The sequence below is a fragment of the Flavobacterium nitrogenifigens genome (genome assembly GCF_003254565.1).
Classification (GTDB): Bacteria; Bacteroidota; Bacteroidia; order Flavobacteriales; family Flavobacteriaceae; genus Flavobacterium; species Flavobacterium nitrogenifigens.
This window is the reverse complement of sequence record NZ_QJRI01000163.1, coordinates 57,672-104,321: the sequence shown is the minus strand read 5'-3', so window position 1 is coordinate 104,321 and position 46,650 is coordinate 57,672. Positions and strand designations below refer to the sequence as shown.

Here is a 46,650-nt window from a genome sequence, read left to right as displayed (position 1 = left end):
CCCTCGGTGTAAACGAGGTGCTCTGAACCAGCTGAGCTAATCGCCCTATTTTACTAGGTTGCTATCATTTTGTGATTGCGAGTGCAAATATACATTTAGAATTTATATTTACAAGCCTTTTTTTAAAAAAATTGTGGGCGATGAGGGGTTCGAACCCCCGACCCCCTCGGTGTAAACGAGGTGCTCTGAACCAGCTGAGCTAATCGCCCTATTTTACTAGGCTGCTATCATTTTGTGATTGCGAGTGCAAATGTACGGTTAGATTTTGTATTTGCAAGTCTTTTTAGAAAAAAAATAAAATATTTTTTCATGTTTTTATTTAGAAAGCTATTTTTCAAACCTTTAAAAAATGAAGTTTTTTTACTCTTTTCTTATAATTTCGTTAAAAAGCCAAATTGAGACTTCTAATTTTTAATATTCCTTTGTAGTAATTCGACTTAGTCATACATTTGTATACCTAAAAACAATAAACTCAAATGGCGCGATTTAAAGAAAATGATTTACCAAAATCAAAAATAACGGCTACTTCACTTAACAAAGCAAAAACAATTTTTACATACGCAGGACATCATAAATGGAAATTCTTCATTGGTTTGATTTTTCTGCTATTAACGGGTGCTACTGCTCTAGCCTTTCCTAAATTAATGGGAATGCTGGTAGATTGTGTAAAAAACAAGAACAACGACGAAGCAAATACAATTGCTTTGGGGTTAGTCGTAATTCTGTTTCTACAGTCTTTCTTCTCATTTTTTAGATTATCATTATTTGTAAACTTTACCGAAAATACACTGGCAAACTTACGTTTGGCCTTATATACCAATCTGGTAAAATTGCCAATGACTTTCTTCTCTCAAAAAAGAGTTGGTGAATTAAACAGTAGAATAAGTGCTGACATTACACAGATTCAAGACACATTAACAACTACAATTGCGGAGTTTTTACGTCAGTTTATCCTAATTATTGGTGGAGTTATCCTTTTGGCGACAGAAAGCTTCAAATTGACCTTATTAATGCTGTCTGTGGTTCCGCTGGTGGCAATTGCTGCAGTTGTTTTTGGAAGATTTATTAGAAAATATTCAAAAAAAGTACAAGATCAGGTTGCCGAAAGCCAGGTAATTGTTGAAGAAACGATGCAGGGAATTAGTATCGTAAAAGCTTTTGCCAACGAATGGTACGAAATTGCACGTTATAAAGGAAAAATCAACGAAGTGGTAAAACTGGCTATTAAAGGTGGCAAATACCGTGGTTATTTTGCTTCGTTTATCATTTTCTGTCTATTTGGTGCAATTGTAGCTGTAGTTTGGTACGGAGTTCGTTTGAGCATTGCGGGCGAAATGAGCGTTGGACAATTAATTTCATTCGTATTATATTCTACTTTTGTAGGAGCTTCTTTTGGTGGAATTGCCGAATTATATGCTCAAATTCAAAAAGCAATTGGTGCAACAGAACGTGTTTTTGAATTATTAGACGAAAGTCCAGAGAAAATCAACTCAGATTCAAGTCACAATCAAGAAAAAATAAAAGGAAATGTTACTTTCAAAAATGTGGCATTTAGCTATCCTACACGTCAAGAAATTCAAGTTCTGAAAGATGTGAACTTCTCAGCAGAATTTGGTCAGAAAATAGCAATTGTTGGTCCTAGTGGCGCTGGAAAATCGACTATTTCGTCTCTTTTGCTTCGTTTTTACGACATTACATCTGGAGAAATTACCGTTGACGGGAAAAATATTTATGATTACGATTTAGAAAACCTTCGTGGAAACATGAGTATTGTACCTCAGGATGTAATTTTGTTTGGAGGAACCATTAGAGAAAACATTGCATATGGAAAACCAGACGCGACAGACGAAGAAATTATGCAAGCGGCAAAACAAGCCAACGCATTTAATTTTGTAGACGGTTTTCCTGAGAAATTTGAAACGTTGGTTGGAGAACGCGGTGTTAAACTTTCTGGAGGTCAGCGCCAACGTATTGCGATTGCGAGAGCGTTGCTTAAAAACCCAAGTATTTTGATTTTAGACGAAGCTACTTCTTCTTTAGATAGCGAAAGCGAAAAACTCGTTCAAGAAGCTTTAGAAGTCTTAATGGAAGGCAGAACGAGTATTATCATTGCGCACCGTCTTTCAACAATTAGAAACGCAGATAAAATCTTAGTTTTGGATAACGGAAAAATTTCTGAAGAAGGAACGCACCAAGAATTAATAAACTTAGAAAACGGAATTTATAAGAATTTAAGCAACTTGCAATTTAGTAACTCTTAAAAGTAAAATTCCAATTTTTTAAATTCCAAATTCCAATAAAAAAACTCCGTTTGTATTGCAAACGGAGTTTTTTATATTATTTAAAGTAAATCCGACAGGTTTTAAAAGTTAGTCGGATTTATAAATATTTTGGAATTTGGAATTTAAAAAATTGGAATTTACAATTAATTTATTTCCCTTTTCTACGTTTACGTTCAGCTTTAATCATAGATAACTCGCGGCTTGTTTGACCTGCTACAGAAGTATTTTCCTCCGCACGACGAATCAAGTATGGCATAACATCTTTTACAGGTCCAAATGGCAAATATTTAGCAACATTATAACCGTTTTCAGCTAAGTTGTAGCTAATATTATCACTCATTCCGTACAATTGACCGAACCAGATTCTAGAATCGTTTTTAGCGATTCCTTTCTGAGCCATCATTTCCATTAATTTGTATGAACTCAATTCGTTATGAGTTCCCGCAAAAATGGCCATTTTATCAAGATGCTCTAACATATATTGTACAGCATTATCATAATTTACATCGGTAGCTTCTTTAGAAACACAAATTGGCGAAACATACCCTTTTTCTTCCGCTCTTTTGTTTTCTTTTTCCATATAAGCGCCACGAACTAATTTCATTCCGATATAAAAACCTTCAGTTTTAGCCACTTCATGAAGTTTTTTAAGATAATCTAAACGATCCCAACGGTACATTTGCAAAGTGTTAAATACAATTGCTTTTTCTTTATTGTATTTACGCATCATTTCAGTTACCAGATCATCGGCAGCGTCTTGCATCCAACTTTCTTCACCATCAATTAATAATGCAACATCTTTTCTGTGTGCTTCACTGCAGATTTTATCAAAACGAGCTACCACTCTATCCCATTCTGCTTGTTCAGCTGGGTTTAATGTTTGTTTCTCACCCAATTTTTCATACAGTTCAAAACGCCCTAAACCTGTCGGCTTGAAAACAGCAAACGGAATAGCCAAACGCTCTTTAGCAAAATCTACTGTTCTTAAAGTCATTTCTAAAGCTGCGTCAAACTGCTCTTCTTCTTCTTTTCCTTCAACCGAATAGTCTAAAACAGAAGAAACCCCTTTTGTAAACATTTTGTCTACCACAGTAAGGCAGTCATTTTCGTTTACACCACCGCAAAAATGGTCAAAAACAGTTGCTCTAATTAATCCTTCTACTGGTAAATGAGCTTTAATTGCAAAATTAGTTACAGCAGTCCCAATTCTTACTAAAGGCTCGCTGTCAATCATTTTGAAAAGAAAATAAGCTCTATCAAGTTCCGTATCACTCTTTAGTGAAAATGCAACCTGTGTGTTATCGAATATCTTTTCCATTAAAATTTATTTTTTATGCAAATATAGAGAGTGTTTTGAATATTTTTCATTAAACGATATCATATTTTTCAATATTCTTAACAAGAACAATACAAATGTCAATTTATGAAGTAAATATTTATTTCTTGAAGAATTTTATCTTATTTTTAAAGATGCAAACCCGCATTTTAAACAAATTAGCCTTAAAGTTTGAATATTATTACGTTTAAAATGCCTTATTTTGCGCTTTCAATTAACTAAAGAATTATGCAATCTATTCAAGCCAATAATTATCTCGTACATTTTAATGAGAATGCTTACGAAGCTTTAAATAAACATTTAAGAGAAAGTAAATATTCTAACATATTTATAATAGTTGATGATCAGACTAATGAATACTGTTTGTCTAAATTTATTCCGCTTTTGGAAACAGATTTAGCTATCGAGATCATTGAATTTGAGGCTGGAGAAGCAAATAAAAATATCGAAACTTGTATTGAGATCTGGAATATTTTGACAGAACTTGGAGCAGATAGAAAATCACTTATTATTAACTTAGGAGGAGGTGTTGTAACCGATTTAGGAGGTTTTGTTGCTTCTACTTTCAAAAGAGGTGTAGATTTCATCAATATCCCTACTACCCTATTATCTATGGTAGATGCTTCTGTTGGAGGAAAAACAGGTGTTGATTTAGGAAACCTTAAAAATCAGATTGGTGTTATTAATGTACCGCAAATGGTATTAATTGACACACAATATCTAGAAACTTTACCACAAAGCGAAATGCGTTCTGGTTTGGCTGAAATGCTTAAACACGGTTTAATATATGATGCGCCTTATTGGAGACAGTTTTCAGACTTAAAATCGATTGTTTTTGACGAACTTGATCAATTGATTTATCGTTCTGTTGAAATTAAAAATGAAATCGTTATTCAAGACCCAACAGAGAAAAATATCCGTAAGGCTTTAAACTTTGGTCACACACTAGGACACGCCATTGAAGGATACTTCTTGGAAAGCGAAGAAAAAACAACTTTGCTGCACGGAGAAGCTATAGCAGTAGGAATGATCTTGGAAAGTTACATTTCACTTCAAAAAGGATTGATTTCTGCTGAAGAATACAGAGAAATTAAAGCGGTAATAAAAGACATTTATGACGATGTAATTTTTGAAGAAAAAGACATTGATCCGATCTTAGAATTGTTAATTCACGACAAAAAAAATGAATACGGTTTAATTCAATTTGCATTAATTGAAGGAATCGGAAAAATAAAAATCAACCAATCCGTTGAAAATAAATTGATTCTAGAAGCGTTTGAGGATTATAAATCTTAAACTTTTTTTAATCAAAAGCATTGCATTTGGTATATATTATTTTTTACATTTGCGCCATGAAAACAAACAAGCAGCAAAGGCACTTTAGCTCTTACAGAAACAGACTCAGCAGTTCTTTATTAAGAATGCTGAACCGTTTTTACAATAGTAAAAGCCCTTTCTGTTTTGATGTTTTCCAATGTACAAAAGCAGAGCATGAAAAACTGCCTATTATATTTGCCAATATTAGAGTTTGAATTTAAGATTAAGTCCCCAAAAACCTAAAATTAAATTACAATTACAATCTCTAAACATTGATAAATAAATGAATACAAAATATTCTGATCTAATAAACCAAACATACTACTTTCCACAAGAGGAATTTAAACTAAACAAAGACAACCTATTGTTTCACAATATCGATTTGATGAAATTGGTTGAACAATATGGTACGCCATTAAAGTTTACTTATCTTCCTCAGATTTCTGAAAACATCAACAAAGCAAAAGCATGGTTCAGAAAATCAATGGAAAAGAATAAATACGACGCAAAATATTACTATTGCTATTGCACAAAAAGCTCTCATTTTGAATACATTATGAATGAAGCTTTCAAGAATAACATTCACATCGAGACATCGTCTGCTTTTGATGTTAATATTGTGGAGAATTTATTAGAAAACGGTAAAATCAACAAAAGTACGTATGTAATTTGCAATGGTTTTAAAAGAGACGAATACATTACTAACATTGGTAGATTAATCAACAACGGACATAAAAACACTATTCCGATTATTGATAATTACGAAGAGTTAGATTTGCTTCAAGCAGAAATTAAAGGGAAATTCAAAATCGGAATCCGTATTGCTGCTGAAGAAGAGCCTAAATTTGAGTTTTATACTTCTAGATTAGGTATTGGTTATAAGAACATAGTTTCGTTTTATAAAAAACAAATCCAGGAGAATGATAAATTAGAGCTTAAAATGCTTCACTTTTTCATTAATACTGGAATTAACGATACATCATATTACTGGAATGAGCTTGTAAAGTGTATTAAAGTGTACATTGCTCTTAAAAAAGAGTGCCCTACTCTTGACGGTTTGAACATCGGTGGTGGTTTCCCAATTAAGAACTCACTTGCCTTTGAATATGATTATCAATATATGATTGATGAAATTATCAATCAGATTAAAATTGCTTGTGATGAAGCTGAAGTTGATGTTCCAAATATTTTTACGGAATTTGGATCATTTACTGTAGGCGAAAGCGGTGGTGCAATCTATCAGATTTTGTATCAAAAACAACAAAATGATAGAGAAAAATGGAATATGATTGACTCATCTTTCATTACCACTTTACCAGATACTTGGGCTATAAACAAACGTTTTATTATGCTGGCTATCAACCGCTGGAATGATACTTACGAACGGGTTCTGTTAGGAGGTCTTACTTGTGATAGTGACGATTATTACAATTCTGAACAAAACATGAACGCCATTTATTTGCCTAAATACAACAAAGAGAAGCCTTTGTATATCGGTTTCTTTAATACTGGCGCTTATCAAGAAACAATTGGAGGATACGGCGGTCTGCACCACTGTTTGATTCCGCAGCCGAAACACATCTTGATTGATCGTGATGAAAATGGAATTCTGGCAACAGAAGTGTTCTCAGAACAACAGACTTCAGACGATGTTTTAAAGATTCTAGGCTACAAAAAAAAGGTGTAAAAAAACGGCAGATTAAGTTATAATTTTTCTTAAAAAATTCTTAATTTGCATTAACATCCAAAAAGGTTAAAACTTTTTAATTCAAAAAAAACAAAAAAAATGAAAGGACCAATCAGTCAGTTTATTGAAAAACATTATTTGCATTTTAACTCTGCTTCGTTAGTAGATGCTGCAAAAGCATACGAACAGCAATTAGCCGATGGTGCAAAGATGCTGGTAAGTATGGCTGGCGCAATGAGTACAGCAGAAATTGGTAAAATTTTTGCCGAAGTAATCAGACAAGACAAAGTGCATATTATTTCATGTACTGGAGCAAACTTAGAAGAAGACATCATGAATTTAGTAGCTCATTCTCACTACGAGAGAGTTCCTAACTACCGTGATTTGACACCAGAAGACGAATGGGCTTTATTAGAAAGAGGATTAAATCGTGTTACTGACACCTGTATTCCTGAACATGAAGCTTTCCGTCGTTTACAAAAACATATTTACAAAATTTGGAAAGATGCTGACGATAAAGGTGAGCGTTACTTTCCGCACGAATTTATGTATAAAATGTTGTTGTCTGGCGTTTTAGAAGAATATTACGAAATTGATTTAAAAGATAGCTGGATGTATGCAGCTGCAGAGAAAAATTTACCAATTATCGTTCCTGGATGGGAAGATAGTACAATGGGTAACATCTTTGCTTCATACGTAATTAAAGGAGATTTAAAAGCATCTACTATGAAATCTGGAATTGAATACATGACTTTCCTTGCGGATTGGTATTCTAAAAACAGTTCAAACGGAATTGGATTCTTCCAAATCGGTGGTGGTATCGCGGGTGACTTCCCTATCTGTGTAGTGCCTATGCTTTACCAAGATATGGAAATGCACGATGTTCCATTTTGGAGTTATTTCTGCCAAATCTCAGATTCAACAACTAGTTACGGTTCTTACTCTGGGGCAGTTCCAAATGAAAAAATCACTTGGGGTAAATTAGACATCAAAACCCCTAAATTTATTATTGAATCGGATGCTACAATTGTTGCTCCGTTAATTTTTGCATACTTATTAGATTTATAAGATAATTTATGAAAAGAGTTATAGTAGACTACGCCAAACTTACCAACGAAATTTTAAACCTTTTGGTTGAAAAATTTCCTGATGGTTATGATGATTCGGATGTAATCCGTTTTAGAAATGCTAAAAACGAATTGGTTGAAGCTGTAGAAGTTCGTACTGAAGACACAATTTATTTGGTTAAAATTAGTACTAAACTTGCAGACAGAATTGAAAACTACGATGAGGATGACGATTTAGATGTTGATGTAGATGCAATTGCACCAGTTAAAGGTATGGATCTTGATGATGATATCAGCAACGACGATGACGATGATGATGACAATCATGATAAACCAGATTCTGACGGTGGTGACGATGATGACGATGATGATGATAAAGCTGATACTGACTATGATGAAGAAGACGAAGATGATGAAGATTAATTCATTTTCTTTCTAATAAAAAAAAGGAACTCTGTTTGGAGTTCCTTTTTTTTATAACAAGACAGAACAAATTACTAAACTTATATTTTTGTTTTTATAGGATTTTTTCTACATTTAAAACATTAAAAAAAGTACATGCCTATGACTTCAGAAATTCTACACACTACATTAAAAGAAAATTTTGGTTTTGAAAAATTCAGACCTAATCAAGAAACCATAATCAACACCGTATTATCTGGACAAGATGCTTTGGCAATTATGCCAACAGGTGGAGGAAAATCGATTTGTTTTCAGCTACCCGCTTTAATCTTGCCCGGAATTACAATTGTAATATCGCCACTGATTGCTTTAATGAAAGATCAAGTCGATAGTTTGAAAACAAACGGAATTTCTGCTTGTTATATTAATAGCACGCAATCATCACAAGAACAGCAGTATTATATAGATAATTTAAAAACAAATCATTTTAAGTTAGTCTACGTTGCACCAGAAAGCCTTTCTTATCTGGATATGGCTTTTAGCGAATTGAATATTAGCTTAATAGCAATTGACGAAGCACATTGTATTTCGTCTTGGGGACATGATTTTAGACCTGCTTATACTAATTTAGGATATCTAAAAAGCCGCTTCCCTTCTACTCCAATCTTAGCATTAACTGCTACAGCTGATAAAGCAACACGTACTGACATATCTAAACAATTGAATCTAAAGAATCCGAAAACATTCATTGCTTCTTTTGATCGTAAAAACCTAAGTCTTGAAGTTCGTCCAGCTTTGGATCGGGTGAAACAAATAATTGATTTTATTGAAAACAAACCAAATGAATCAGGAATCATTTATTGTTTAAGCCGTAAAGCAACAGAAGAGCTTTCTGAAAAATTGAGAAAAAATGGAATTGAAGCCAAAGCATATCATGCTGGCTTAGACAATGAAACGCGAGCTAAAACTCAGGATCAATTTATAAATGATGACTGTCAAGTAGTTTGCGCAACAATTGCTTTCGGGATGGGAATTGACAAATCGAATGTTCGTTGGGTGATTCATTACAATCTTCCAAAAAACATAGAAGGCTATTATCAGGAAATTGGACGTGCCGGCCGTGATGGTCTTCCTGCCGAAACAGTTTTGTTTGAAAGCTATGCAGATGTGATTCAGTTGCAAAAATTTGCTTCTGAAGGATTGAACTCTGATATTCAGCTTGCAAAATTAGATCGTATGAAACAATACGCTGATGCTGTAAGCTGTCGAAGAAAAATTCTATTATCTTATTTTGGTGAATTGGTTACCGAGAATTGCGGAAACTGCGATATTTGCAAAAATCCGCCAACTTTTTTCGATGGAACGATTCTCGCGCAAAAAGCTTTATCTGCGATTGTGCGTTTAAAAGAGTCTGAACCATTGGCCGTAATTGTCGATTTTTTAAGAGGCTCGAGAAACGCGTATATCTACGAAAAAAATTATCAAGAGCTAAAAACGTACGGAATTGGAGCTGATGTTTCTTGGTACGATTGGAATCAATACCTTATTCAACTTATCAATTTAGGTTATTGCGAAATTGCCTTTCATCAGCATAATAAAATCTTGCTTACTCCTTTTGCAAAGAAAGTTTTGTTTGAAGGTGAAAAAGTAAAGCTGACGACAGTGGTTAAGAAAACAATTGATAAAAGTGAAGCTAAAGAGGCAAAACCAAAAGCAGCTAAAAACTCTTTATTTGAAACACTTCGCAAATTGCGTTATGAAATTGCGCAAGAAGAAGAAGTTCCCGCTTATGTTATTTTTAGCGATGCTTCTCTGCGTCAAATGGAAATCGTACGACCAATGAGCGATGAAGAGTTTCTTGCTGTTGAAGGTGTCGGAAAAGCAAAACTAGAAAAGTACGGAGCAGATTTTATCAAAGCCATTATTGAATTTGAAAGAAACAAATCTGTTGTTAAAAAAGAGAAAAAAGACAATACCTATAAAAAAACGCTGGAATTATTTCAGAATGGAATTTCAGTAGAAGAAATAGCAGAACAGCGAGATTTGAGTCCAACGACAATTATTTCGCATTTGGCGAAATTATATGTTGATGGTCATGATTTAGATTTAAGCCAGTTTGTTTCTGAAGATGAAATTCTGCAAATAGAAAAAGCTCAGATAGAATTAGAGAATCCAAACGCATTAAGGCCTTACTACGATTTTTTCGAAGAGAAAATGTCTTATGATAAAATCCGGTTTGGTTTGGCTTTTTTAGAGAAAAAACTTAAATGAGTTTTGTCATCTTGACCAAAGAAAGATCACGCTAGAAATTCCACAAATATTAGTAAAGCACCAAACCCGACAGGTTTTAAAAACCTATCGGGTTTACTGAATATAAAATCAAAAAAAATCCCAAACTCCAACGAAATTGGAATTTGGGATTTTAAATTTTCAAATATTCATTTTTTACAAATATCTCTCTTCAAAAACTTTCTGATGATGCTTTTGATGCCCAATCATGACAAAACCTAAAGCGCGAACAGAAATTGGATTGTTAGATGCAGTTCCAATTCTTTTTAGCTGTTCTTCAGATAAGCTTTTATAAAATAATAAAGTTGAATGTCTTACAGCCGAAAATTCGGTTAGCAAATCTTGAATACTTCTCTTGTTTGAATCTGTATTATCTGCATAATCATTTTCTTCAAAACTTGGCAAAGGCGTTTTATCATTTCTTGAAAAACGCAAAGCACGATAAGCAAAAATTCGCTCTGTATCTATAACATGCTGAATAATGTCTTTAATCGTCCACTTGCCTTCTGCATAACGATAATCAAATTTATCCATTGGAATATTTTGAACAAATCGAATAAACTCATGAAGAGAGATTTCTAAATCTTCAATCAAAATTCCATCTCCAGCCGCTTTGATATAAGTGCCAAAATGGCCTGAATATTCATTGTCTAATAATTCTGCTGCTTTCATTTTTATTATTTTAAGCTGAATTTCTACTTGCGTTAGTATTTCCAAATAATGATCTGGTTACGATTTTCTCATAAACTTTAACCAATTCTTCATTTGGCTTTTCCGCTTTATTTAATTCATTTATTCTCAATAAAGCATATTGCTGAATAGTCAATAACGGTAAAACAATGCGCTCTCTTATCTGAATTGAAGCAATACCATCAGGATAATTTTCCATCAATGTTTTGTGCCCAGCAATCTTCAATAAAAGACGTTTTGTTTCTGAGAATTCATCATAGATAATTTGCCAGAATTCACCAAACTCAGGATCATTTTTCATGTAAGCTGTCAGTGGCAAGAATGATTTTGCTAATGACATCATACTATTTTCAAGTAATGTTTTGAAAAATAATGAATTATGATATAAATCACTTACTTTATCCCATTGTCCAGTCTCTTCAAAATGTCTCAATGCTGAACCTACTCCAAAGAATCCAGGAACGTTTTGTTTCAACTGGCTCCATGAACCAACAAACGGAATCGCTCTTAAATCGGCAAAATCTAATGATTCAGATTTGCTTCTTTTAGAAGGACGGCTTCCAATATTGGTTTTTGAGTAATATTTAAGCGTACTCATTTTCTCTAAGTACGGAATAAACTTTGGATGATTTTTAAAACTTAAATATTTGTCATAGCCCAGATTAGCCAAATCAGTCAAAATTTGAGTTTCTTCTGCAGTTAATTCGTTTTTCTCTTTACTAAATACTTGATTTGTAACACCAGCACTCAATAAATTTTCAATATTATATCGGCAAGAATCTAATGTTCCAAAATTAGAGCTAATCGTTTGTCCTTGAACGGTAATCTGAATTTCGTTGTTTTCAATTTTTGGACCAAGAGAAGCATAAAACTTGTGAGTTTTTCCACCGCCACGAGCTGGAGGTCCACCACGTCCGTCAAAGAAAATTGCTTTAATTCCGTATTCTCTAGAAATTTTTGTCAACGAAATTTTAGCTTGATAAATACTCCAGTTTGCCATTAAATAACCACCATCTTTAGTTCCGTCAGAGAATCCAAGCATGATAGTTTGTTTATTCCCTCTCGATTTCAAATGTTTAGCATATTCTGGATTCGTGTACAACTGCTCCATAATCGTATGAGCATTTTGCAAATCGTCAACCGATTCAAAAAGCGGAATAATGTCAACTGTTGGTTTTTCCCAATTATTCAAACGAATCATGGCAAAAGTTTCCATAACATTCAGAGCGCTTTCGTTGTTGCTGATAATGTAACGGTTTGCTCCTTCTTCTCCATTATTTTCCTGAATGGTTTTAATGGCTTGAACAGATTCTAGAGTATATCTCGTGATTTCATTTTCAAAATCAGCTGGATTCAGATTTCCTTTAACTTTCGATAAAACATTGATTTTTTGATCTTCTGTCAATTCGTAATAATTTTTCGGAAAAACATCCGAACCAGAATTCAAATAGTAATTCACAACATCTTTGAAAACTGCATTGTGAATTTTACTATTCTGACGAATATCTAAAGTTGCAAAATGGAATCCGAATAAATTAACTTTTACCAAAAGCGCATCTAATTCATCCAAATATAAAGATTGATGTTTCTCAATAATTATAGCTCGAATTTTGTTTAATTGCGTTAATAATTCTTCTAAAGTGATAAAAATATCTCCTTTAGAGTAAAATACAGAACGATAAAGTTTATGTTCAAGTTCAGCAACTAAAGCATCTACGCCTGAGAAAGTTAGCTTGCGTTTTAAATTTCTCATTTCAACATAATAACACTTCAAAATTGAAGTACGCAAACGATCTGCAACTTTAAGCGTAATGTCTGTAGTAACAAACGGATTTCCGTCACGATCTCCCCCTGGCCAGAAACCAAGTTTGATCAATTGGTTGTGAATTGGATTTCCTTCTAAAATATTTTTTTGCAGGTAATGAACAATTTCTCCTGCTGTAGCATAAAATACATTTTCTAAGTACCAGATCAAACTTACCGCTTCATCATAAGGATTTGGTTTTTCTTTCTGAATAAAAGGCGTTTTTCCTAACTGAGCCAGCAATTGTTTAATTTGCAGCAAATCATTTTGACGAATCGCTTCTGTCAAATCATTTATAATTCCTAAAACTGGGCCAGGATAAAATTGTGTTGGATGAGCTGTTAAAACCGTACGAACATTGAAGCTTTCTAAAAATTCACTTAATTCGTCGTCTTTCTCTTTTGCATCAGATTTCTCTTTGATGTCACGCAGAGATCCGCGTCCTTCCATGTTGTTAACTTCCGGAAAAGCAGCGTCTTCAATAGCGTCAAATAATACAATTTGGCGCTCTATATATTGAATAAATCGAAACATAAGATCGATTTTTTCTTCTTCAGAAGCGTTACTTAAGAATTTATTTGAGAAGAAATCAACAATTTCTTTAGGAGTTTCTTGTTTTTTAAAGCCTGTTTCGCAAGTTTCTGTAAATAAAGGAAGTAAAACTCCCGTGTTATCTATAGAATCAAAGGGTAATGTTATAAAAACACTATTATAAATGTGGTATTTTGAGAGAACGTCTTGATTAAAACGCTCAATTTTTGGCAACGTATACATAATCGTGTTATAGTTGGTTGGTTAATTAGTCATAAAAAAACCCCAAGAATAAACTTGAGGTTATATTTTAATATAGCATTCAAGAAAAGTTCTTACATATTTTTGAAAATAGTATGCATCAAACGCTTCTTATCGTTTATACTTTCCTCTAATGAAATCATTGTTTCTGTTCTGTAAACACCATCAATATCGTCAATCATAAAGATAACTTCTTTAGCGTGCTTAGTATCTTTTGCTCTAATTTTGCAAAAGATGTTGAATTTTCCTGTAGTTACAGAAGCTACAGTTACGAATGGAATTTGATTAATTCGCTCTAATACAAATTTAGTCTGAGATGTATTATTAAGAAAAACCCCTACATAAGCAATAAATGAATAACCTAATTTATCGTAATCTAAGGCTAATGAAGATCCCATGATGATACCGGCATCTTCCATCTTTTTAACTCTAACGTGTACTGTACCAGCAGATATCAATAGTTTTTTTGCAATGTCAGTAAACGGAACTCTCGTATTGTCTATTAACATATCTAAAATCTGGTGATCTACTTCATCTAAACGAAATTTACTCATAATTGTTTAATTAATATTACTAATTGCTATTACAAAGTATAAAATTATATATAAAAAACAACAAATTCACATAAAAATTAACTTTTTATTAATCCGTTAACAAATTTAACATTTTTATTTAAATAAAAATTTGCTTTTTGACCCGTTTTAGGAAAGTTTTGGAAATCGTCCGAATATTCTGCGCCTTTTGCGTCGTATTCGTAATGTCCAAAATAATTTTCCAACTCGCCTACTTCAACTATGTAAGCGTTAAAATGAATCTTATTTTCGATTAATTCTTCTTTGTATTGAGCGACAAAATTCGTAATAATTTCGATACCATCATAATTTATTTTGACATTTTTATACATAAAATCATAAAAAACCACATTATTTTGTGAAATATTCAAATATTCGGAAAATCTATTGCTAACTAAATCGTTTTCGGATATCTGTTTGAAGCTTAAAATTAACGCGAAAAATATGAATTTCCTAGTAATCTCTCGTTCGTAATCCTTCGGAAAATGTCCTGCCTCAAATAAGATAGTTGGAACACCTAAATACTGAAAAGTGTCTCCTATACAATTAATATTGAAGGAGTCATCAAAACGTCCAACTTGTCCAGGAATGTATTTTTGAAGCTCTTCATTGATTCCTGCAATGACATTTATGGCTTTTAATCTATTTTCGTTTACTTCTCTTTCCTCGTTATAAGATGGCGCTAAAAAAGATACCGTAGCAGGTTTTCCTGTTGTTCCTGCTCCAAATATGGTTCGCTGGTCATGTAAATTAAAACAGAAATCAGGCTTAAACTGTTCAAATACTTGGCGAAGCACTTTACTTTCTGGTTGCGTCAAATCTTGCGAATCACGATTTAGGTCAATTTCGTTTGCATTTGCTCTGGTATAAAGTCTTGCACCGTCAGGATTAAGTATTGGAATGCAATAAAATGTGAAAGCATCTAGCATTTGTTTTGCAAAATCGGTATCGTCATTCAGTAAATTGATGAAATCAAATAGAGCTTTTGTTGTTGTGCTTTCGTTTCCGTGCATTTGCGACCACAGGTATGCGCGTGTTTTTCCAGTTCCAATTTGATAACTATATATAGGTTCACCTAGAACAGATGTGCCAATAATCTGTACTTGACCATTTGTATTTAACTTATCTAAAAGCGGTTTAATATGGTCTAAAGTAAGATATCTGCCTGAGATTGACTGTTCCTTGTACTGTATAAAAAGCTGTTCTAAATTCATTGTGTTTCGATTAGTTTACAAAAGTAAACATCTTTATTTTTACAATTGTAAACTATAGAAAATATTAATAATTTAGAATTGTAAACAGTTCTGGGCAAGATTTAGTATAACTATTGATAACTTGTTTCATTTAAGCTTTTTAAGCTAATGGTAATTATCTAAATTCATAGATTTCAGTTAATTATAATTAGCTATCTAAATTTTAAATTTAACATAAAAATGAACTCTAATTAAAATTACAACAATAATATTCGAATACTGTTTCTTTTTGTTTACATTTGTAAATGGACGAATTTAAAACAGGAATTTACAATGGTAAACATAGATGATTTTGTAAAAAGACTTGAATCCGTATTAGAATATTATGGCTTAAATGCCTCTGCTTTTGCTGATAAAATTGGAGTGCAACGTTCTAGCATGTCGCATCTTTTATCAGGCAGAAATAAGCCAAGTTTAGATTTTGTAATGAAAATTCTAGAAGTTTTTCCAGATGTAGACTTATATTGGATTTTGACAGGAAAAGGAACTTTTCCAAAAAACAATAATGAAGAAGTGGATGAAACTAAAAAGTCCTCTCCTTCTATTCTGTCAAATCAGAATATGGGAAATGATTTATTTTCGGCTATAGAAATAAGTTCTGAAGAAGAAGAAAAAAGAGAACTCAAAAAATCTTCAGCTCCAAAAAACACAGATTTTAATTTGGAAGATGTCGAAATTGAAAAAATCGTCTTATTTTATAAAAATGGCACTTTTAAGGCCTATTCTCCATAATGCAAAAATTAGCGCGTATTTGACTCTTTGTCCAGAAAATTTTTAAATATGCGATTCTCACGCGTTTGAAAAAATCTTCAAAAATTACAATTTGATGCCATTTCCTGGAATTTTTCCTGAAACACCTTCATAGTGCTTTTTCAAAATTTCATAATCGGCTTCGTAATTTCCCGTTGGATAAATTGCTTTGCCTAGATTTACTTCTTTTTTGCCCCAATCAAAAGCAACGGGAACAATTGGCACATTCGCTTTAAGCGCAATAAAATAAAATCCAGTCTTTAGTTCATTTACTTTTTTTCTGGTTCCTTCTGGAGCAACAGCTAAGCGAAAGATTTCTTTTCTATCAAAAATTGAAGCAATGGCATCCACTTTATTCAATCCGCCTGAACGATCTAATGGCTCACCGCCGACATTTTTAAAATAAAAACCAAAGGGAAATCTAAATAATTCCTTCTTTGCTACAAAATTCATCTGCAAACCAGATATGCCTCGGGTAAAAAGACCTATGTAAAAGTCATGATTGCTTGTATGTGGCATCACTACTAATACACATTTTTTTACTTCAGCATTCTCCATTCCCACTATCTTCCAGCCCATTAGCTTGTAAAAGATGAATTTGTATAACAGTTTTTTCATGAAAGATTCAATATTTGATGCAAAATAAAAGATTTAATGGTAAATTTGAGTAAAAGCATAAAAAATGATTCGAAAATTTTTCAGTTATATAATTCCAATAAAAATATTTAAGAAAAAATCAGCCAGAAGCAAAATGATCGAAGTTACATGGGCAAATGGCGAATTAGTATTGGACACTGAAAACACAAATTATTCATATGGAAGTCTGCAGCGTATATTAAGATACGGACTTCGAAATATTGGATATGATAAAATTTTAGAAATGGAGCATATTTTACTATTAGGAGTTGCTGGTGGAAGCGTAGTAAAAACTCTAGTAGATGAGATAGCCTACAAAGAAAAAATAACAGGAGTAGAAATTGACCCCGATATGATTCATATTGCCAATGAGTACTTTAACCTGAATCAAATTAAACAGTTAGAAGTTATTATTGACGATGCATTTGAGTTTGTCCTGAAAACAAAAGAAAAATATGATCTCATAATTATAGATATTTTTGAAGATACACATATGCCCAATTTTTTGTTCGAAAAGTTTTTTGTTGATAGAGTCTGCACTATTTTAAAAGACAATGGTTTTGTTTTATTCAACACCATGATATTAGACGAAGCTCATAATGTTCGAAATAGAAAATATGTTGCAGAAGTAAATCCGAAAATGTTTAAAACAAAGATGCTGCCACGCATTGAAGTACATAACGAATTAATAATTATAAATAAAGTAGCCTAATTTTATGAAACCCCTTTCTTCAATCTTAAACGCCTTACCACCTACTAAAGTTATTGATGCCTCAATTAATCTTTCTGAATATGTACCTTTAAATTTGTCTGTTTCAAATCAGGAATTGGTCGATAAAAAACTGGACACTTCAGAAGATTTTGAAAAATATATTTCAAACTATCTAAAAGAAAACAATGCCAAAGTTGCCTTTGGAGGTTACATAGAAGGTAGATTTTTATATCAAAGAAGTCCCATTTTTTTGGATGCTTCTAAACCAGAACGCAATATTCATATCGGATTAGATTTATGGGCAGAAGCCGGAACCTCAGTACTTTCAGCCCTGGATGGAAAGGTGCACAGCTTTAAAAACAATGTTGGTTTGGGCGATTATGGTCCTACTATTATATTAGAGCACGAAGTTGAAAAGGAAAAATTTTATACTTTATACGGACATTTATCGTTAGAAAGTATAGAGAATCTAAAGATCGGAGACTATTTTAAGAAAGGTGATAAAATTGCCAGCTTAGGAAATGCCTCAGTAAATGGAGATTACGCCCCTCATGTCCATTTTCAAATCATCCACAATATTGGTGATTATCACGGAGACTATCCTGGTGTCTGCAATACAGGCGACCTAAACTTTTATATCGAAAATTGTCCCGATCCTAACTTATTATTAAAAATTACTTAAATAGTTATGAAGAAAGCAGGATTGATTATATGTTTGTTGTTATTAATCGGATGTAAATCTAAAACCGTAAGCAGAGATACAGAAGATTTGAAAGTTAAAAAGGTTTCTGGAGCAGATGTAAATGCAAATCAGCAGCGTAAAGCGTATGATTTAGGAAAAAGAGTCTTAGAAACTTGTAATACTTCAAAATTTAAACCTTTTAATGAAACTGAAGTAACTAAAACGGTTATGGAAAACACAACTGAAGAGCGTTTAACCAAAACCTGCCAAAGATTTAGACAATACTACGGAAGTTTTATAGATTTAAAATTAGATGGAGTTTACAAAACCAAACATGAAGTCATTTACCGCTATCATGCTTTGTACACAAAAAAAGTAGCTAACAAAGAGCTGCGCATCTTTGTAAATGAAGACAATCTCATTTCTGCCATAAAATCTATGGATTGGGATGAAAAATTTGATGCCAAATTAGCCGATCAATAAATTACGATACTTATGAATTTTAAACTACCACTTCTTCTTTTATTATTTGTTTCAACATTTGCTTCAGCACAGCAAACTATCAGTGTAAAAGGATCTGCACCTTATCCTGCAACACAAGAATATACTTTCATCTGCGAGAAATACGCGTACTCTGGTGAAATTAATGTACAGATAGCTAAAACAGAAAAAGGAGGTATTTTAAAACTAACTGTTTCTACAGCAAATGACAAAGCAAAAATTGCTGGAGGTGTTTACGTCGATTTGACAAATGCCGATGTTATTGCTTGCACAGACAAGAATGTAAAAGAATCTGCAGACGGCAAAACTACTGCTTACTATTATTTCACTCCTGCAGAATGGCTAAAGCTTAAAAAAACTGATATTTATGCTATAAGATTCATCATTGCAGGTGGACCCGATATTTCAGGGAATCTAACTGGACATTTTACAGCGTATAGCAAAGTAAAGTATTTCTCTACAGCATTTGATAAATCTAAGAAGACATTTGATACAGCTAAAGAAATTAGTGTTTTATAGTGATTTTTTAATATAATAAATCTTATATTTAACATAAATATTATTTTATGAATTCAAATGAAGCCTTGATTACAAAATTCTATACTGCTTTCGCAAATGCAGACGCCAAAACAATGAGCGAATGTTATCATCCAAAAGTTCATTTTGTTGATCCTGCTTTTGGTTTGTTAAAAGAAGAACAGGTTTCTAAAATGTGGGAAATGCTGCTTTTAAAAAGTAAAGGCAATTTGAAAATTGAATTTTCAAATGTAAAAGCAGACGATTCTATCGGTTCAGCAAATTGGACAGCCACTTATAATTTTAGCAAAACAAACAGAAAAGTCATCAACAAAATTTCGGCCGAATTTATATTCCAAGACGGCTTAATTATCAAACATACCGATAGTTTTGATGTCTGGAAATGGTCAAAACAAGCTTTTGGTCTTACCGGTTATTTACTTGGTTGGACAGGGTTTTTCCAGAAAAAAGTACAATCACAAGCTTTGTTGGCATTAAAACAATTTCAGAATACCAAATAGATCTTCGATATCTGCCTCATTCCCGATTATAATTATTTTGTTACCTATTATTTTACTAAAAGTGTTAATTCTAAATACTGATGAAAGAAATCGTACACAAAAAATTAAATCAATTACAGGCAACTGCAATTTGCGGAAACGATATTAGTTCTTCTTGCCTTTATGTTTCGGCTTTGACTATTTTGTATGCAGGACAATATGCTTGGATCTCACTCCTAATTGTTGCTGTCGTATTATTTCTTTTCAGAAAAATTTATGCAGAAGTTGTTGGAGCAATTCCTTTAAATGGTGGCGCTTACAATGTTTTATTAAATACTTCAACAAAACGTTTGGCTTCTGTTGCCGCAACACTAACCGTTTTGTCCTATATGGCAACCGCTGTAATTTCAGCTTCAGAAGGAATGCATTATTTACACGGAATTTTTGAAGGACTTAATGTTACCATAGCAACAGTAGTTGTTCTCGTCCTGTTTACAGGATTGGCTATTTTAGGAATTGGAGAATCTGCATTTGTGGCTGTTATCATTTTCATGACACATATCGGAACTTTAACTTTGCTAGTTTTAGCATCAGCTTGGTTTGTTTTGTCACATGGTTTAGATACTTTTCATATCAATTGGCAGACACCAATTGCTTCAGGAAGCATTAAAACTGCTCTTTTTCTTGGGTTTTCTGCTGCCATGTTAGGGATTTCAGGTTTCGAAAGTTCAGCCAACTTTGTAGAAGAACAGGAACATGGTGTTTTTCCTAAAACACTTCGTAACATGTGGGGAATCGTGAGTTTTTTCAATCCCGTAATTGCCATTTTATTAATTAGCGTAATTCCGTTAACAGAAGTTGGAGAGAATAAAGAATCACTTCTTGCGCATTTAGGAGATACCACAGGAGGAGCTTGGCTTGCTTGGCTTATTTCTATAGATGCAGTTATGGTGCTATGTGGAGCCGTCCTAACTTCATTTGTTGGTGTTTCTGGGCTTCTAAACCGAATGACATTAGATAGAATTTTGCCAAATTATTTCCTAAAACAGAATAAAAGAGGATCTCATTACCGAATCGTCATAAGTTTCTTGATTCTATGTTTATCAGTCCTATTTGCTACAAACGGGCATTTAGAATCTCTGGCTGGAGTTTATACTTTTTCTTTCTTAGCTGTTATGGCGCTTTTCGGAATCGGAAATTTACTTTTAAAATATAAACGAAGAAAACTTCCTAGACCAGAACGTGCCAGAGGTATTGCTGTTGTTACTGCCGTATTCTTTGTCATTGCAGCATTTTTAGGAAACATGTCCTTAAATATCAATTCGTTTTATACATTTTTGCAATACATGATTCCTGCTTTAATCTTTATCGGAATTATGCTGAATCGTGTTACTTTGATACGCTTATTAATTGAAGCTCTAGAATATTTTTATCAGCCATTACGCAAAATGGTTATTCTCAGTAATCGTTACTTAGAAAGTTTAAGTTCAAAAATCAACTCTCAAGAGTTCGTTTTCTTTACAAAAGGAGATGATATTACAATCTTGAACAAAGTCTTACAATATGTAGAAGACAACGAAACTACTAAGAAACTTAAAATTGTTCATGTAAAAAAAGACACTGTCGATAACGAAGCTCTAAAAAAAGATTTAGAAGTTTTGGATCGTGCTTATGACAGTCTCGACATTGAATTTATAGAAATTGAAGGCGTATTTGGTCCAGAAATTATTGACGAACTTTCCGAAAAATGGAAAATCCCAAAAAACTTCATGTTTATTGGTTCTCCTGGAAATAAATTCTCCTATCGTGTAGCCGATCTAGGCGGTGTGCGATTGATTATGTGATTTTTTAGAAGCACAAGATTCGTGTTTTCATAACGACTTGTCCCGCTATTCGTTCCAATCTTTTGTGGTTCCCGATAGCTATCGGGACCACCACAAAAGGATTTCCACTTCTATCGGGGCTAAATCACAAGTATATTTTTCATAAGAACATAAAACTGAATACTATAAAAACAAACCCGACAGGTTTTCAAAACCTGTCGGGTTTACTAAACTTTACGTTCTTTAAAAATATTCTTATAGAAAAAACTTTCGCGAACTTTGCGGTTAAATAAAAATCTAAGATTTAAACCAACTTTCTACCAATTCATCTTCAAACGAAGTCGCATCTTTATGAATAAACTCATTACGATTTTTATCATAAGAATAATCCAAAGCCCATTCTTTATGATTTGCTGCCAGTTCTTTGATGCTATTGCATACAAAAGCAATTTCTTCGTCAGTCGTAGTTGGGTGAATTGACATTCTAATCCATCCCGGTTTTTTGATTAAATCGCCAATTGTAATTTCGTTAACCAATTTGTTTGAAGTTTCTTGATCAACATGCAATAAATAATGACCATAAGTTCCCGCACAGCTGCATCCTCCTCTAGTCTGAATTCCAAAACGGTCATTTAAAATTTTAACTCCTAAGTTAAAGTGAAGATCATCAATAAAAAACGAAATTACACCAAGGCGTTCTTTATGCTGTCCAGCTAAAATTTTGATATTAGAAACAGGGTCTAATTGAGAGAAAACATAGTCAACAATTTCATGTTCACGCTCCATAATGTTTTCAATTCCCATTTCTTCTTTTAGCTCGATTGCCAACGCAGTTTTGATAACTTGAAGAAAACCAGGTGTTCCACCATCCTCACGATCCTCAATATTATCAATATATTTATGTTCTCCCCAAGGATTTGTCCAGCTTACTGTTCCTCCACCTGGGCAATCAGGAATCATGTTGTTGTATAATTTCTTATTGAAAATTAAAACTCCAGAAGTTCCAGGCCCACCTAAGAATTTATGTGGAGACATAAAAACTGCATCCAAATAAGCTTCTGGATCAGCAGGATGCATATCAATTTCTACATATGGCCCAGAACAGGCAAAATCAACAAAACAAACACCATTATATTGGTGCATTAATTTTGCTGCTTCGTGAAAAGGAGTTCTCAACCCCGTAACATTCGAACAAGCCGTAATAGAAGCAATTTTGATCGTTCTATCTTTATATTTCTCCAATAAAGCTTCAAGGCTTTCTAAGTTAAAAAGACCTTTTTCGCAAGAAGGAATAATCTCAACATCTGCAATAGTCTCTAACCAAGAAGTTTGATTAGAATGGTGTTCCATGTGTGAAATAAAAACAATAGGTTTTTTCTCCGCCGGAACAGTTGTAAAACTTTTTAAGTTTTCAGGAATTTTCAATCCCAAAATACGCTGGAATTTATTGATAACTCCCGTCATTCCAGTGCCATCAGTAATTAAAACATCATCGCTGTTTGCATTGGCATGACGCTTAATAATATGTCTTGCATGATGGTATGCTTTTGTCATAGCAGTACCAGATACAGTAGTTTCAGTATGCGTATTGGCTACAAAAGGTCCAAACTGATTTAGCAGTTTTTCCTCAATTGGACGATATAATCTTCCGCTGGCAGTCCAATCTGTGTAAATTATTGATTTTCTGCCATAAGGTGAAGTAAATTCTTGATTTATACCGACAATATTCTGTCTAAATTCTTGGAAATAAGTTTCCAGTGTCATGGTACTATTTTTGCTATTCATTAGTTGTGCCTTGTGTTTGATTGCAAATATATATAGTTTTTTATAAAATTGCGAATTTATCAATAGTAAACTTCAAACACTATATTACTGTTTGGTATTTTTAGTTAAAACAACTTTTTTTTAATAAATTATCATAATATCCTATCGAATTAATAGGCATTAAACTTTAAAGAAAGTACTACTTATGGGAAATTTATCTGTAGCTACCTTTGGTGGCGGATGTTTTTGGTGTATAGAAGCTGTAATTCAGCGTTTAAAAGGTGTAGAATCAATAAAAGCGGGTTATTCAGACGGATTCATAAAGAATCCTGCTTATCGTGAAGTTTGCACAGGAAGAACAGGACATGCCGAAGTGATTCAAGTGACTTTCAACCCTGACATAATTTCATATCACGACTTAATTTTCATTTTCATGACAAGTCATGATCCGACTACTTTAAATCGTCAAGGCGGTGATAGCGGAACTCAATATCGTTCTATTATTTTATATCATGATGACGAGCAAAAAGAAATTGTCGAAAAAGTTTTTGAAGAAGTACAGCCTGCTTATGCAGATCCAATTGTAACGCAATTAAAACCTTTTGAAGTTTTTTACGAAGCCGAAGATTATCATCAGAACTATTATAACGAAAATCAAGAAGCTGGATATTGCCAAGTGGTAATTGATCCAAAAATTCAAAAACTTAAAAAAATGTACGCTGATATGTTAATCAGCTAAATTTAGTTTTAGCCAAAGATTAAACTTTTTTATTTGCCACGAATTACACAAATTTTCACGAATGTTTTTTCAGCTAAATCTAAAAATTAGTGGAAATTTGTGTAATTCGTGGCAAATAAACAGCATAGAAAATCCATTTAATCTCTAAATCTGTGGCAAAAATAAGAAAGACAAAAAATGAAAAATCTTAGAATAAATAATCGATTTACTGCCGAATTACCAGCAGATCCAGACTTGACAAATGAAGTTCGTCAGGTTAAAAACACGCTGTTTTCATATGTAAATCCAACAAAACCCTCAAACCCGAAATTAATTCACGCTTCTGAAGAAGTGGCTGAATTGGTTGGAATTTCTAAAGACGAAATTCAATCAGAAGAATTTTTAAATGTTTTTTCTGGAAAAGAGATTCTTCCAGAAACAAAACCGTTTGCCATGTGCTATGCGGGACATCAATTTGGAAATTGGGCAGGACAACTTGGAGATGGTCGAGCTATTAATTTAACAGAAGTTGAAAATAATAATCAATTTTACACACTGCAGTTAAAAGGCGCAGGAAAAACTCCATATTCTAGAACGGCTGATGGCTTGGCTGTTTTACGCTCTTCTATAAGAGAATATCTATGTGCTGAAGCAATGTATAATTTGGGCGTTCCCACTACCCGATCGCTTTCACTTGCCCTTTCTGGAGATCAGGTTTTAAGAGATGTTTTATATAACGGGAATCCTGCTTATGAGAAAGGCGCTGTAGTTTGCCGTGTAGCTCCATCTTTCATTCGTTTTGGAAGCTATGAAATGCTTACAGCGAGAAATGAACTGAAAAACTTAAAGCAATTTGTAGAATTTACGATTAAGCATTATTTCCCCGAAATTACTGGTGAGCCAAAAGAGCAGTATCTTCAGTTCTTCCAAAAAGTGGCTGATACAACTCGCGAAATGATCCTGCATTGGCAACGTGTTGGATTTGTTCATGGTGTGATGAATACGGATAATATGTCCATTCATGGAATTACGATCGATTACGGTCCTTATGGATGGCTGGAAAATTATGATCCAGACTGGACTCCAAACACAACCGACAGTCAAAATAGAAGATACCGTTTCGGAAATCAGCCGCAGGTGGCACAATGGAATTTATTTCAATTGGCAAATGCACTTTATCCGTTAATTAATGAAGCAGCCCCTTTGGAAAAAATATTAGATTCATTTATAACTGATTTTGAAAATGACTACAAAGTAATGTTATTGAGTAAATTAGGAATATTTACTTCAAGTGAAGCTGATGATAAAATCATTAAAGGTCTAGAAGAAATTTTGCAGTTATCAGAAACCGACATGACTATCTTTTTTAGAAATCTTAGCAAAATTAAAAAAGAGGATTCTGTAGAACAAGCATTCGAAAAAATAGAATACGCATTTTATATTCCAGAAGAAATAAGAGAAAATATTCTAGGTGCTTGGCAAAAATGGTTTACAGTTTATTTGAAAAGACTAAACTCTGAAACACTTACAGATGAAGAAAGAACTTCAAAAATGAATCAGATTAATCCAAAATATGTACTGCGAAATTATATGGCACAATTGGCTATTGATGCAGCAGATAAAGAAGATTATACTCTGGTTGATGAACTATTTCAGCTTCTTAAAAATCCGTATGACGAACAGACAGAATCTGAAAAATGGTTTGCAAAACGTCCAGATTGGGCAAGAACAAAAGTTGGCTGTTCTATGTTATCTTGTAGTTCTTAAAAGTTTTTTTGCCACGAATTACACGGATTGACACTAATTTCTATACTTTAAGAATAAAAACTAAACGGATAAAATTTGTGCAAATTCGTGTAATTCGTGGCTAACTTTTTTTTACTTTGAACTAATATAATCTACAATCATACTAGCATGAACTCTCGAGTTTTCTATAAACCACTTATGTGTCTGCATTCCACCACAAACTACTCCGGCAAGAAATAAACCTTCTATATTAGTTTCCATTGTTTCAGGATTATAAATTGGAATTTTCAGTTCATCATTAGAAAGCTGGATTCCGATTTTTTCTAGAAAATTCAAATCAGGTTTATAGCCAGTTAATGCCAAAACAAAATCATTTTCAATTGTAATTTTTCCGTTTGGTGTTTGAATTTCTACTTCAGCTTCACGAATTTCAGTAATATTAGATTCAAAATAAGCTTTTATACTTCCTTCGGCAATTCGATTTTCAATATCTGGTTTTACCCAATATTTCACACGGCTATTTATTTCGTTTTTACGAATTACCATGGTAACCTCTGCTCCCTTTCTCCAGCATTCCAAAGCAGCGTCTACAGACGAATTATTAGCGCCTACAACCAAAACTTTTCTAAAAGCATATTCGTGTGCTTCTTTATAATAATGACGGACTTTTGGAAGGTTTTCGCCTAAAACATTCATTTCAATTGGAATATCATAAAAGCCGGTTGCCAATATGACATTCTTCGATTCGTAATTTTGTTTATTCGTTGCAATCTTAAAAACACCTTGGTTTTTCTGTACATCAAGTACTTTTTCAAATAAATTGATGTTGAATTTAAAGTAGCGGTGAATATTTCGATAATATTCCAAAGCTTCCTGACGCCCTGGTTTTGGTGCTAAGCAGTTAAACGGAATCTCGCCAATTTCTAATCTTTCAGCAGTAGAGAAAAAGGTCATATAAAGCGGATAATTAAAAATACTGTTAACAATCGCTCCTTTTTCTATAATTACATATTTTAATTTTTTCTTTTCGGCTTCTATTGCACAAGCAAGGCCAATTGGTCCGCCACCGACAATTATAAGGTCATATATTGATTCTGTCATTTTATTTTTGCCAGTCTTTATAAGGATTTTTGCTTAAATAAGCATTATAATATCTTTCATCGTTTGTTACTTCTTCTCCAAGCCATTCTGGTTTTTCAAAAACTTCATCTTCCGAATTTAATTCAATTTCAGCCATTACTAAACCTTCATTTTCGCCATAAAACTCATCTACCTCATAAATATGCTCACCAGATTGTATTTCGTAACGCGTTTTTTCAATTTTGCCCTTTTCGCATAATTTTAGTAATTCCTGAGCTTCATCAAGCGGAATTTCATTTTCCCATTCAAAGCGAGACATACCGCCGCCATGGCTTATCCCTTTTATAGTTATAAAGCCTTTATGCCCTTTAATCCTAACCCTAACCGTACGTTCAGGAGCAGAACTCAAATAGCCTTGAGCAATCTTATTCTGAGTAAAAGCTTGATTCTTGTAAGCGTCAGATTTTACAAGAAACTTTCTTTCTATTTCAACCATCTTAATTCTAGATTATTTTTTATGCAAGTTACTCATTTTAATCTAGCCTTTGAGCTTACAAAAAATGAAAAGTTTGTTAATTTGTTACTTTTTATCACAATCAATTTTTACCAAAATAACTGATTGTTAACATCTTGCAATTATTATTTTAAGTAATTTTGATAGAATCCATTCCTCATCAAACAGTTATCAGTCTAAAACTTTTTTTAGTATAACTAAAAAACTTAATACAATTTAAACTCTAAAATAGAACGGTCATGAATGTACCTTATGTTGTAATACCAATAGCACTAGGTGTAATCTGCGGGATTTTAGGTTACATACTAGGTAAAATAACTTTTAAAAATGATAATTCACTTTCAGCATCTCTTCAAGCCGATCTAGATGTTTGCAAAGCGCATACACGAAATTTACATACAAGAATCTTAAAACTAGAAGCAGAATTGGCTACAAAAAGCAAAACTACAATTCCCGAAATAATTCCTTTTGAGCCTGCATTAGCCTTAAATGCTTTAGGGAAAAAAATAAAAGAAAATGACCTGAAAATAGTAGAAGGAATTGGGCCAAAAATAGAATCTTTATTTATTGAGGCAGGAATAAAGACATGGCAAAACCTTTCGCAAGCTTCTACAGAAAAATTACAAGCTATTTTGGATGCTGGCGGAGAAAACTACGCTATGCATAATCCGAGTACTTGGGCAAGACAAGCATTAATGGCTTATCAGGGAAAATGGAAGGAATTGAAAGATTGGCAAGATAGTTTGTTGGGTGGAAAAGAGTAGAAAAATAAGGTTCAAAGGAACAAAGTTGCAAAGGTTCAAAGATTTTTCCTTTGTCACTCTGTTTCTTTGAACTTTTCCCAATTCTTTGAAGCATTGTACCAAAGTTTTCCATTTTTAACTTCAAGTGGGCAATCTATATTATTAGTATATAATGCTCCAGTTCCTAAGCCTTGTGGCATATCTGAATTTAATGTAAATGTCCATTGTGCAATGGCGTTTAATCCAATATTGCTTTCTAATGCCGAAGTAATCCACCAGCCAATATTATACTTTTCTGCTAAAGTGATCCATTCTTGCGTACCACGGAAACCGCCAACAAAACTTGGCTTTAAAATGATGTATTGAGGCTTAATTTCCTGAAGTAATTTTTCTTTTTCTTCTAATGAAAACACACCAATAAGCTCTTCATCTAAAGCTATTGGAAACGGTGTTTGTTTGCACAATTCAGCCATTTCAGCAATTTGCCCTTTTTTAATGGGTTGTTCAATGCTATGAAGCTGAAATTGTTTTAACTGACTTAACTTATCTAAAGCCTCTATTGAAGAAAAAGCTCCGTTAGCATCTACTCTAATTTCTATTTGTTCTGCAGAAAAATGACTTCTTATAAATTGCAATAATTCTAATTCTTTAGCAAAATCAATAGCCCCGATTTTGAGTTTTATACAACTAAAACCGTCAGTTAATTTTTCTTCAATCTGCTGTTTCATAAAAGCAGATTCTCCCATCCAAACTAATCCGTTTATAACAATTGAGCTTGTATTATTGGTAAAATCGGATGGAAATAAAAGATATGGATTTTCACTTTTAAGAGATAAAAAAGCCATTTCTATTCCGAATTGTATAGAAGGAAATTCTAATAAAGCATTCCAAAGTACTGTTTCACCTAAGTGAATATTGTCGCAAGCCCATTTTAATTTTTCTTCGTAATCTTCACGATCATCTGCGCTCAAACCACGCAGTATGCCACACTCTCCTATTCCTTTTTTGCCGTTTTCTTCTAAGATTATAAACCAAGTTTCTTTCTCGGTCATAATTCCACGAGAAGTTCCAGAAGGACGTTTAAATTCTAATAAATATTTTTGATAAGATGCGTTCATTTTTTTAAGGTACTAAGATGCTAAGACATTAAGCTTCTAAGCCCAAAAAAGACTTGAAGAAATACTTTATATCTAAGAAACTTAATTATATAGTTTTAAGATTTTCTCGAAGTCTTTTGAAGGCAAGCCTGCTTTTTCAAAAGCCTGAAAATCAAGTTTTGTTTTCGCAATCCAGCTTAAACTGTCCGTTACATTCTGAGTCTGATATTTTTTGTAAATCGCTTTTGCTGCACTGTAATCGTCGCTTACTAAGTAAGTATGCGCTAAGTTTAATTTTACTAATAACTCTGTATCATCCAGCTTTTCACCTTCTTGAAGCACTTTTAATGCTTTTGCATATTGTTTGGTCAAAATATAGCAATATCCTAACGAACCGTAATCTAAAGCAGTTGCTTTACCTTCATTTACAATTGTATTTAATTTCGGAATTGCTTCGTTATACTTTTGGGCTTTAATTAAAGATGCCACTTGTGTTCTTAAATCGTTGAATACATTTTTAGAAATATCGGCATCTTTGTAACAGCTGTTTCCAAAATCTTTATAGACTTTAATTTTTTCCACAGCCAACAATTTTTGAAACTCATCATAACGATATTGCTTCATGATTTTATTTAAAATACAAACACAAAAATCATCTGAATTAGCCATTTTCTGTGCCATTGTCGAAGTTTTGCACAAACTTATAATTTCGTTTTTATTGTCCTGATTCCAACCGCGGTTTAATTTTGTATCTACCCACGGCACTACTTCTAGAACTACTTTTTGGCTTAAAATCCAATTTTTGCTTTCAAAGCCAAACCAGATTGTACTAATATTTTCCTTTAAGCAAGATGATTTATTTACAGATAAACGTTTGGCATCTTTGCTAACAGGTTCTGCTTGAGAATAGCAGGCTTTATCTATTTTACCATCTGCAACATATTTTTTTGCATTTTCATTAGAAGTAAAAATTGAATATGTACACTGATCATCACCTGAAATTTTTGACATTAAGAAAACAGCACCGGCAGAACCTTGGCTAACACCTGTTGGATCTGGAATTGCTTTTAATACCGAAACCAAACTATTGGCCATTTCCTGATTTTTATCTAAAAGTGTGATTCTATATACAATTTCTGTAGTTCCAACTGGTAAGTCTTCTGTTGGTATAGAAATTCTATCGCGTGCGGGAACCATAATTTCTTTGGTTGTTGCACGTTCTTTGTCCCAATAACCGTCTTTTTGTGCAAAAGCTTTATAGGAAGTTGCGATAAATAGTAATAAAAGGATTTGTTTGAAAGTTGTATTTTGTGATGATGCTTTAAGTGCCACAGATTTCACAGATTAAAATGATTTTTACTTTAAAAAACTTTAATTCAATTAACATAGATTATGCCAAATAACTTTCTTATGGAATTGAGTGCCCTAGCCCCGATAGAGGCGGTATCCTTTTTAAGGCAATTTTTCTTTGCCTTAAAAAGATATAGCCGAAAGCGGGATTGGCTCCTTCCTTCAACTCCGCTCAGGATGACAATTATAATTCGATAGAATCTCCGATTGGTAAAAGCATTAAATCTTTTCCTTTGTCAAAGAATTTGCGAATTGCTTCTTCATGATCGATTTCGATATAACCAAAAGTGTCATAGTGGTATCCAAGAACTTTGTCGCATTCCACAAAATCTGAAGCGATAATAGCGTCTTCGACATCCATTGTGAAGTTGTTTCCGATTGGAAGAATAACTAAATCTAGTTTTGTGCGAAGCGGAATCAATTTCATATCGTATGTCAATGCCGTATCTCCAGCGATGTAGATATTTTTATGCTCGCCTTCGATTACAAAACCTCCAGGATTTCCGCCGTAAGAACCGTCAGGAAAACTGCTTGAGTGAATTGCATTTACATATTTTACTTTACCGAAATCAAATTTCCAGCTTCCGCCGTGATTCATTGGGTGCGAATTGAATCCTTTTTTTGCATAGTAACTTGCAATTTCTGCATTAGAAACGATAACTGCATTGGTGTTTTTAGCAATCGCTTCAACATCTAAAACATGGTCAGCGTGTGCATGCGTTAGCAGAATATAATCGGCTCTGATTGTGCTCAGGTTAATTGTAGCTGCTTGTGGGTTTCCGGTAATAAATGGATCCACAATAATGTGTTTTCCTCCTACTTCAATTCCTAATGAAGCGTGTCCGTAGTATGTAATTTTCATTTTGTTACCTTTTTAAATTAAACATGTTATTTATCTTCCTCCTAAAAAGAGATTTACAATAATGTCTGAAATTAACGAGATCATACAAACTGTAAGCAATATAGAAAGCAAAAATGTGCTTAATGCTAGTTTTTTCAATTCTGGGTCTAATAATTTTGGATCTTGGTTTTTGTAAACCGTGATTAAATGTTTTGTCAACGGAATATAGGCCAATACAAACAAATATTGATCAAAATTATAATCGCTTAAAATGGCAAAAATAATAACTAAAAGCATTGCGCCACCAATCAAAGCATAATGGTAAAATTTAGCTTTTTCAGCTCCCATTTGTACTACAATTGTGTTTTTACCTGCTTTTTTATCTGATTCCTGATCGCGCATATTGTTTAGGTTTAAAACTCCAACGCTCAATAATCCGATGGCAACAGCCGGAAGAATTAAAAGCGGATCTACTTCTTTTGCGTATAAAAAGTTTACTCCTAACGTGCTCACTAATCCGAAGAAAATGAAAACGAATAAATCTCCTAATCCTCTATATCCATAAGCAGAATTACCTACAGTGTATTTAATTGCAGCCACAATAGCCGCAATCCCTAACAACAGGAAAAAAATAGAATACCCGAAATTGTCTTTTCCGAAAGCAAAATAAATTAATATGATTGCCGACAATAAAGTCAAAAATGAAGTAATAATAATAGCTTTTTTCATTGCCTGAGGTGTAATAACCCCACTCTGAATAGCACGCTGAGGACCAACACGATCTGCGTTATCGGTACCTTTTACACCGTCACCATAATCATTCGCAAAATTGGATAAAACCTGTAATCCTAACGTTGTCAATAAAGCAAAACCAAAGACTTTCCAGCTAAAAACTTCTGTTGGAGTGTTAATAGTTTCTGTTGGATTTGACAAAGCATAAATACTTCCAACTATAATTCCGGAAACTGATAAAGGTAATGTGCGCAATCTAGCGGCTTCAATCCAATGTTTCATTATTTGTTTTGTTTGTTTAGTTTCAGGTCTCAAGTTTCAGGTTCCTAACTTGAGACCTGAAACTTGAAACTATTTTATAACTTATTTATGGTAACCACTTATTTTCACCAAAATTTGGTTTTCTTTTTTCTAAGAAAGCATTTCTTCCTTCTTTAGCTTCTTCAGTCATGTAAGCTAAACGAGTTGCTTCTCCTGCAAAAACCTGCTGTCCAACCATTCCGTCGTCTGTTAAGTTCATTGCAAATTTTAGCATTTTTATAGAAGTTGGTGATTTTTGAAGGATTTCTTGAGCCCATTCGTAAGCTGTAGCTTCAAGTTCGTCATGTGGAATTACAGCATTTACCATTCCCATTTCAAAAGCTTCCTGAGCAGAATAATTTCTACCTAAAAAAAAGATTTCACGAGCTTTTTTCTGACCCACCATTTTTGCCAAATATGCTGATCCGTAACCGCCGTCGAAACTTGTTACATCTGCATCAGTTTGCTTAAAAATAGCATGCTCTTTACTTGCAAGTGTCATGTCACAAACCACGTGTAAACTATGTCCGCCACCTACAGCCCAGCCTGGAACAACAGCAATAACAACTTTTGGCATAAAACGAATTAAACGCTGCACTTCTAGAATATTCAAACGGTGTTGTCCATCATCTCCAACATATCCTTGATGTCCTCGTGCATTTTGATCTCCACCACTGCAAAAAGAGTAAATTCCATCTTTTGTTGAAGGTCCTTCAGCAGAAAGTAAAACAACTCCAATTGAAGTATCTTCCTGTGCATCGTAAAAAGCTTGGTATAATTCTGAAGTAGTTTTAGGACGGAATGCATTTCTCACATTTGGTCTGTTAAACGCTATTCTCGCTACTCCGTTGCATTTTTTATAAGTTATATCTTCAAATTCTCTGGCTGTAATCCAATCCATTTTGATTTTTTGTTTAAATAATTATACGGTAAAAATAAAGCATTTTTACTATTTTACCTACTCAATCCGCCTTAAGTCTTTGCTAAATTAACTACCAATGTTAACAATTGGCTTTTACTTACAAAAAATAACATTTTTTAACATTAGTTTAGAAAATTAATAATTAATTTTACAGCCTAGAAATCAACGAGATACAAAATATTTCAAAGATTTCAGATTGATTTTCTTTCACTGATTTATTAACCTAAAAAATGATTTTTTTGAGAAAATTTAAAAAATTTGTCGCTCATTTTTTTAGGGTTTTCACGAACAAACCTCAATTAAAAGAGCAAATGATTTATGTGTTTGTCGAAACTTCAAAAAGAAAAAAGTAACACCTAAGGTTAAATGTTAGAATTGTATCTATAATTAGTATAGAAATGATAACGAAAAGAGGAAAAAGTACTAATTCGCACTTTCTAAAAGTTATTTTATAAAACCAATGGATGAGCCGTGAAATTCTTTTTTTGCTTTTGAGATAGGTACATCAAATCATTTAAAAGACATACCCATCAATGGAATAATTTCTAAAATTCGTAAAGCTATTGTTCTGAGATGGACTCGAATTATTTTATTTCTGTTTTTTTTTAATTACAATTTTTTTTAAAACTGAATAAAAAGCGAAAGGCTACTTGTAATAAGTGGCCTTTTGTATTACCATTATTTTGCTTTCGCAAAAATAAATTCCAAAAAATAAAAATTCCAAATTCCAATGTGTTTCGTTGAATCAGTCTTGGAATTTGGAATTTAAAATATTGGATTTTTTAGGTTTTTATTCTTTTACCAGATAAATTCCGTCTTCCTTTATTTCGATCAGTTTTTCTTTGTACAAAGCACCAATTGCTTTCTTAAATGATTTCTTACTCATTTTCAAAACTGTTTTAATGTCTTCAGGATGAGAATTATCATTCAATCTAAGAAAGCCTCTGCTAGCTCTTAGCTCGCTTAATATTTTTTCAGCATTAGGCTCAATACTTTCAAAGCCTTGTACCTGAAGCGCGACATCAATTTTATTATCGGGACGGATGTTTTTGATATAACCGCGCATTCTATCTCCCGTTCTTATTGCATCATCGTAAACTTCATCTTTATATAAAAGGCCTTTATGTTGCTCATTTATAATAACATTGATCCCCATGTCTGTAATATGAGAAACAATCAAATCTACCTCTTCACCTTTTTCAACCGTCAAATTATCATTGCTCAAAAACTGATTCGTTTTGCTTGAAGCCACTAAACGATTAGTTTGTTTATCCATATACAAATAAACCAAATAGCGTTTTCCTTTTTCCATTGGACGCGCCTGCTCTTTGAACGGAACAAGGATATCTTTTTCCATTCCCCAATCCATGAAAGCACCTACATTATTGATGTAGTTCACTCTCAAAAGAGCAAATTCATTCAGTAAAATGTACGGAACCAAAGTCGTAGCAACTGGTCGCTGTTCGTGGTCTAAGTAAACAAAAACGATTAATTCTTCGCCAATTTCAAAAACTTTTGGCACATATTTATTTGGAAGCAAAACGTCGTGAACACCTTCTGGATCATTTTCTGGATCTCCTAAAAACAAACCAACTTTGGTATCACGTAATATAGTTAGCGTATTGTATTTTCCTATTTCTAGCATTTTTATAAGTTTCTAAGCAGTCGAACTGCTAAGTTTCTGAGGCGCAAAGGTACGAAGTTTGGCGTGGTACAAAGAAATTAATTTTAACAAAACTTAATTTGCAGGTAAAAAATAGAAAATCCCTTTATAAACATATGCTATAAAGGGATTTTGAATCTTTGTCAAATCTAGATTATTTAAAGATGCTTTCTTTCTTAAAGTGCACAGTCAGTAAATAATACACTACAGCTCTGTATTTGTGCTTATTAGATTTTCCGTATTTTTCCAAAACAGCATCTAATCCTTTGTCTAAATCTGGACCGCTTTTTAAACCTAATTTCTTAATTAAAAAGTTATTTTTTACTGTATCTAATTCTGACTGCTGTGAAGAAGCTACCGTAGAAGCGTCGTCATTGTAAATTGACGGACCGCAAGCAATTGTAACTTTTGTCAGTAAATCTACGTCAGCTGTAATACCACATTTCTCTTTTAAATCGGCTGTGTACTTTTTAATTAATTCTTCTCTCTTGCTCATAATTATTTAATTTGGTGAATAATGAACCAAATGTATAATTAAGAAAAGCATCAAACAATTATTTTAACAAATATTTTCTTTCAAATTTAATATAGATATTTAAAATACTGCTTCAGAATCTGATCATTTTCAACTGTTGGTGTAAAAATTTCTAAAATACAAGGAGTCTCATCAGAATTATATATCGATTGGATTCCATTATCTAATGATTGAATATCATGGGCTGCTAAATAGTCAAATCCATACATTTTAGCCAAATGTTCAGCCGTCAATTTATGAGATGTCTCGAAATAAGTATTGAAAACTGGTTTTTCTTGATGGCCAGGAAGAATTCTAAAAATTCCTCCTCCTCCATTATTAATCAAAATAATTTTGAAGTTTTTAGGAATATAAGAATTCCATAAAGCATTGCTGTCATATAAGAAACTTATATCGCCAGTGACAAAAACGGTCTGCTTTTCGTTTCCAACTGCTGCACCAATTGCCGTAGAAGTGCTTCCGTCGATACCGCTTGTGCCGCGATTGCAAAAAACTTCAATTGTATCATCAATATCAATAAGTTGTGCATAACGAATTGCTGAACTATTGCTAATTTGCAACATGCTATTTTTAGGCAATGATTCGATAACTTTTTCGAAAACTTTGAAATCTGAAAATTCAATTTTGCTTAAATATTCTTTTCTTCTTTCTAATCTCGTTTGGTAGACAGTATCTACATTATTAAAATACTTACTTTCTACAAAAGAAGTTTTTGAAAGCAAGTCTTTAAAGAAATCATTCGGCTTCATTTCAAAATGTTTTGTCAATGCTCCAAATGTGTCATAAGCTCGTAAAGTATCAATATGCCAATGCTGATTTGGTTTGTATTTTCGCAAAAATCCTTTAATTCTTTTTGAAACAACCATTCCTCCAAAAGTTATTAAAACTTCAGGGTTAAACTTCTTAAAATCAAAATCATCAAAAGGAGTAATTAAAGTATCTATTGAATTGATAAAACTATCGTGATGAAGATTTGAAGTTGTTTCTGTAAGCACTACAACTGACGGATCTGAAGCTAAATTTTCTATAATCTCTTTATCAATTGCATTTGCTTCGTTAACTCCAACTAAGATTAGTTTTCGTTTAGCAGTATTCCAAACAGAAACAATTTCTTCGCTATTTTCTATTATTTGAGAATTAGTTTCTGGCTCCAAAATTGAAATTTTTGGATTTACAGAAAGCTCTTCTGTTGTTTCATAAAGCGGCTCTTCAAAAGGTGCGTTAATATGCACTGGGCCTTTTTTAAGAATAGCCGTTTCAATGGCCAGATTGATTTTTAAGTCATTCTCTTCAGATGCTTCTTCAGTTAAATTAGCATTGAAAACAGAATGGTTAGCAAAAACATTTTCCTGGCGAATGGTTTGTCCGTCACCAATATCAATTTTACTCTGTGGACGGTCAGCTGATATTACAATCAATGGAATCTGACTGTAGAATGCTTCTGCCAGAGCAGGATAATAATTTAATAAGGCAGATCCTGAAGTACAGACTATAGCTGTTGGCTGTTTGGTTTGCTGAGCAATTCCCAAAGCAAAAAAAGCGGCACAACGCTCATCTGCAATGCTATAACAGGTGAAGTTTGGATTTTGAGCAAATCCGATGGTTAACGGTGCATTTCTGGATCCTGGAGAAATTATAATATTGACAATGCCTTTGGCAGATAAAATTTCTATAATGCTTTGTGCAAGCGCTATTTTGGGGTAAATCATTCCGGTCGTGTATTACTTTTTTCAAAGAAAATCTTTTAGTTGATTTTTCTTCATCTTGCTTACAAAGTTACAAACTTCGCATTTGATTTATATTATAATTAGGAATATATTAAGGCTCTTTCTAGAAAAAGGAAATATATTTGTAAAATCGAATAATTAATAAAAGCCTGACCGAATATGCGTTTCTTATTTATACTTTTTTTTTTATCTGTTACTTTTCAAACTATCATTGCTCAAAATCAGTTTGTGCCTGTTGATGTTCCATATAAAACGGCTTTAGAAAATGCAAAAAAAGAAGGAAAACCACTTTTTATTATGCTTTATGCAGATTGGTGTCCGCATTGCAATTTAATGAAAACGGAAGTTTTGAGTGATCCTGCTATTATGGCATTTTTGAATAAAAATTTTGTCTGTACTTATAAAAATATAGAAAAGGAAGAAGGGATTGCTTTAAAGAATCAATTCAATACCAAATCGCTTCCTACTTTCTTATTTCTTGACAGCAATGAAACGTTGATTTATGCATTGAAAGGTGAAATGAAAAAGCCAGAATTTCAGAATGAATTAAATAATGCTTTAAATCCGAAAATGCAATTGCCTTATTTAGAAAAAGAATTTCTTGCTGAACCAAGCAATTCAGATAAATTCTTTACCTATTTAAATACTTTAAAAAAGGGAAAAGACAGAACTGAATTGTCAGTACCAACGCATATTTATCTAAACACACAATCTGACAAACAATTAGTTAGTGAATTAAACTGGCGTGTTATTGCTAATGGTGTAACCGATATAAAATCTAGAGAGTTCCAATACGTTTTAAATCATCAGAAAGAATTTGCAGCAGTTGCTTCTCAGAATCGTGTTGACCGTAAAATAGAAAGTATTGTAAATGAATTGCTTCGTCCTTTGGTTGATAATTTAGACACTGTAAACTATTATAAACAAAGAGAAGTTGCAAAATCAATCCGATTACAAAAAACAGATTCTTTGGTTTTTAAATATGATTTAACGTTAGCCGAAAGAACTGAAAAATGGAATTTCTACAAAAAAGTCACTCTTGAAGACACTCAGAAATTGGTCTGGAACGACGCAAGTTTTTTAAAAGATATAGGAAATACTTACTTTAAACATATTAGTGATAAAGAGAGCTTAAAAAAGGCCATTTTCTGGGTAGATCGTTCTTTAGAATTAAATGATTCTTATGACGGTAATCTGCTTGAGGCGAAGCTTTATAATAAAATAAAAGACAAAAAGAAGGCTCTAGAATATGCCAAAAATGCCAAAGCCATTGCCAAGGAAATGGACTGGAATTCTAAAGAAGTAGACACTTTATTAGCTGAATTAAACACCAAATAACTTTTAACAACTAACCAATGAGCATTATTATAAGACCTGCAGTAACAAACGATTTGCAAAAGATTCTAGAAATTGTAAATAATTCTATTTTGCATACCACTGCCAATTATAGTTACGAAATCCAGACTTTGGAAATTCAGACAAAGTGGTTTGAAGACAAAGTGTCCAAAAACATTCCTGTAATTGTTGCCGATTTAGATGGTGAAGTGGTTGGTTTTGGAAGTTACGGACAGTTTAGAGAAAAAATAGGCTTTCAATATACTGTTGAACATTCTGTTTATGTGGTCGATAATATCATTGGAAAAGGAATTGGTTCTAAACTTTTGACAGAACTAATCTGTTTGGCAAAAGAACAAGGTTATCATGTTATGATTGGCGCCATTGATGCCGATAATGCTGGAAGCATTGCCTTTCATGAAAAATTCGGATTTGTAGCTACGGGTACAATTCGTGAAGTTGGCTACAAATTTGACCACTGGCTAGATTTGGTTTTTATGCAACTTATTTTGGTTTAACTGCAAAGGCACTAAGGATTACGCAAAGTTCGCGATGTTGTTTTAAAACAAAACCCGACAGGTTTTAAAAACCTGTCGGGTTTGATTTATATGAGTATGCTTAAACTTTTTTAACTCTTAATCCAATTAATAACTTCAGGTTCTGTTACTAAAGTTTTTGGTTTAATTACTTTTACCAATTCTCCTTTTTCATTGATTAAGTATTTTTGAAAGTTCCATTCTACTTCAGAATCCTGTAGACCGTTTCTTGATTTTTCAGTCAAGAATTTATAAACATCACACATATCGCTTCCTTTAACAGAAACTTTGTTCATCATCGGGAAAGTTACACCGTAATTCTGCTGGCAGAAAGTTTCGATTTCTTTGGCAGTTCCTGGCTCTTGTGAAGCAAAATTATTTGCGGGGAAACCAACAATCACAAACCCTTTATCTTTATATTCTTTGTAAACTGCTTCTAAATCTTTGTACTGTGGAGTTAAACCGCATTTTGATGCAGTGTTGACAATCATGATTTTTTTGCCTTTTAAAGATGCAAAGTCAAAGGTATCTCCTGATAAGTCTTCTACTTTAAACTGATAAATTGTTTCTTTAGCCATGGCTTTATCCTTTTTAGATAATTTGTTTGTATTAGTTTGAGCATTTACCCCTGTTATTGACAAAACAGCTGCTCCAAATAGCATTAAAAGTATTTTTTTCATCTGATAATTTTTTATAAAATTAGCTAAAATCCATTTTCAAAAACCATTTTCAGTCTTTAATTTTTGCCAATCAAAAGTTAAATAAAAAATGAAGCCTAACGTTAATCAGACGTTAGGCTTCCCCCCATACAAACAAATCAAACCATGAATTAATTATTATGCAATCTTTTATAAATTATAGTTGATGACTCGGTTATGTCGAAAATTCGTTTATCCCCCATATGCCAAACGTCTTTTTGAAAAATCTTCAAATGGCTTGTATTGATGTAAAATTAAATCCTAATAGACGAGACATATTAAAAAAATCTTCAATCTGGAAGTCCGAGCACATCAACTATACAATATTTATGTTTTGTTCCTTTTTATAATCAAATCTTATTTAACCACAAATTCCTGAATCATTCACATCTGTCCAACCAGACAAAACTTCTTTCATAAAATCTTTTTCAGTAAAAATGGTTAACGATAAAACTGTTGTTAATCCAACTATTAATATTCTAACTATTATTTTGCTATCCATAAGTCTTTAATAATGTTCTAACAACAGTTTTATTCTTAATTTTTATAACTGCAAATAAGATCTTTCTCACCTTATTAATTTCATCTACGTAATTGGATTGTTTTTGGTTTTAAAAAAAATGCAAAAAATTGATTTTTTTTTCTGACCCCCTTATTTTCTTAGGTTTTGGATTACTAAAAAAAATATAAAAATGAAGAAAAAATAAATTAACTTTATAACAGGTTAGCATATAATACTTTAGCTTTTAATGTTTAAACTTAAAAATCCAAATCTATGAGTCAAGAAGAACTGCTAGTTTTAATTTACAAAAAGGACGAAAAAGCTTTTACACATTTGTACGACATGTATTCTAAAAGTTTATTTTCTGTCATTCACGTCCTAATTAAAAATCGAGAAGAAGCAGAAGATGTGCTTCAGGATGTTTTTGTCAAAATCTGGAAAAACATCGATTCCTACAACGAGAGTAAAGGACGATTTTATACTTGGATCCTAAACATCGCCCGAAACACCTCGATCGATAAACTTCGTTCTAAAGACTATAGCAACAGCCAAAAAAACCTTTCATCAGATAATTTCGTAAATCTCTTAGATGAGAGTAATAAATTGAGTCACAAACTTGATGCAATTGGAATTCAGGAATTTGTAAAAAAACTAAAACCAAAATGTATCGAAATAATCAATTTATTGTTCTTTAAAGGATACACCCAGCAAGAAGCTTCAGAAGAATTGGCACTGCCACTGGGGACTATCAAAACACAAAACAGAAACTGTATTAACGATTTACGTAATTATTTGAAGATATAATGGAAGCACAAGAATATATAGAATCAGGAATTTTAGAGCTATACGTTTATGGCCTATTAAGTGAAAAAGAAAACCTAGAAATTGCCGAAATGGCAAAAAAGAATCCCGAAATGGATCAGGAAATTATTTCTATAGAAAAAGCTGTAATTGCTCTTTCTTCTAGTTTTTCTCCTTTCCATTCTGTGGAAAATTTCGAAAAAATCAAAGCTCGTCTTGAACTTAAACACGGAAAAGTAGTCGATATCAAACCAGCTTCAAACTGGTCGCAATATGTTGGTTGGGCAGCTGCAGTATTGTTATTGCTAGGTTTAGGGTATCAGACTTTAGAATTAACTAAAACCAAAGAAGCCATTTCTACTGTTGGAAATGAGAAAAATAAAATACAAAGAGAATATGCCTTTTTAGATCAGCAGAATAAAGAAACCGAAAAAAACTTGGGTATTGTAAGAGATATCAAAAATACTGGAGTTACTCTTGGCGGTCAAACAGTTTCGCCAACTTCATTTGCAAAAGTATATTGGAATCAACAGACTAAAACTACTTATATAGATGCGGCAGGTTTGCCCGCACCGCCAAAAGGAATGGTTTATCAGGTTTGGTCTTTGAAATTAAGTCCAGTTCTTACTCCGACAAGCATTGGTTTACTGGATAATTTTGAAGGCAATAAACAAAAAATCTTTGCTGTAGATCAAACCGATTCTGCAGAAGCTTTCGGAATTACTTTGGAGCCAGCTGGAGGAAGCCTAACTCCAACAATGGAACAGCTTTATACTTTAGGAAAAGTTTAAAATTAATCTTTTATAAAAAGCTAAAACGCATATTCAGTGTAATATGCGTTTTTTTATTATTTTTAATTCACCAAAAACCAATTTTATGAATGCAAACTTACTTTTGAGAATCGCGATCGCGATTATTCTCCTCACCCATTCCGTTTTCGGAATGTTTAATAATGGCATTAATGATTTTGGAAATCTTTTCCTCAACCAAATTGGTTTTGCTCCTTATGGCGTATTTCTTGCCTGGAGTATCAAATTATCTCATGTTGTCGCGGCAATACTTTTATTAGCAAATAAATACATTAAACTTGCTGGCTTTGTTACCATCTTCATTCTTATAATGGGCATTGTTTTAGTGCACTTTCAAGAAGGCTGGTTTGTTGTATGCGGCGGAAGAAATGGTGCCGAATATAATTTTCTTTTAATTATAGTTCTCTTGGTAATTATGTATCCTAATGGCATCATAAAAAAACAAAAAAGTAATTCATAAATCAAATATCAAGTTTAATGGAAATAATGTGCAAAAATTGCCATCAGGTCTTTAAAGGCCATTATTGTAACAATTGCGGACAATCTGCAGAAACGCATAAAATAAATGCGCATTTTTTATGGCACGATATCCAGCATGGTTTATTGCATTTTGACAAGGGAATATTATATTCTTTAAAACAATTGTTTACCAGACCTGGTCATTCTATCCGCGAATTTATAGAAGGAAAAAGAGCCCGTCATTTTAAACCTTTATCTTTGGTTGTAGTTCTTGCTACCCTTTACGGACTTTTATATCATTATTTTCATATTGATACCTTTGATCATGTAGAGGCTCCTATAGACTCAAATTTTTTAAATGAATGGTTTGCTACACATTTTTCGTGGGTAACAGTGGGATCTATTCCTATTTATACTATTGGTACTTATCTCGTTTTTAAAAATCAGGGGTATAATTTTGTCGAACTTTTTGTGCTTAATACTTTTAAAGCTGCTCAAAGAATTTCTGTACAGCTACTAACAATACCTACTATGATTTTTCTAAATCATACATCTCACATGCAGCAATACACTTATACGATGTATATTATTGGTATAGTTTTAATCTTTTGGACGAACATTCAGTTTTTTAATAAAATGTCTAAAACAAAAGCATTTTTCTTATCTATACTAAGTCACCTGATCTTTTTGGCTTGCTTTTTTATAATCATGATTATTATACTTCTTCTCTCTGGAAACTTTAAAACTTAACATAAAAAAAAACGGCTCAACATGATGTTGAGCCGTTTTATGAATTAATAATTATTTCAAATCATCTATTTCTTCACTTTTTTTGTTTTATAGTATTTTCTATACTTTGGATACGTAACAGCTCCAATTATAGAAATTGTAATCAAGCAGTAATAAATCCAGTTTAATGAATGTGCTTCGCCACTTGCGTAAGAGTGTAAACCTACTAAGTGGAAGTTTACTCCATAATAAGTAAACAAGATAGAAACAAAAGCATACATACTCATTAAGTTAAAGAACCATTTTCCTCTTAAAGCAGGAACAAAACGAGCGTGAATTACAAACGCATAAACCATAATCGAGATTAAAGCCCAAGTTTCTTTTGGATCCCATCCCCAGTAACGTCCCCAGCTTTCATTTGCCCATTGACCACCAAGGAAGTTTCCGATAGTCAGCATGATAAGACCGATCGTTAAAGACATTTCGTTGATATAAGTTATCTCTTTAATGTTCAATTCCATTTTAGCTTTGTTTTTCTCAGTTGTAAAGAAAATCAATACTAATGATACAAAACCTAAAATCATTCCTAATGCAGTCGGACCATAACTACCTACAATAACTGCAACGTGAATCATTAACCAATATGAATTAAGAACTGGCTGTAAATTTGCAATTTCTGGATCGATCCAGTTTAAGTATGCTGCCATTAAAATCATAGCAGTAACAAAAGCTGATGAAGCAACGGTTAATTTTGATTTTCTGTCAAAAGCCAATCCGAAAAACATGGTTGACCAAGCCACATATACAATAGATTCGTAAGCATTACTCCAAGGAGCGTGACCAGAAATATACCAGCGTGCAATTAATCCTAATGTATGAAGCGCAAACAATAATCCGATAATAATATGGAAGGCATTTACAGTAATACGAAGCCATTTTTTCTCAAAGAAAATATTGACAATAATAAAAATGAACATAAAACTTGCCGCTGTAATATACCAATATGGTAGTTTTTGAAAAACGTCATATTTATTATAGGCAATCTCTGCATCAATTTTTTGCTCGCTTGGTCTTACTTTTGCGCCAAATTTCTTTTGAAAGCCATTGATGCTTTCTACTAAATTATCTGCTGTATCAAAGTTTTTCTCAATAGAACCATTATTTAAAGCGCTAAAATATAAAGGCAGAATTTGCTTTACGTAAGTAGAATCCATTCCTTTAAAACCAGCACTTTCGCGTTCTAGATAAGAAACCCATTTATGATTTGGATCATTAGGAATCGGGAAGATTCTTAAAATACTACCACTTAATGCAGATTCCATTAAGTTTACTTTTTTATCGGTTTCAACAAAATCTTTTTCAAAACTATTTGGATTAGCCGCTTTATAAGCTGCATCTAAATACGGAGATAGTTTATAATTGCCCTGTTCATCAAAGAATTTTACAAATGGTGCGTATTTATCTTTCGAATCGATACCAATGATTTTACGGATACTATCATTTTTTGTATTGATATAAATAATAGGAACCTGAATCCAAACCTGGGCATATTGCGTCATAGACAAAAATACCTGATCAGAATTCATTTCGTTGTATTTGTCATCATGACTTACCTTACGAAGTAATTCAGAAGAAAACGTATTAATTGGCTTCATTCTCCCCCCAGCATCCTGAATAATCAGACGCCCAAATTTTGCAGCGTGAGCTTCCGGAGCTTTGTAAATATTCAATAAAGAATCTAGTTGTTTTTTGCTTGGTGGTGCAGTAACATGATTCGCATGATCATTTGGATCTGCACTGTGATTGTGATCATGATCATGTGAGTGAACATGCGGTGATTGCTGAGCAAAACTGCTTAAACTCAACATTAAGACTAAAATCGTAATTAGTTTTTCTTTTTTCTTTTTAACAGCTTCAAGCTTGCGCTTCAAATCACCAAAACGAGAATGTTTAGTAAACATAATAGCCATTAAACCAATATATAATAGATAATAACCAAAATAAGTAATATTAGTTCCCCAGAAATCATGGTTTACAGATAAAACAGTTCCTTTTTCGTCTGGATCAAATGAAGACTGGAAGAAACGGAATCCTTTATAATCTAAAACGTGATTCATAAAAATATCTGCATCAAAAGTTTCTGTAGAGTCTTGAACCGTTACTTTACTTTTGTATGAAGAATAACTTTTTTCCGTTCCAGGATATTTCTCAGCAATAAAGTCGTTCAAACGAATTTTAAATGGCAAAACATATGCTTTACTTCCGAAGAATAAAGAATACTCGATGTTACCAATTTTAACAGTTTTTGCTTCTCCAACTTGTCCTTTATTACCAAAAAGCATCACTTCTTTTTCTTGTCCTTCTGCTTTTACTTTAACCACTAAAGCATCTTTATGAGATTTGGCTTTAAAGTCATTATTAGATTCGTAATCTACTTTTCCTCTCATTGGAGGCTCTGGAAATACAATTCTAATATCTCCAATGCTATATAACGAACGCATCATTAAAGGCTGCACATTATCCTTCGTAACTGTGCCTTTAAATTGGTCTGCCATTCGCATAAATTCACCTTCAAAAGGAGTTTGAATCGTGTATTCTTTTCCAGTTGTATTGATGTTAATTGCACCATCCGTCTGCTTATTCAAAGCAAATAAGACATTGTGAATGTTCTGAACTTCACCTTCTTTCAGATAATGTTCTTCACGTCCGCCTGCACCCGCTTCAACTAATTTCAAGTATAAAGTTCCTTTTGGATCTGGTTTAACCACTTCTTTAGCTCCCATGATATAGTTCGAATAGGTAACTTCAAAAGGAGTTTCGTCAAATTTTCCTGAAATACTAAAATCATTATTTGTAACAGGAGAAAGTAAAAGACTTTTTTCAAAAACCCTTCTTTTCATTTCACCCTTATATTCACCATCAGCAAAAATGGTTAAAAAGGTTTTATCTGAATAAACTTGGTTTTCTGCCGCGCCTTCACGAATTGGCATCATTCCTTCATAACTAATATATCTAGTAATAAAAGCTCCTAAAAGGATAAAAATAAAAGAAAGGTGCAATAAAAGACTTGCCCATTTTTCTTTTTTATGCAGTTGATATTTTTTGATATTTCCGAAGAAATTGAGCACAAAGATGGCCATAATAGCTTCAAACCACCAAGTATTGTAAATTAGTATTCTGGCTGTATCGGTATTGTATTTACTTTCGATAAAAGTTCCAACACCCATTGCAATTGCAAATGTTAAAAAAAGAACGGCCATTAATCGTGTAGAAAACAAAAAAGAGAATATTTTTTTATCCATTTCTTAGGGATTACATTGTATAAAAGTGCGACAAAAGTACTCAAAAATGTTGATTAGCAGGCTTTGCCTTTTGTTAATAAAAACCAAAAATAAGGACTATTTTTCAAACAAATTGATAATATAGAAAGTTAAAACC

General features: G+C 32.9%; 42 protein-coding genes and 1 tRNA gene. 22 read left to right on the top strand and 21 right to left on the bottom strand.

What is annotated here, in order from left to right; translation table 11 throughout:
- Nucleotides 1-134 precede the first annotated feature (134 nt).
- Nucleotides 135-209 (bottom strand) — tRNA-Val (locus DM397_RS04515).
- A 267-nt stretch (nucleotides 210-476) separates the two neighbouring features.
- Here DM397_RS04515 and DM397_RS04510 point away from each other — a divergent pair.
- Nucleotides 477-2,261, top strand: coding sequence for an ABC transporter ATP-binding protein (locus tag DM397_RS04510; RefSeq protein WP_111376397.1), 1,785 nt, complete (start codon nucleotides 477-479; stop codon nucleotides 2,259-2,261).
- Between the two features lie 169 nt (nucleotides 2,262-2,430).
- On the opposite strand, the gene DM397_RS04505 is transcribed toward DM397_RS04510, so the two are convergent.
- A complete protein-coding gene (locus tag DM397_RS04505; protein WP_111376396.1) occupies nucleotides 2,431-3,600 on the bottom strand; it encodes a proline dehydrogenase family protein in 1,170 nt (389 codons plus the stop codon).
- A gap of 246 nt (nucleotides 3,601-3,846) precedes the next feature.
- Between DM397_RS04505 and aroB the strand changes: the two genes are divergently transcribed.
- The 5 genes from aroB (at nucleotide 3,847) to recQ (ending at nucleotide 10,362) form a co-directional block, all read left to right on the top strand.
- A complete protein-coding gene (gene aroB, locus DM397_RS04500; protein WP_111376395.1) occupies nucleotides 3,847-4,914 on the top strand; it encodes a 3-dehydroquinate synthase in 1,068 nt (355 codons plus the stop codon).
- 304 nt (nucleotides 4,915-5,218) lie between these two features.
- Nucleotides 5,219-6,622: a type III PLP-dependent enzyme domain-containing protein gene (locus DM397_RS04490; RefSeq protein ID WP_111369071.1), complete on the top strand. Its 1,404-nt coding sequence runs from the start codon at nucleotides 5,219-5,221 to the stop codon at nucleotides 6,620-6,622.
- Between the two features lie 99 nt (nucleotides 6,623-6,721).
- The gene (locus DM397_RS04485) at nucleotides 6,722-7,690 is read left to right on the top strand and encodes a deoxyhypusine synthase family protein (RefSeq protein ID WP_057117936.1); all 969 of its coding nucleotides are present in this window, start codon (nucleotides 6,722-6,724) and stop codon (nucleotides 7,688-7,690) included.
- Between the two features lie 8 nt (nucleotides 7,691-7,698).
- Nucleotides 7,699-8,112: a DNA primase gene (locus DM397_RS04480; RefSeq protein ID WP_111376393.1), complete on the top strand. Its 414-nt coding sequence runs from the start codon at nucleotides 7,699-7,701 to the stop codon at nucleotides 8,110-8,112.
- Nucleotides 8,113-8,253: 141 nt separating this feature from the next.
- A complete protein-coding gene (gene recQ / locus DM397_RS04475; RefSeq protein ID WP_111376392.1) occupies nucleotides 8,254-10,362 on the top strand; it encodes a DNA helicase RecQ in 2,109 nt (702 codons plus the stop codon).
- 174 nt (nucleotides 10,363-10,536) lie between these two features.
- Here the strand turns inward: recQ and DM397_RS04470 are convergent, their stop codons facing one another.
- The 4 genes from DM397_RS04470 to DM397_RS04455 form a co-directional block, all read right to left on the bottom strand.
- Nucleotides 10,537-11,052, bottom strand: coding sequence for a DinB family protein (locus DM397_RS04470; RefSeq protein ID WP_111376400.1), 516 nt, complete (start codon nucleotides 11,050-11,052; stop codon nucleotides 10,537-10,539).
- Between the two features lie 10 nt (nucleotides 11,053-11,062).
- Nucleotides 11,063-13,648: a phosphoenolpyruvate carboxylase gene (locus tag DM397_RS04465; protein ID WP_111376391.1), complete on the bottom strand. Its 2,586-nt coding sequence runs from the start codon at nucleotides 13,646-13,648 to the stop codon at nucleotides 11,063-11,065.
- Nucleotides 13,649-13,740: 92 nt separating this feature from the next.
- Nucleotides 13,741-14,220 (bottom strand): Lrp/AsnC family transcriptional regulator, encoded by a 480-nt coding sequence (locus tag DM397_RS04460; protein WP_008468989.1) that lies wholly within the window; start codon nucleotides 14,218-14,220, stop codon nucleotides 13,741-13,743.
- Nucleotides 14,221-14,297: 77 nt separating this feature from the next.
- Nucleotides 14,298-15,452 carry a M14 family metallopeptidase gene (locus tag DM397_RS04455; protein WP_111376390.1) on the bottom strand — a complete coding sequence of 385 codons (1,155 nt, stop codon included), beginning with the start codon at nucleotides 15,450-15,452 and terminating at the stop codon, nucleotides 14,298-14,300.
- A gap of 312 nt (nucleotides 15,453-15,764) precedes the next feature.
- On the opposite strand from DM397_RS04455, the gene DM397_RS04450 reads away from it, so the two are divergent.
- Nucleotides 15,765-16,223 carry a helix-turn-helix domain-containing protein gene (locus tag DM397_RS04450; protein WP_111376389.1) on the top strand — a complete coding sequence of 153 codons (459 nt, stop codon included), beginning with the start codon at nucleotides 15,765-15,767 and terminating at the stop codon, nucleotides 16,221-16,223.
- An 84-nt stretch (nucleotides 16,224-16,307) separates the two neighbouring features.
- Here the strand turns inward: DM397_RS04450 and DM397_RS04445 are convergent, their stop codons facing one another.
- Entirely contained in the window at nucleotides 16,308-16,859 is a 552-nt protein-coding gene (locus tag DM397_RS04445) for a 1-acyl-sn-glycerol-3-phosphate acyltransferase (RefSeq protein ID WP_111376388.1), read from the bottom strand.
- 64 nt (nucleotides 16,860-16,923) lie between these two features.
- Between DM397_RS04445 and DM397_RS04440 the strand changes: the two genes are divergently transcribed.
- The 6 genes from DM397_RS04440 (at nucleotide 16,924) to DM397_RS04415 (ending at nucleotide 21,632) form a co-directional block, all read left to right on the top strand.
- Nucleotides 16,924-17,589, top strand: a complete 666-nt coding sequence (locus tag DM397_RS04440) for a spermidine synthase (protein WP_111376387.1) — start codon at nucleotides 16,924-16,926, stop codon at nucleotides 17,587-17,589.
- Nucleotides 17,590-17,593: 4 nt separating this feature from the next.
- Nucleotides 17,594-18,271, top strand: a complete 678-nt coding sequence (locus DM397_RS04435; protein WP_111376386.1) for a peptidoglycan DD-metalloendopeptidase family protein — start codon at nucleotides 17,594-17,596, stop codon at nucleotides 18,269-18,271.
- A 6-nt stretch (nucleotides 18,272-18,277) separates the two neighbouring features.
- Nucleotides 18,278-18,754: a hypothetical protein gene (locus DM397_RS04430; protein ID WP_111376385.1), complete on the top strand. Its 477-nt coding sequence runs from the start codon at nucleotides 18,278-18,280 to the stop codon at nucleotides 18,752-18,754.
- Between the two features lie 12 nt (nucleotides 18,755-18,766).
- A complete protein-coding gene (locus tag DM397_RS04425) occupies nucleotides 18,767-19,291 on the top strand; it encodes a hypothetical protein (RefSeq protein ID WP_111376384.1) in 525 nt (174 codons plus the stop codon).
- A 47-nt stretch (nucleotides 19,292-19,338) separates the two neighbouring features.
- Complete coding sequence (locus tag DM397_RS04420; protein WP_111376383.1) at nucleotides 19,339-19,809, top strand: nuclear transport factor 2 family protein; 471 nt, start codon at nucleotides 19,339-19,341, stop codon at nucleotides 19,807-19,809.
- A gap of 80 nt (nucleotides 19,810-19,889) precedes the next feature.
- Nucleotides 19,890-21,632 (top strand): APC family permease, encoded by a 1,743-nt coding sequence (locus DM397_RS04415; protein WP_111376382.1) that lies wholly within the window; start codon nucleotides 19,890-19,892, stop codon nucleotides 21,630-21,632.
- A gap of 276 nt (nucleotides 21,633-21,908) precedes the next feature.
- Here DM397_RS04415 and DM397_RS04410 read toward each other — a convergent pair whose 3' ends face one another.
- Nucleotides 21,909-23,396 (bottom strand): aminotransferase class V-fold PLP-dependent enzyme, encoded by a 1,488-nt coding sequence (locus DM397_RS04410; RefSeq protein ID WP_111376381.1) that lies wholly within the window; start codon nucleotides 23,394-23,396, stop codon nucleotides 21,909-21,911.
- A gap of 184 nt (nucleotides 23,397-23,580) precedes the next feature.
- Between DM397_RS04410 and msrA the strand changes: the two genes are divergently transcribed.
- Nucleotides 23,581-24,114, top strand: a complete 534-nt coding sequence (msrA, locus tag DM397_RS04405) for a peptide-methionine (S)-S-oxide reductase MsrA (protein ID WP_111376380.1) — start codon at nucleotides 23,581-23,583, stop codon at nucleotides 24,112-24,114.
- 177 nt (nucleotides 24,115-24,291) lie between these two features.
- Complete coding sequence (locus tag DM397_RS04400) at nucleotides 24,292-25,860, top strand: protein adenylyltransferase SelO (protein ID WP_111376379.1); 1,569 nt, start codon at nucleotides 24,292-24,294, stop codon at nucleotides 25,858-25,860.
- Between the two features lie 111 nt (nucleotides 25,861-25,971).
- Here DM397_RS04400 and DM397_RS04395 read toward each other — a convergent pair whose 3' ends face one another.
- On the bottom strand, nucleotides 25,972-26,940 hold the full coding sequence (locus DM397_RS04395; protein WP_111376378.1) for a YpdA family putative bacillithiol disulfide reductase: 969 nt from the start codon (nucleotides 26,938-26,940) through the stop codon (nucleotides 25,972-25,974).
- Between the two features lies 1 nt (nucleotide 26,941).
- Complete coding sequence (locus tag DM397_RS04390) at nucleotides 26,942-27,415, bottom strand: CYTH domain-containing protein (protein ID WP_111376377.1); 474 nt, start codon at nucleotides 27,413-27,415, stop codon at nucleotides 26,942-26,944.
- 257 nt (nucleotides 27,416-27,672) lie between these two features.
- Between DM397_RS04390 and DM397_RS04385 the strand changes: the two genes are divergently transcribed.
- Nucleotides 27,673-28,197: a hypothetical protein gene (locus DM397_RS04385; RefSeq protein WP_111376376.1), complete on the top strand. Its 525-nt coding sequence runs from the start codon at nucleotides 27,673-27,675 to the stop codon at nucleotides 28,195-28,197.
- 53 nt (nucleotides 28,198-28,250) lie between these two features.
- On the opposite strand, the gene DM397_RS04380 is transcribed toward DM397_RS04385, so the two are convergent.
- The 8 genes from DM397_RS04380 to menD form a co-directional block, all read right to left on the bottom strand.
- Nucleotides 28,251-29,294, bottom strand: coding sequence for an o-succinylbenzoate synthase (locus tag DM397_RS04380; RefSeq protein ID WP_111376375.1), 1,044 nt, complete (start codon nucleotides 29,292-29,294; stop codon nucleotides 28,251-28,253).
- An 81-nt stretch (nucleotides 29,295-29,375) separates the two neighbouring features.
- Complete coding sequence (locus DM397_RS04375) at nucleotides 29,376-30,614, bottom strand: tetratricopeptide repeat protein (protein WP_111376374.1); 1,239 nt, start codon at nucleotides 30,612-30,614, stop codon at nucleotides 29,376-29,378.
- Nucleotides 30,615-30,807: 193 nt separating this feature from the next.
- Entirely contained in the window at nucleotides 30,808-31,485 is a 678-nt protein-coding gene (locus DM397_RS04370) for a metal-dependent hydrolase (RefSeq protein ID WP_111376373.1), read from the bottom strand.
- 30 nt (nucleotides 31,486-31,515) lie between these two features.
- The gene (menA, locus tag DM397_RS04365; protein WP_111376372.1) at nucleotides 31,516-32,478 is read right to left on the bottom strand and encodes a 1,4-dihydroxy-2-naphthoate octaprenyltransferase; all 963 of its coding nucleotides are present in this window, start codon (nucleotides 32,476-32,478) and stop codon (nucleotides 31,516-31,518) included.
- A gap of 85 nt (nucleotides 32,479-32,563) precedes the next feature.
- Nucleotides 32,564-33,397, bottom strand: coding sequence for a 1,4-dihydroxy-2-naphthoyl-CoA synthase (locus DM397_RS04360; RefSeq protein WP_111376371.1), 834 nt, complete (start codon nucleotides 33,395-33,397; stop codon nucleotides 32,564-32,566).
- A gap of 811 nt (nucleotides 33,398-34,208) precedes the next feature.
- Nucleotides 34,209-35,063, bottom strand: coding sequence for a CvfB family protein (locus DM397_RS04355; RefSeq protein WP_111376370.1), 855 nt, complete (start codon nucleotides 35,061-35,063; stop codon nucleotides 34,209-34,211).
- A 172-nt stretch (nucleotides 35,064-35,235) separates the two neighbouring features.
- Nucleotides 35,236-35,577, bottom strand: a complete 342-nt coding sequence (locus DM397_RS04350; RefSeq protein ID WP_111376369.1) for a DUF2853 family protein — start codon at nucleotides 35,575-35,577, stop codon at nucleotides 35,236-35,238.
- Nucleotides 35,578-35,663: 86 nt separating this feature from the next.
- Entirely contained in the window at nucleotides 35,664-37,325 is a 1,662-nt protein-coding gene (menD, locus tag DM397_RS04345; protein ID WP_111376368.1) for a 2-succinyl-5-enolpyruvyl-6-hydroxy-3-cyclohexene-1-carboxylic-acid synthase, read from the bottom strand.
- A 177-nt stretch (nucleotides 37,326-37,502) separates the two neighbouring features.
- Here menD and DM397_RS04340 point away from each other — a divergent pair, with 177 nt between their 5' ends.
- Nucleotides 37,503-38,681, top strand: a complete 1,179-nt coding sequence (locus DM397_RS04340; RefSeq protein WP_111376367.1) for a thioredoxin family protein — start codon at nucleotides 37,503-37,505, stop codon at nucleotides 38,679-38,681.
- A 17-nt stretch (nucleotides 38,682-38,698) separates the two neighbouring features.
- Nucleotides 38,699-39,196: a GNAT family N-acetyltransferase gene (locus DM397_RS04335; protein ID WP_111376366.1), complete on the top strand. Its 498-nt coding sequence runs from the start codon at nucleotides 38,699-38,701 to the stop codon at nucleotides 39,194-39,196.
- Between the two features lie 110 nt (nucleotides 39,197-39,306).
- On the opposite strand, the gene DM397_RS04330 is transcribed toward DM397_RS04335, so the two are convergent.
- Both DM397_RS04330 and DM397_RS23780 read right to left on the bottom strand, forming a co-directional pair.
- Nucleotides 39,307-39,894: a glutathione peroxidase gene (locus DM397_RS04330; protein ID WP_111376365.1), complete on the bottom strand. Its 588-nt coding sequence runs from the start codon at nucleotides 39,892-39,894 to the stop codon at nucleotides 39,307-39,309.
- 379 nt (nucleotides 39,895-40,273) lie between these two features.
- Entirely contained in the window at nucleotides 40,274-40,414 is a 141-nt protein-coding gene (locus DM397_RS23780; RefSeq protein WP_162615459.1) for a hypothetical protein, read from the bottom strand.
- Between the two features lie 273 nt (nucleotides 40,415-40,687).
- Here DM397_RS23780 and DM397_RS04325 point away from each other — a divergent pair, with 273 nt between their 5' ends.
- The 4 genes from DM397_RS04325 to DM397_RS04310 all read left to right on the top strand — a co-directional run bounded on the left by DM397_RS04325 (nucleotide 40,688) and on the right by DM397_RS04310 (nucleotide 43,233).
- Nucleotides 40,688-41,218 carry an RNA polymerase sigma factor gene (locus DM397_RS04325; protein ID WP_111376364.1) on the top strand — a complete coding sequence of 177 codons (531 nt, stop codon included), beginning with the start codon at nucleotides 40,688-40,690 and terminating at the stop codon, nucleotides 41,216-41,218.
- Nucleotides 41,218-42,006 carry an anti-sigma factor gene (locus DM397_RS04320; protein WP_111376363.1) on the top strand — a complete coding sequence of 263 codons (789 nt, stop codon included), beginning with the start codon at nucleotides 41,218-41,220 and terminating at the stop codon, nucleotides 42,004-42,006. Before DM397_RS04325 ends, DM397_RS04320 begins: the two co-directional genes overlap by 1 nt.
- 85 nt (nucleotides 42,007-42,091) lie before the next feature.
- Nucleotides 42,092-42,484: a DoxX family protein gene (locus tag DM397_RS04315; protein WP_111376399.1), complete on the top strand. Its 393-nt coding sequence runs from the start codon at nucleotides 42,092-42,094 to the stop codon at nucleotides 42,482-42,484.
- 17 nt (nucleotides 42,485-42,501) lie between these two features.
- The gene (locus tag DM397_RS04310; protein WP_111376362.1) at nucleotides 42,502-43,233 is read left to right on the top strand and encodes a DUF3667 domain-containing protein; all 732 of its coding nucleotides are present in this window, start codon (nucleotides 42,502-42,504) and stop codon (nucleotides 43,231-43,233) included.
- A 65-nt stretch (nucleotides 43,234-43,298) separates the two neighbouring features.
- Here the strand turns inward: DM397_RS04310 and ccsA are convergent, their stop codons facing one another.
- Nucleotides 43,299-46,514, bottom strand: a complete 3,216-nt coding sequence (gene ccsA / locus DM397_RS04305; RefSeq protein WP_111376361.1) for a cytochrome c biogenesis protein CcsA — start codon at nucleotides 46,512-46,514, stop codon at nucleotides 43,299-43,301.
- Nucleotides 46,515-46,650 lie beyond the last annotated feature (136 nt).

Coding starts and splice junctions, on each gene's coding strand:
- DM397_RS04360 (WP_111376371.1), bottom strand. CDS start 33,397: ATGGATTGGATTACAGCCAGAGAATTTGAAGATATAACTTATAAAAAA.
- DM397_RS04455 (WP_111376390.1), bottom strand. CDS start 15,452: ATGAATTTAGAACAGCTTTTTATACAGTACAAGGAACAGTCAATCTCA.
- menD (WP_111376368.1), bottom strand. CDS start 37,325: ATGATTTACCCCAAAATAGCGCTTGCACAAAGCATTATAGAAATTTTA.
- DM397_RS04450 (WP_111376389.1), top strand. CDS start 15,765: ATGGTAAACATAGATGATTTTGTAAAAAGACTTGAATCCGTATTAGAA.
- DM397_RS23780 (WP_162615459.1), bottom strand. CDS start 40,414: ATGGATAGCAAAATAATAGTTAGAATATTAATAGTTGGATTAACAACA.
- DM397_RS04380 (WP_111376375.1), bottom strand. CDS start 29,294: ATGAACGCATCTTATCAAAAATATTTATTAGAATTTAAACGTCCTTCT.
- DM397_RS04510 (WP_111376397.1), top strand. CDS start 477: ATGGCGCGATTTAAAGAAAATGATTTACCAAAATCAAAAATAACGGCT.
- DM397_RS04440 (WP_111376387.1), top strand. CDS start 16,924: ATGATTCGAAAATTTTTCAGTTATATAATTCCAATAAAAATATTTAAG.
- DM397_RS04330 (WP_111376365.1), bottom strand. CDS start 39,894: ATGAAAAAAATACTTTTAATGCTATTTGGAGCAGCTGTTTTGTCAATA.
- DM397_RS04480 (WP_111376393.1), top strand. CDS start 7,699: ATGAAAAGAGTTATAGTAGACTACGCCAAACTTACCAACGAAATTTTA.
- DM397_RS04460 (WP_008468989.1), bottom strand. CDS start 14,220: ATGAGTAAATTTCGTTTAGATGAAGTAGATCACCAGATTTTAGATATG.
- DM397_RS04425 (WP_111376384.1), top strand. CDS start 18,767: ATGAATTTTAAACTACCACTTCTTCTTTTATTATTTGTTTCAACATTT.
- menA (WP_111376372.1), bottom strand. CDS start 32,478: ATGAAACATTGGATTGAAGCCGCTAGATTGCGCACATTACCTTTATCA.
- DM397_RS04320 (WP_111376363.1), top strand. CDS start 41,218: ATGGAAGCACAAGAATATATAGAATCAGGAATTTTAGAGCTATACGTT.
- DM397_RS04370 (WP_111376373.1), bottom strand. CDS start 31,485: ATGAAAATTACATACTACGGACACGCTTCATTAGGAATTGAAGTAGGA.
- ccsA (WP_111376361.1), bottom strand. CDS start 46,514: ATGGATAAAAAAATATTCTCTTTTTTGTTTTCTACACGATTAATGGCC.
- DM397_RS04430 (WP_111376385.1), top strand. CDS start 18,278: ATGAAGAAAGCAGGATTGATTATATGTTTGTTGTTATTAATCGGATGT.
- DM397_RS04350 (WP_111376369.1), bottom strand. CDS start 35,577: ATGAGCAAGAGAGAAGAATTAATTAAAAAGTACACAGCCGATTTAAAA.
- DM397_RS04355 (WP_111376370.1), bottom strand. CDS start 35,063: ATGCTAGAAATAGGAAAATACAATACGCTAACTATATTACGTGATACC.
- DM397_RS04395 (WP_111376378.1), bottom strand. CDS start 26,940: ATGACAGAATCAATATATGACCTTATAATTGTCGGTGGCGGACCAATT.
- msrA (WP_111376380.1), top strand. CDS start 23,581: ATGGGAAATTTATCTGTAGCTACCTTTGGTGGCGGATGTTTTTGGTGT.
- DM397_RS04340 (WP_111376367.1), top strand. CDS start 37,503: ATGCGTTTCTTATTTATACTTTTTTTTTTATCTGTTACTTTTCAAACT.
- DM397_RS04420 (WP_111376383.1), top strand. CDS start 19,339: ATGAATTCAAATGAAGCCTTGATTACAAAATTCTATACTGCTTTCGCA.
- DM397_RS04400 (WP_111376379.1), top strand. CDS start 24,292: ATGAAAAATCTTAGAATAAATAATCGATTTACTGCCGAATTACCAGCA.
- DM397_RS04410 (WP_111376381.1), bottom strand. CDS start 23,396: ATGAATAGCAAAAATAGTACCATGACACTGGAAACTTATTTCCAAGAA.
- DM397_RS04505 (WP_111376396.1), bottom strand. CDS start 3,600: ATGGAAAAGATATTCGATAACACACAGGTTGCATTTTCACTAAAGAGT.
- DM397_RS04315 (WP_111376399.1), top strand. CDS start 42,092: ATGAATGCAAACTTACTTTTGAGAATCGCGATCGCGATTATTCTCCTC.
- DM397_RS04445 (WP_111376388.1), bottom strand. CDS start 16,859: ATGAAAAAACTGTTATACAAATTCATCTTTTACAAGCTAATGGGCTGG.
- DM397_RS04390 (WP_111376377.1), bottom strand. CDS start 27,415: ATGGTTGAAATAGAAAGAAAGTTTCTTGTAAAATCTGACGCTTACAAG.
- DM397_RS04310 (WP_111376362.1), top strand. CDS start 42,502: ATGGAAATAATGTGCAAAAATTGCCATCAGGTCTTTAAAGGCCATTAT.
- aroB (WP_111376395.1), top strand. CDS start 3,847: ATGCAATCTATTCAAGCCAATAATTATCTCGTACATTTTAATGAGAAT.
- recQ (WP_111376392.1), top strand. CDS start 8,254: ATGACTTCAGAAATTCTACACACTACATTAAAAGAAAATTTTGGTTTT.
- DM397_RS04490 (WP_111369071.1), top strand. CDS start 5,219: ATGAATACAAAATATTCTGATCTAATAAACCAAACATACTACTTTCCA.
- DM397_RS04465 (WP_111376391.1), bottom strand. CDS start 13,648: ATGTATACGTTGCCAAAAATTGAGCGTTTTAATCAAGACGTTCTCTCA.
- DM397_RS04385 (WP_111376376.1), top strand. CDS start 27,673: ATGAATGTACCTTATGTTGTAATACCAATAGCACTAGGTGTAATCTGC.
- DM397_RS04325 (WP_111376364.1), top strand. CDS start 40,688: ATGAGTCAAGAAGAACTGCTAGTTTTAATTTACAAAAAGGACGAAAAA.
- DM397_RS04485 (WP_057117936.1), top strand. CDS start 6,722: ATGAAAGGACCAATCAGTCAGTTTATTGAAAAACATTATTTGCATTTT.
- DM397_RS04415 (WP_111376382.1), top strand. CDS start 19,890: ATGAAAGAAATCGTACACAAAAAATTAAATCAATTACAGGCAACTGCA.
- DM397_RS04335 (WP_111376366.1), top strand. CDS start 38,699: ATGAGCATTATTATAAGACCTGCAGTAACAAACGATTTGCAAAAGATT.
- DM397_RS04470 (WP_111376400.1), bottom strand. CDS start 11,052: ATGAAAGCAGCAGAATTATTAGACAATGAATATTCAGGCCATTTTGGC.
- DM397_RS04435 (WP_111376386.1), top strand. CDS start 17,594: ATGAAACCCCTTTCTTCAATCTTAAACGCCTTACCACCTACTAAAGTT.